At 59.0% G+C, this 57671-nt stretch carries 54 protein-coding genes (2 of these 54 cut by a window edge); 36 read left to right on the forward strand and 18 right to left on the reverse strand.

Annotated features, from left to right (window positions below; genetic code table 11):
* From ASE07_RS02625 to pobA, 3 genes are all read left to right on the forward strand, one after another.
* A protein-coding gene (locus ASE07_RS02625) for an N-acyl homoserine lactonase family protein (protein WP_057289259.1) crosses the window boundary here: on the forward strand, nt 1-194 show its final stretch. The gene continues 589 nt to the left of window position 1, outside the view; the window shows 194 of its 783 coding nt (coding positions 590-783); the start codon falls outside the window, past its left edge; its stop codon occupies nt 192-194.
* A gap of 44 nt (nt 195-238) precedes the next feature.
* A complete protein-coding gene (locus tag ASE07_RS02630; RefSeq protein ID WP_057289260.1) occupies nt 239-478 on the forward strand; it encodes a UTRA domain-containing protein in 240 nt (79 codons plus the stop codon).
* A gap of 304 nt (nt 479-782) precedes the next feature.
* Nucleotides 783-1961: a 4-hydroxybenzoate 3-monooxygenase gene (gene pobA / locus ASE07_RS02635; protein WP_057289261.1), complete on the forward strand. Its 1179-nt coding sequence runs from the start codon at nt 783-785 to the stop codon at nt 1959-1961.
* Nucleotides 1962-1980: 19 nt separating this feature from the next.
* Here pobA and ASE07_RS02640 read toward each other — a convergent pair whose 3' ends face one another.
* A complete protein-coding gene (locus ASE07_RS02640; protein ID WP_057289262.1) occupies nt 1981-2907 on the reverse strand; it encodes a LysR family transcriptional regulator in 927 nt (308 codons plus the stop codon).
* Nucleotides 2908-3034: 127 nt separating this feature from the next.
* Here ASE07_RS02640 and ASE07_RS02645 point away from each other — a divergent pair, with 127 nt between their 5' ends.
* The gene (locus ASE07_RS02645; RefSeq protein ID WP_057289263.1) at nt 3035-4216 is read left to right on the forward strand and encodes an ABC transporter substrate-binding protein; all 1182 of its coding nucleotides are present in this window, start codon (nt 3035-3037) and stop codon (nt 4214-4216) included.
* 76 nt (nt 4217-4292) lie between these two features.
* Nucleotides 4293-5366, forward strand: a complete 1074-nt coding sequence (locus ASE07_RS02650; RefSeq protein WP_057289264.1) for an aromatic ring-hydroxylating dioxygenase subunit alpha — start codon at nt 4293-4295, stop codon at nt 5364-5366.
* A gap of 259 nt (nt 5367-5625) precedes the next feature.
* Here the strand turns inward: ASE07_RS02650 and ASE07_RS02655 are convergent, their stop codons facing one another.
* The 3 genes from ASE07_RS02655 to ASE07_RS02660 all read right to left on the reverse strand — a co-directional run bounded on the left by ASE07_RS02655 (nt 5626) and on the right by ASE07_RS02660 (nt 7244).
* Nucleotides 5626-5838 carry a hypothetical protein gene (locus ASE07_RS02655; protein WP_057289265.1) on the reverse strand — a complete coding sequence of 71 codons (213 nt, stop codon included), beginning with the start codon at nt 5836-5838 and terminating at the stop codon, nt 5626-5628.
* 11 nt (nt 5839-5849) lie between these two features.
* Nucleotides 5850-5987 (reverse strand): hypothetical protein, encoded by a 138-nt coding sequence (locus ASE07_RS28585; protein WP_156396338.1) that lies wholly within the window; start codon nt 5985-5987, stop codon nt 5850-5852.
* A gap of 273 nt (nt 5988-6260) precedes the next feature.
* Complete coding sequence (locus tag ASE07_RS02660) at nt 6261-7244, reverse strand: LysR family transcriptional regulator (RefSeq protein WP_082583910.1); 984 nt, start codon at nt 7242-7244, stop codon at nt 6261-6263.
* Nucleotides 7245-7620: 376 nt separating this feature from the next.
* Between ASE07_RS02660 and ASE07_RS02665 the strand changes: the two genes are divergently transcribed.
* From ASE07_RS02665 to fdhA, 8 genes are all read left to right on the forward strand, one after another.
* Nucleotides 7621-8781, forward strand: a complete 1161-nt coding sequence (locus ASE07_RS02665) for an alpha/beta hydrolase family protein (protein WP_057289266.1) — start codon at nt 7621-7623, stop codon at nt 8779-8781.
* A gap of 39 nt (nt 8782-8820) precedes the next feature.
* The gene (locus ASE07_RS02670) at nt 8821-9780 is read left to right on the forward strand and encodes a VOC family protein (protein ID WP_057289267.1); all 960 of its coding nucleotides are present in this window, start codon (nt 8821-8823) and stop codon (nt 9778-9780) included.
* A 13-nt stretch (nt 9781-9793) separates the two neighbouring features.
* A complete protein-coding gene (locus tag ASE07_RS02675) occupies nt 9794-10159 on the forward strand; it encodes a Rieske (2Fe-2S) protein (protein WP_057289268.1) in 366 nt (121 codons plus the stop codon).
* The gene (locus tag ASE07_RS02680) at nt 10156-11286 is read left to right on the forward strand and encodes an FAD-dependent oxidoreductase (protein ID WP_057289269.1); all 1131 of its coding nucleotides are present in this window, start codon (nt 10156-10158) and stop codon (nt 11284-11286) included. Before ASE07_RS02675 ends, ASE07_RS02680 begins: the two co-directional genes overlap by 4 nt.
* 297 nt (nt 11287-11583) lie before the next feature.
* A complete protein-coding gene (locus ASE07_RS02685) occupies nt 11584-12702 on the forward strand; it encodes a WD40/YVTN/BNR-like repeat-containing protein (protein WP_156396339.1) in 1119 nt (372 codons plus the stop codon).
* Complete coding sequence (locus ASE07_RS02690; RefSeq protein WP_156396340.1) at nt 12699-15155, forward strand: efflux RND transporter permease subunit; 2457 nt, start codon at nt 12699-12701, stop codon at nt 15153-15155. Before ASE07_RS02685 ends, ASE07_RS02690 begins: the two co-directional genes overlap by 4 nt.
* A 234-nt stretch (nt 15156-15389) precedes the next feature.
* Nucleotides 15390-17081: a methyl-accepting chemotaxis protein gene (locus ASE07_RS02695; RefSeq protein ID WP_162256857.1), complete on the forward strand. Its 1692-nt coding sequence runs from the start codon at nt 15390-15392 to the stop codon at nt 17079-17081.
* Between the two features lie 254 nt (nt 17082-17335).
* Nucleotides 17336-18535 (forward strand): formaldehyde dehydrogenase, glutathione-independent, encoded by a 1200-nt coding sequence (gene fdhA / locus ASE07_RS02700; RefSeq protein ID WP_057289271.1) that lies wholly within the window; start codon nt 17336-17338, stop codon nt 18533-18535.
* Between the two features lie 95 nt (nt 18536-18630).
* On the opposite strand, the gene ASE07_RS02705 is transcribed toward fdhA, so the two are convergent.
* Nucleotides 18631-19674: a fumarylacetoacetate hydrolase family protein gene (locus ASE07_RS02705; RefSeq protein ID WP_057289272.1), complete on the reverse strand. Its 1044-nt coding sequence runs from the start codon at nt 19672-19674 to the stop codon at nt 18631-18633.
* Nucleotides 19675-19924: 250 nt separating this feature from the next.
* Here ASE07_RS02705 and ASE07_RS02710 point away from each other — a divergent pair, with 250 nt between their 5' ends.
* The 7 genes from ASE07_RS02710 (at nt 19925) to ASE07_RS02740 (ending at nt 28450) form a co-directional block, all read left to right on the forward strand.
* Nucleotides 19925-21040 (forward strand): amidohydrolase family protein, encoded by a 1116-nt coding sequence (locus ASE07_RS02710; protein ID WP_082583912.1) that lies wholly within the window; start codon nt 19925-19927, stop codon nt 21038-21040.
* A 287-nt stretch (nt 21041-21327) separates the two neighbouring features.
* On the forward strand, nt 21328-23016 hold the full coding sequence (locus tag ASE07_RS02715) for a DUF1302 domain-containing protein (protein ID WP_235548328.1): 1689 nt from the start codon (nt 21328-21330) through the stop codon (nt 23014-23016).
* A 19-nt stretch (nt 23017-23035) separates the two neighbouring features.
* Entirely contained in the window at nt 23036-24394 is a 1359-nt protein-coding gene (locus ASE07_RS02720) for a DUF1329 domain-containing protein (RefSeq protein ID WP_057289275.1), read from the forward strand.
* Between the two features lie 127 nt (nt 24395-24521).
* A complete protein-coding gene (locus ASE07_RS02725; RefSeq protein ID WP_200960868.1) occupies nt 24522-25544 on the forward strand; it encodes a LysR family transcriptional regulator in 1023 nt (340 codons plus the stop codon).
* 251 nt (nt 25545-25795) lie between these two features.
* The gene (locus tag ASE07_RS02730; protein WP_082583913.1) at nt 25796-26866 is read left to right on the forward strand and encodes a VOC family protein; all 1071 of its coding nucleotides are present in this window, start codon (nt 25796-25798) and stop codon (nt 26864-26866) included.
* A 19-nt stretch (nt 26867-26885) separates the two neighbouring features.
* On the forward strand, nt 26886-27302 hold the full coding sequence (locus tag ASE07_RS02735; protein WP_057289276.1) for a nuclear transport factor 2 family protein: 417 nt from the start codon (nt 26886-26888) through the stop codon (nt 27300-27302).
* A gap of 224 nt (nt 27303-27526) precedes the next feature.
* Nucleotides 27527-28450 (forward strand): LysR substrate-binding domain-containing protein, encoded by a 924-nt coding sequence (locus tag ASE07_RS02740; RefSeq protein ID WP_057289277.1) that lies wholly within the window; start codon nt 27527-27529, stop codon nt 28448-28450.
* A 170-nt stretch (nt 28451-28620) separates the two neighbouring features.
* Here the strand turns inward: ASE07_RS02740 and ASE07_RS02745 are convergent, their stop codons facing one another.
* From ASE07_RS02745 to ASE07_RS02775, 7 genes are all read right to left on the reverse strand, one after another.
* Nucleotides 28621-29751, reverse strand: a complete 1131-nt coding sequence (locus ASE07_RS02745; RefSeq protein WP_057289278.1) for an FAD-dependent oxidoreductase — start codon at nt 29749-29751, stop codon at nt 28621-28623.
* A 37-nt stretch (nt 29752-29788) separates the two neighbouring features.
* Nucleotides 29789-30838, reverse strand: a complete 1050-nt coding sequence (locus ASE07_RS02750) for a fumarylacetoacetate hydrolase family protein (RefSeq protein ID WP_057289279.1) — start codon at nt 30836-30838, stop codon at nt 29789-29791.
* 71 nt (nt 30839-30909) lie between these two features.
* Nucleotides 30910-31962 carry a phosphotransferase family protein gene (locus tag ASE07_RS02755; RefSeq protein WP_057289332.1) on the reverse strand — a complete coding sequence of 351 codons (1053 nt, stop codon included), beginning with the start codon at nt 31960-31962 and terminating at the stop codon, nt 30910-30912.
* A gap of 18 nt (nt 31963-31980) precedes the next feature.
* Nucleotides 31981-33276, reverse strand: coding sequence for a phosphopyruvate hydratase (eno, locus tag ASE07_RS02760; RefSeq protein WP_057289280.1), 1296 nt, complete (start codon nt 33274-33276; stop codon nt 31981-31983).
* A 27-nt stretch (nt 33277-33303) separates the two neighbouring features.
* Nucleotides 33304-34281, reverse strand: a complete 978-nt coding sequence (locus ASE07_RS02765; protein WP_057289281.1) for a C-terminal binding protein — start codon at nt 34279-34281, stop codon at nt 33304-33306.
* Nucleotides 34282-34580: 299 nt separating this feature from the next.
* Nucleotides 34581-35564, reverse strand: coding sequence for an AraC family transcriptional regulator (locus tag ASE07_RS02770; RefSeq protein WP_057289282.1), 984 nt, complete (start codon nt 35562-35564; stop codon nt 34581-34583).
* A 51-nt stretch (nt 35565-35615) separates the two neighbouring features.
* Nucleotides 35616-36668, reverse strand: coding sequence for an aromatic ring-hydroxylating dioxygenase subunit alpha (locus tag ASE07_RS02775; protein ID WP_057289283.1), 1053 nt, complete (start codon nt 36666-36668; stop codon nt 35616-35618).
* A 369-nt stretch (nt 36669-37037) separates the two neighbouring features.
* On the opposite strand from ASE07_RS02775, the gene ASE07_RS02780 reads away from it, so the two are divergent.
* The 7 genes from ASE07_RS02780 (at nt 37038) to ASE07_RS02810 (ending at nt 42847) form a co-directional block, all read left to right on the forward strand.
* The gene (locus ASE07_RS02780) at nt 37038-37994 is read left to right on the forward strand and encodes a PDR/VanB family oxidoreductase (protein WP_057289284.1); all 957 of its coding nucleotides are present in this window, start codon (nt 37038-37040) and stop codon (nt 37992-37994) included.
* Nucleotides 37995-38248: 254 nt separating this feature from the next.
* Nucleotides 38249-39169 carry an ABC transporter substrate-binding protein gene (locus tag ASE07_RS02785; RefSeq protein ID WP_057289285.1) on the forward strand — a complete coding sequence of 307 codons (921 nt, stop codon included), beginning with the start codon at nt 38249-38251 and terminating at the stop codon, nt 39167-39169.
* 109 nt (nt 39170-39278) lie between these two features.
* Entirely contained in the window at nt 39279-40055 is a 777-nt protein-coding gene (locus ASE07_RS02790) for an ABC transporter ATP-binding protein (RefSeq protein WP_057289286.1), read from the forward strand.
* Complete coding sequence (locus ASE07_RS02795) at nt 40052-40813, forward strand: ABC transporter permease (protein ID WP_057289287.1); 762 nt, start codon at nt 40052-40054, stop codon at nt 40811-40813. Before ASE07_RS02790 ends, ASE07_RS02795 begins: the two co-directional genes overlap by 4 nt.
* Nucleotides 40810-41577 carry an ABC transporter permease gene (locus ASE07_RS02800; protein ID WP_057289288.1) on the forward strand — a complete coding sequence of 256 codons (768 nt, stop codon included), beginning with the start codon at nt 40810-40812 and terminating at the stop codon, nt 41575-41577. The genes ASE07_RS02795 and ASE07_RS02800 overlap by 4 nt, the downstream gene beginning before the upstream one ends.
* 65 nt (nt 41578-41642) lie before the next feature.
* Nucleotides 41643-41840 (forward strand): hypothetical protein, encoded by a 198-nt coding sequence (locus ASE07_RS02805; RefSeq protein ID WP_057289289.1) that lies wholly within the window; start codon nt 41643-41645, stop codon nt 41838-41840.
* 71 nt (nt 41841-41911) lie between these two features.
* Entirely contained in the window at nt 41912-42847 is a 936-nt protein-coding gene (locus ASE07_RS02810; protein WP_057289290.1) for a 3-keto-5-aminohexanoate cleavage protein, read from the forward strand.
* A gap of 63 nt (nt 42848-42910) precedes the next feature.
* Here ASE07_RS02810 and ASE07_RS02815 read toward each other — a convergent pair whose 3' ends face one another.
* Nucleotides 42911-43897: a fumarylacetoacetate hydrolase family protein gene (locus tag ASE07_RS02815; protein WP_057289291.1), complete on the reverse strand. Its 987-nt coding sequence runs from the start codon at nt 43895-43897 to the stop codon at nt 42911-42913.
* Between the two features lie 334 nt (nt 43898-44231).
* Between ASE07_RS02815 and ASE07_RS02820 the strand changes: the two genes are divergently transcribed.
* Nucleotides 44232-44657: a thioesterase family protein gene (locus ASE07_RS02820; RefSeq protein ID WP_057289292.1), complete on the forward strand. Its 426-nt coding sequence runs from the start codon at nt 44232-44234 to the stop codon at nt 44655-44657.
* Between the two features lie 50 nt (nt 44658-44707).
* Entirely contained in the window at nt 44708-45502 is a 795-nt protein-coding gene (locus tag ASE07_RS02825; RefSeq protein ID WP_057289293.1) for a cyclase family protein, read from the forward strand.
* Nucleotides 45503-45564: 62 nt separating this feature from the next.
* On the opposite strand, the gene ASE07_RS02830 is transcribed toward ASE07_RS02825, so the two are convergent.
* Together ASE07_RS02830 and ASE07_RS02835 are read right to left on the reverse strand one after the other, a co-directional pair.
* A complete protein-coding gene (locus ASE07_RS02830) occupies nt 45565-46284 on the reverse strand; it encodes a GntR family transcriptional regulator (protein WP_057289294.1) in 720 nt (239 codons plus the stop codon).
* Nucleotides 46285-46416: 132 nt separating this feature from the next.
* Nucleotides 46417-47652 (reverse strand): iron-containing alcohol dehydrogenase, encoded by a 1236-nt coding sequence (locus tag ASE07_RS02835; protein WP_057289295.1) that lies wholly within the window; start codon nt 47650-47652, stop codon nt 46417-46419.
* 156 nt (nt 47653-47808) lie between these two features.
* Between ASE07_RS02835 and ASE07_RS02840 the strand changes: the two genes are divergently transcribed.
* The 3 genes from ASE07_RS02840 (at nt 47809) to ASE07_RS02850 (ending at nt 50682) form a co-directional block, all read left to right on the forward strand.
* Nucleotides 47809-48591, forward strand: a complete 783-nt coding sequence (locus ASE07_RS02840) for an alpha/beta fold hydrolase (protein ID WP_057289296.1) — start codon at nt 47809-47811, stop codon at nt 48589-48591.
* Nucleotides 48592-48666: 75 nt separating this feature from the next.
* Nucleotides 48667-49473 (forward strand): sterol desaturase family protein, encoded by an 807-nt coding sequence (locus ASE07_RS02845; protein WP_057289297.1) that lies wholly within the window; start codon nt 48667-48669, stop codon nt 49471-49473.
* Nucleotides 49474-49500: 27 nt separating this feature from the next.
* Nucleotides 49501-50682, forward strand: coding sequence for an acetyl-CoA C-acyltransferase family protein (locus ASE07_RS02850; protein WP_057289298.1), 1182 nt, complete (start codon nt 49501-49503; stop codon nt 50680-50682).
* Between the two features lie 356 nt (nt 50683-51038).
* Here the strand turns inward: ASE07_RS02850 and ASE07_RS02855 are convergent, their stop codons facing one another.
* The 3 genes from ASE07_RS02855 to ASE07_RS29565 form a co-directional block, all read right to left on the reverse strand.
* Nucleotides 51039-51821: a GntR family transcriptional regulator gene (locus ASE07_RS02855; RefSeq protein ID WP_057289299.1), complete on the reverse strand. Its 783-nt coding sequence runs from the start codon at nt 51819-51821 to the stop codon at nt 51039-51041.
* Between the two features lie 45 nt (nt 51822-51866).
* The gene (locus ASE07_RS02860) at nt 51867-52913 is read right to left on the reverse strand and encodes an aromatic ring-hydroxylating oxygenase subunit alpha (RefSeq protein ID WP_057289333.1); all 1047 of its coding nucleotides are present in this window, start codon (nt 52911-52913) and stop codon (nt 51867-51869) included.
* Between the two features lie 168 nt (nt 52914-53081).
* Nucleotides 53082-53414: a hypothetical protein gene (locus ASE07_RS29565; RefSeq protein ID WP_235548329.1), complete on the reverse strand. Its 333-nt coding sequence runs from the start codon at nt 53412-53414 to the stop codon at nt 53082-53084.
* Here ASE07_RS29565 and ASE07_RS02870 point away from each other — a divergent pair.
* The 4 genes from ASE07_RS02870 to ASE07_RS02885 all read left to right on the forward strand — a co-directional run.
* Nucleotides 53409-54305, forward strand: a complete 897-nt coding sequence (locus ASE07_RS02870) for an SMP-30/gluconolactonase/LRE family protein (RefSeq protein WP_235548330.1) — start codon at nt 53409-53411, stop codon at nt 54303-54305. The genes ASE07_RS29565 and ASE07_RS02870 overlap by 6 nt on opposite strands.
* Before the next feature lie 39 nt (nt 54306-54344).
* Entirely contained in the window at nt 54345-55334 is a 990-nt protein-coding gene (locus ASE07_RS02875) for an NAD-dependent epimerase/dehydratase family protein (protein ID WP_057289302.1), read from the forward strand.
* Nucleotides 55335-55517: 183 nt separating this feature from the next.
* Nucleotides 55518-57173 (forward strand): DUF1302 domain-containing protein, encoded by a 1656-nt coding sequence (locus ASE07_RS02880; RefSeq protein WP_057289303.1) that lies wholly within the window; start codon nt 55518-55520, stop codon nt 57171-57173.
* A 17-nt stretch (nt 57174-57190) separates the two neighbouring features.
* Nucleotides 57191-57671 carry the 5' portion of a DUF1329 domain-containing protein gene (locus ASE07_RS02885; RefSeq protein ID WP_082583919.1) on the forward strand. The gene runs 881 nt beyond the window's last position, so only the first 481 of its 1362 coding nucleotides appear in the window; it begins with the start codon at nt 57191-57193; the stop codon falls past the right edge of the window.

Raw genomic sequence — 57671 nt, forward strand, 5'->3', positions numbered from 1 at the left:
ACTACTACGAGAACCTCATCAAGGAAAATCCCTTCCCAGCGATCTACAGTCTTGACGACATGCGTAAGGGCTATGCCCGGATTCGCGAGCTGGCCGATGGCGAAGACAACATCGTGCCTGGCCATGACCCCGAGGTTTGCGCGCGCTATCCCTCGGCCGGGGTGCCCGATATTCATGCGTATCGGATTGCCTGACATCGTCGGCTTAGGATGCCCGTACTGCTATAGCGATAACGCACGTGAGCTCCTTGATTGAGGAGCGCTACGGACGGCGCGTTGTGCAAATCAGCCAGGAAATACGCGCCGTTACCGTCGCGCATGCGGTGGCATCGACACTCCAGGTGGCGCCCGGGTCCGCCGCCCTGAAGATCATCCGCTGGTATCGGGACGCCGCCAATCGGACCTTTGAAGTGTCGGTCAGCGTGCATCCCGCGGATCGCTTTGCGGTTTCAATGCAGCTCCGGTTGACCGACAGGTAGCTGCTGTTCACTTCAAGCTAAGTTCAGCCCGGGGCGAACGTCCAGTTTGAGCGCGCCAATCCAGCGGGCATGGAACAAAACAGATACATGCGCTCCAGTCCAATTATGCGGATTGTGCAAGTTAATACGCTCGTGCTCGCGACACTTTAATGCTCCTTTATAGTGGATTCCTACACCGAGGTGTGATTCCGTTACGGATGGCGAACACGCGAAAAGTCCAATTTATTTCTTTAAAAGTCCATTCTCAATTAAAGCTTCCGGAACGAAACTATGAGCCTTGCTAACGACATTACTGGAAACCGTTATGAAGACTCAAGTTGCCATTATCGGCGCCGGGCCATCGGGCCTACTGCTCGCCCAGCTGCTGCACCGGCAAGGCATCGAAACCGTGATCCTGGAAGCCAAGTCTCCCGAGTATGTGCTCGGCCGCATCCGCGCTGGCGTGTTGGAGCAAGGTACTGTAGAACTGATACGGGAAGCGGGCGCTGGAGCACGCATGGATCGGGAAGGACACGTTCATGAAGGTTTCAGCCTCTCGTTTTCCGGCCGGCGGGAGCGCATCAATCTGAAGGAACTTACTGGCAAGACGGTAACGGTGTACGGCCAGACGGAGGTTACGCGCGATCTGATGGAAGTGAGGAAGGCGACTGGCGGCATCAGCATCTATGAAGTACAGGACGTACAGCTGCATGATTTCGACACTGATAAGCCGCGGGTAACCTACATCAAGGACGGAGAGCAGGCCGAGCTCGAATGCGATTACATAGCCGGCTGCGACGGTTTCCATGGCGTGTCGCGCAAATCCGCACCGAGAGACAAGCTCAAGACCTTCGAGCGCGTCTATCCCTTCGGCTGGCTCGGCATCTTGTCACGCACGCCGCCGGTCTCGCATGAGCTAATCTATGCCAACCACGAGCGCGGCCTAGCGCTGTGCAGCATGCGTTCGGACAATCTTAGCCGTTACTATGTGCAGTGCTCGCTGGATGACAAGGTCGAGGACTGGTCGGACGAGCGCTTTTGGGGCGAGCTCAAAGCACGGCTGCCAGAGGACGTTGCCACGTCGATGGTGACTGGCCCGGCAATCGAGAAAAGCATTGCACCGTTACGTAGTTTCGTCGCGGAGCCGATGAAATTCGGCCGCATGTTCTTAGTCGGCGATGCCGCGCACATTGTCCCCCCGACCGGCGCCAAGGGGCTCAACCTGGCCGCTAGCGACGTCTACACGCTGTACCACGTGCTGCGTAAGGCGTATCGGGAAGGCCGTATCGATCTGCTCGATAAGTACTCGGAACTCTGCTTGCGCCGCATTTGGAAAGCAGAACGCTTCTCCTGGTGGATGACGTCGGTGCTGCATAAACTAGGTGAAGATCCCTTTGGTCAACGCATCCAGCTAGCGGAGTTGGAATACTACACTGGCACACTGGCCGGACGCACGACAATCGCTGAAAATTATGTCGGCCTACCCTATGAGAAAGTAGAGTGAAAGTCGTCATTTCTTAATACTATGAGCCTGACCACCGCTTATCATCTTTGAATAGCTCCGCGACAAGTGACCGCAACCACTGATGTCGTCCATCATCATGGTATTTTCGATGCCAGTGTTGCTTGAGATCGAATCGGGGAATCTGAAGAGGCGGTGCCACCAGCCTGACATCTGAGAACTCCGCGAATGAGGTGCCTACCGCGAGCGGTACAGTTACAACCAGATCGGTCGTAGCGACAATGAACGGGATTGACAGAAAGTGTGGCGTTGACAGCACGACACGCCGGCGGATGTTCTTGCGTTCAAGATATCGCTCAAACACTTCCTGGCTTCGACCTTCCGCCTTTACAACAGCATGTCCGAGAGCGAGAAATTGCGACAGTGTCATTTTCTCCGAACGCACGGGATGGTCCTTGCGCAGCAGCGAAACGAAGCTGTGGGAAAACAGCCGCTGCTGGAAGAAATTATGTCTTTTCAAATCCGGAAAATAACCCATTGCGAGATCAACCGTGCCCGACTCCAGCGCATCGCCTACCTCGCTGGCGGGAAGTGTCACCGAACTCACGGTGGCTAACGGCGCACGTTCACGGATGGCCTGCAGCAGCTTCGGAAGGAATACCATTTCGCCGATGTCCGACAGCGCAACGGTAAAGGTCGTGTTGGTCGTTGACGGATCAAAGGCCGCCTGCTGAAGCACCTCCTTCCCGACACGATCGAGCATCTGCCTCGCTAGTTCTATCACTGGTCTGGCCCGTGGCGTCGCCTCCATGCCGCGAACGGTGCGCACGAACAATTCATCACCAAGCTGTCGCCGCAGCTTGCCTAAGGAGAGACTTACCGCCGGCTGGCTAAGCTCCGGGCGTTCGGCCGCACGGCTCACGCTTTTTTCCTCGGCGATTGCCAGCACGACGGCCAGCAGGTTCAGATCGAATTTATTGTTTCTCATTAGTTTTACAAATACAGGATATAAGTCACATTTGCTGACAATATACACTCCTTTACCTATGATGCCTTCTATGGACAGGTGGGAAGCGACTTCTTCCAACCGTCCAAAAACGATAATGGAGACAATCATGCATAAGATACGCGGAGCCCGTGCGGCACTGTTAGCGGTCGGAATTCTTTTGAGCATCTCCGGCGCCCTTGCCGACAACAAGACCATACGGATCGGTGTCATTACTTCGCTGTCCGGTTCCGCTGCTGAGAGCGGCGCCCAGATGAAGGCCGGCATCGACACATATCTCCGTACCGCAGGGGACACCGTCGCCGGAAAAAAGATCGAGGTCATCTACAAGGACGACACCGGACCAGTGCCCGATGTGGCCAAGCGCCTTGCCACCGAGCTGCTGACCCGCGACAAGGTTGATATTCTTGCCGGCTTCATCTTCACGCCCAATGCCCTCGCTGCGGCAAGCGTGGCGGCGCAGGCGAAAAAGCCGATGGTGATCATGAATGCCGCAGCTTCGGGCATTACCGCCAAGGCGCCCGGCGCGACGCGCGTGTCGTACACCATCGCCCAGTCAGTCACGCCGCTTGCCGAATGGGCCTACAGGACCGGTTCGCGCCGTGTGTTCACGGTAGTGTCCGATTACGCACCCGGCTTGGAAGCCGAGACCTGGTTCAACAAGACCTTTACCACTGCCGGAGGACAAGTGATTGGCTCGGTGAGGATGCCGCTGGCTACGACCGATTACGCTGCCTTTGTGCAGCGTATCAAGGATGAAAAGCCAGATGCGGTTCATGTATTCCTGCCGAATGGTCAACCCATGGTGTCCTTTATCAAAGCGTATCGCGAGAAAGGACTGGACAAGGCGGGTATCCGCTTTCTCGGCGGTGAGGGTTGGGGCGATGAGGACGTGCTCAAGGCAGGTGGCGATACCCTAGTCGGCATTTACTCGGCGGGATTTTATTCCTATACGCGTCCCGGCGCTGAAAACGGCAAGTTCGTCGACGCATTCTCGCAGACGGTCGGCGGAAAATTCAAACCTAGCTTCCTGGCGGCGGCATCGTATGACGGCATGGCGATGATTGTCAAAACGCTGGCCAAGACAAATGGCAATACGGAAATCGGCGCATTCATGGAAGCGCTGAAAACCTATACCTCGAGTAGTCCGCGAGGCACTGTCGCCATCGATCCCGAGACTCGGGACATCGTGCAGACCATCTATATCCGGCGCATCGACAAGACTCCGGCCGGAGCGCTGATCGCCAATGAAATCGAAAAATTCGACGGCGTGAAAGACCCTGCCAAATGAACTTGCCAATAAAACCTTCCAGCTCGTTCCCGACGTTTAGGACGGCGACGCAACCCATTTCTTATAAGGAGCAGCTATGAATTCCCCGATCGCGGCAAAGGAAGTGTCCTTCACCTCTGCGAAAAAATCGTCCTTTCCGCTAGACCAGTGGTATGTCGCAGGTTTGTCAGGCGAACTAGCGGACAAACCGATTGCGCGCACGCTCCTGAACCAGCCGATTGTGCTTTTTCGTAGCGGCAACGGCCAAGCCGCGGCGTTGGAAGACCGTTGCTGCCACCGCTCCCTCCCTTTGTCGTCCGGCATGGTCGAAGAACGCGGCGTACGCTGCGGCTATCACGGCTTGCTTTACGACCCGAACGGCACATGCATCGAAGTTCCAGGACAAGAACGCATTCCTGCCAAGGCCAGGGTCAAGGCCTACACCTTGCGTGAGAAGGACGACATCCTCTGGATATGGATGCCAAAGGAAGACGGCAGCGTGCCTAGCCATGAACCGCCGGATTATCCGCATCATCATGACCCGAAGTACAAATACGGATGGGGCGTCTATCACTATGATGCGCCGTACCAGCTTATCCACGACAACCTGCTGGACTTGAGCCACCTTGGCTATGTGCACCTGAAAACCATCGGAGGCAATGCGCGGCTGCACATGCATGCGAAAACCATGGTGAGCAACGACGACAAGTCGGTGCTCGTGGTGCGCCACATGCCGGGCAGCACACCGCCGCCTACCTATAAGGCCGCTTATCCCTTCGGCGATACCTGCGATCGCTGGCAGGAAATCGCTTTCCATGTCAGCCATCTCGCAATATGGACTGGCGCAGTCGAGCCCGGAACGGATGCAATTGACGATCCGAACCGGGGCGGCTTTCACATGCGCGGCTTTCACGGCATCACGCCTGAGACAGAAACCACGGCGCATTACTTCTGGAGCATGGCCAGCAACAAGCATCCGGACATGCCGGATACCATAGACACTGTGGTGGAACAAACCAAGTTCACGTTCGATGAGGACCGCCTGGTGGTCGAGCAGCAGTACCGTAACATGCAGCGCTTTAACGGACAGTCGGATTGGACCGATATTCATGTTGATGCGGGGCCGAACCGGGCGCGACGGATCATTGCCAAGCTGGTGGAGCAGAACTGAGTTCAGGACTGCGTGCCGTCCTGAGCGGACAGCATTCTATCGGCACATTGCGGATTCGGCCTACGCCGGTAACTTGCGCTTTTTTTCGACTCAGACATGGACGCCAGGATGAACATCGAGGACGTATTGAAGGCCCTGTCCGGCGATACGCATCTCTATGGCACAGTGGTGCAAGTGTGGTTCGACAATCGCTTCGAGGGAAAAGGGGTCTCTGCGGGTACTTGATCTGTAGGTGCCTGGCCCGTTGCAGCGGAAGACCCTAATTGATTTCCTGAACCGGCCTCATTTCCAGATGAATGTGTAGCGACTTCTCATTATCTAAGTGCTTATCGTTTCCAGCGAACAGGACGTTGTAGAAAAGTGTGTCATCAGGCATAAACACGCCGCCGCTCATGGCCAGGGCCGTCAGCACGAAGCTGTCATTGAAGAAGAGCAGGAACTTGTCAATGACCTTTATGAACATCTCGCCCATCTCGCTCTTCCTTAGAACCAGACAAACCTGTCATAAACGCTGTAGATGCAGGCAATGCTGACACCGATGAATACTGCGCAATAGGCAGTATCGGTGAACGAGCGGTACTTATCGCGGTCGGCCGAAGCGCGCGTTGAGAAGCGTTGCATGATGTCTCCTTGTCTTGTTCTGCTTTCAGTATTGTCAAACTGACGACGTTGGAGAAGTCAAAAATCGTGATGGGGCCTATCGATGACATGGATGGTTAAAGTGGACTGATCACTTCATTCGTCTGGCATGCCATTTTTCAATCCAGGGTATCTGCATTCACAGTTTCTCAATGTTAACCATTTGCCTTCGATTCATCAGCGACGCAAAGCCGAAATGGAGACCATTGGGATATGTCGACATGCACTAGTCCGGGATTTTCCGCCACGGCGCGTTCAGGTAACGAGTGTTTCCGGCGCTGATATGCGCGCTTCGCTGTCCGCAGTTGCAATGGCCGTTGCTGACGGCGAATCCTTCTTCGCATCACAAGCCTGCTTGGCAAGATTCCTCAACCACTGATGCGAGGGATCATTGTCAAAGAACCGGTTCCACTGCATCGCAAATTCCATGGCCGGCAAGTCGAAGGGCAGCGGCAGCAGGCGTACCGGGTAATAGCGCGCAAACAGCCGCGCCAGGCGGGAATGCATGGTGGCGATCCGATTGGTGCCGATCACCATGTGGGGCAGGGTAGTGAAATTGTCGGTGGTGACCTCGATGCGACGCTCGTGCCCGGTGGCCTGAAGCACGACCTCTTCAAAGCTCATCTGGCTGAAATGGCCGAACATTGTCGAGACATGTCCGAGCGACATATAGGTCTCCATGTTCAGCGTGTCGCCAATGGCGGTATTGCCGGTCCACACTACGCAACTATAGTCCTCGGTGAAGAGCACTTCCTTCGGATGCACGCCGCGAAGATATTGTTTCGGCATGATGATCAGGTCAATCTCTCCGCGTTCGATCGCTTCATGAAAAATTTCATCCGGCGCGGAGATTTCTATCTTGATGTTGGGAGCGACCATCGGCAACCGGCACGCCATTTCCGACAGCAGCACCGTCGTTACGTAGTCCGACGCGGTAATCTTGAAATTGCGGAAAACAGTTGCGGGATCGAAGGCGGGCTTGATTTCGATGGTTGCCTTGATCTGCAGCAGTACGTTGCGCACCGGGTCGATGAGGCTCAGCGCCAATGGCGTTAGCTCCATCGAGCGGCCGACGGGCACGAGCAATTCGTCGGCGAAGTATTCGCGCAAGCGGGAAAGGACGCCGCTGGTTGCAGACTGGCTGAGGTTAAGCCGGCGGCCTGCACGGGTGATGCTCTTTTCGAGCAGGAGCGCCTCGAGGGCGACCAGCAAGTTCAGGTCAAGCCGGTTAAAGCGCATATTGTCTCCAGGATTTTAGTATTGGTATAACAGCAGCAAGCGCCTGGACATATCGTATTTCGCGATGCCTGACGGCGACAAGCGGTACCGGGATTCATTTTATGGATAGTACGTATCCAGAAATGAAATGCTTTCCCGGAAGTATCCGGGTCAGAGCGCCATGTCCGAAAAATCAGGGTAACTTCGTTTTGGTTCTTCTCGACGCATCGTGCCACCAGCGGCCGACACACAGCCATTGCCTTCCCCGATACCGACCATCCGTCAAAACCATTTTACCGTGGCAGGTACGTTCTCTATAGTCCTCGCAAGAGATGCGCTGCGGACCGCTTGCGGTCAGGCTCGTGTTCATTGATTCACATCGGAACGAGGATAGAAAATGTTCAAGTACTTCCCGACTAACTATGTCTGGAACCTGTCGGTCGATCTTGCTATCGAGATGGGAGCCCGTATCGGCGAAATTGAAGAAATGTGCGCACCGTTGCAGGAGGCATCGAAACAACCCGATGCGACGGGCACACAAGCCTTTCGCGAGACCTGGTCCAGGATGGCTGACAAATTGTGCGAGCTGGCCGGCGAAGATGAAGCGAGAGGCCGCCTGATATCGGCCGGCGACAAGTACGGCCGCGCAGCGGTCTACTACATGACCGCCGAACGACTGCAGGCGCATAACGCACCTGGCCGGCTTGAGCTGTACAAGCGTTTCCTCTCCGTATTCAACAAAGGCACGCAGCTTGCCGGTGAAAATTGCGAGCACGTCGAGATTCCTTATGGTGATTCACACATTGCCGGCCTATTCGTCCGTGCCGAGGGCGTGCAAGGCCCCACACCCATCCTGGTGCAGATCAATGGCCTGGATTCGTTCAAGGAAATGAAGTACCGCGTCGGAGCGCCCGCCTGGCTTGCCAAGCGCGGCATCTCGTCGCTGGTGATCGATCAGCCGGGCACTGGCGAAGCCTTGCGACTGCATGGCATGCATGCGGTGTACAACACTGAAATCTGGGCCAGCAAGATCGTCGACTGGCTCGAAACGCGCAGCGATGTCGATGCGAAGCGCATTGGCCTGGAAGGCGTCTCCTTGGGCGGCTATTACTGTCCGCGCGCGGTGGCATTCGAGCCGCGCTTTGCCTGCGGTGTCGTCTGGGGAGCCAACCATGACTGGCGCGATGTGCAGAAAAAACGCCTTGCACGCGAAGGCAACCTCCCCGTGCCGCATTACTGGGAACACGTGCGCTGGGTGTGGGGTGCGAAGAGCCAGGAAGCATTCATGGAAATCGCGGAAAAGGTTCACCTCGATGGCATCCTCGACCGCATCAAGGTGCCTTTCCTGGTCACCCATGGCGCCAAGGACTCCCAGATTCCGCTGCACTGGGCGCAGCGTACCTATGACCAGCTGGTCAACAGTCCCAAGCGTGAATTGAAAATCTTTACCGACCGCGAAGGCGGTGCCCAACATGCAAGCTTTGATAATTCCGCCAATGCCGGCGCCTATATCGCCGACTGGGTGGCGGAAACGCTCGGCGGGCGGACAACGGTGTAAAGACCGGCGAGAGAAACACATGAACGAGAGGAGAGAACCATGAGAATCATTGGACCTGACGCATTGGTATTCGGCGTCGACGACGTCGCGGCATGCATGCAATTCCTGACGGACTACGGTCTGGAACCCGTTGGCATTACGGAAAAGGGTGGGCGCTTTGAAGCGCTGGACGGAACGTCCGTCGTGATCGCGCACAAGGACGATCCGGCCTTGCCCCCCGGGCTGGGAACCGCCAGCATGCTGCGCAAGACAATCTATGGCGTGGTCGATGCCGCCGCGGTGGAAGCCATTGCGGCCGAACTGGCGAAGGACCGTGAAGTGAGACGCCTGCCTGACGGCAGTATCGAGTCAGTGGACGACATGGGCTTCGTGCTCGGCTTCCAGGTCAGCTGCCGGCGCGCGATTTCACTGCCTGGCGAAATTTCCAACGCGCCCGGTGCGCCGTTCAGCCGCCCGGTGAACCATCTCGGCGTGGACGAGCGCAATGCTGCCCGTCCTCGTTCCCTGTCCCATGTGGTGCTGTTCGTTCCCGATTTCGCGAAGGCGGAAGCTTTCTATACGCAGCGCCTGGGCTTCCATTGCACCGACCGCTTTACGGACGCCGGTCCTTTCCTGCGCCCCGCCGGCACGCTTGACCATCACACCCTGTTTCTGATCCAGACGCCGCCGTTCATGAAGGGCTGCGAGCACTTTACCTTCCACATGGGCGGGCCCACCGAAGTCATGCATGCCGGCACACAACTGGTGAACAAGGGATATCAGTCTTTCTGGGGGCCTGGCCGCCATCACTATGGCTCGAACTGGTTCTGGTATTTCAACAGCCCGCTCGGCTGCCATGTCGAATATGACGCCGACATGGACCTGCACGATGAGTCCTGGTCGCCGCGCGAAGCGCCATCGACCGCGGATATCTCGCAGTTGTTCCTGTTCGAGCGGCGCGAAAAATGGGCACCGGGCGGTCCGCCTCCCGGAGCGGCGGGCGTCGCCGAACGTCATTGAACCGTACGACGTCATGCCGGAACCGATAGTGCTCTGCCGCCTGAACGACATTCCTGACGGCGGCTCGCGCGGCTTCGATCCGTACAGTCAGGGAGGCGATACGCTGTTCGTCGTCCGCCAGGGGAACAAGGTGTATGCGTATCGCGATGCCTGCCCCCACCTTGGCGGCACGCCGATGGCATGGCGCAAGGATGCGTATCTGAACAAGGCGGGCGACCGCATTGTCTGCAGCGCGCACGGCGCGCAGTTTGCGATCGATTCTGGTGTCTGCACCCTCGGGCCATGCCTGGGACAGTCGCTGGAACCGGTCGATGTCGACATCACGCAAGCGGAGGAGACGCTTGTGTTACTCAATTCCCATTCAGGAGAACAACAATGAATTCGTCGGTGCGCCGCGTCCTCATCATTGGCGGTGGTTTTTCCGGCATGTCCGCTGCCATCCAGTTCCGCAAACTCGGCATCGAAGTCGACATGGTGGAAATCGATCCCGGCTGGCGCGCCTACGGGGCCGGTATCAGCCTGGGCGGCGCGACGCTGAGGGCGTTCCGGACGCTCGGCATTCTCGACGAGTTCCTGAAGCGTGGCGCGGCAACGGATGGACTGGATATTCGTCTGGCGACAGGCCAGGTGATCGGTTCGGTGCCGACACCGCGCATTGCCGGACCCGATGTGCCGGGCGGCGGCGGTATCATGCGACCGGAGCTCGCGGCGATCCTGGCGGAAGCCACCCGCGCGGCGGGCGTGTCTGTTCGACTGGGTTGCAGCTTCGCCGCCATCGAACAGGATGAAGAGGGCGTCAATGTGCGCTTTACCGATGGGCGCCGCAAACGATTCGACCTGGTGGTCGGAGCCGATGGCCTGTACTCCAAGGTCAGGACGACGCTGTTTCCGGATGCGCCTCAACCCCGGTATTTCGGTCAGGGCGTCTGGCGCGCAGTGCTGCGGCGGCCTGCCGAAGTCCAGCGGCCGACGATGTGGATAGGGGAGCATATCAAGCCCGGCTTCAATCCGGTCTCGGCCGATGCCATGTATATGTTCATTACCGAAAACCGGCCGCAGAACGCCTATGTCGACCCCGCGGAATTCGTAGGCAAGGTCAAGGATTTGCTCGCGCCGTTCCCGGACCCTCTGCTGCAAAGCCTGCGCGCGCAGCTCAGTGATGACTCGCTCATCAACTACCGGCCGCTCGAAGGACTGCTGATGAAGGGAGCCTGGTATGACGGACGCATCGTGCTGATCGGCGACGCCGTGCATGCGACCACGCCGCACCTTGCATCGGGGGCCTGCATCGGCATCGAGGATGGGATCGTTCTGGCGGAAGAGATCGGTAACGGCGGGACCGCGGCGCAGGCGCTTGCACGCTTCCAGGCGCGCCGGTTCGAGCGCTGCCGAATGGTCGTGGAAAACTCCGCCCGCCTGGGGGAGATAGAAATCCAGCATGGCGACAAGGAAGAGCATGCCAGCATCATGCGACAGTCCATGATGGCACTGGCAACACCGATCTGAGTTTTCCGCAATGCCTGCCGGCGTTCCTTCCGGCAGGCCAATTCCGCATATTCCTGATACCTGTTCCAGACCATCCCGTGGAGCCCGCGATGGTCCGGAACAGGCTTTTTGCACACCCTAAAGCCGATTTTCCCGTGAGATGCATCATGAATATCGATAGCCTTAATCTGCACAATCCATTTTTCAAATGCTGCCGGCGTCGTTATTCTCTTTCCTGCAATACCCGGATGGAGACTCCGGGATGGTGCAGCCTGTGTTCCTGCGCAGTGCCTGCTGACCGTTCACGAACAAAATAGAATGATGAAAACTTGGACGCAACTACGTGCCCGCAACGCGGCCGCGTTGATCACCGGGCTGGGAATATCGTTCCTGCCGGCGGCCATGGCCGCAAATGCTTCGAATTCCACCGGCCCTGCCGCCGGAGCAGTAAGCCTTCCACTGGAGCGTGCCGCGATCAAGACGGCAGCGCCCGAGCGACGCGTGATGCTGGGTCTTGCCCGCGCCGGCAACCGCATCGTCGCGGTGGGTGAGCGTGGCTTGGTCGTGCTCTCAGACGATGATGGCAAATCCTGGCGTCAGGCCAGCGTGCCGGTCAGCCTTACCTTGACCGCAGTAAATTTTGTCAATGAAAAGATGGGCTGGGCGACCGGCCATGCCGGCGTTGTTCTTCACACAAGCGATGGCGGTGAAACCTGGAAGCGTCAGCTTGACGGCGCAAAGGTCATTGCATTGTTGCAAAGCGCCTCCGGCAATGGTGTCGATCCGGCAGTTGTCAACCAATTCGCGGCGGATGGTCCTGACAAGCCTTTCCTTGACCTGATTTTCTTTAACGAGCGCAGAGGCATTGTTGTCGGCGCGTACGGACTGGCGCTGCGCACGGAAGACGGCGGTCAGAGCTGGCAGCCTATCATGGATCGGATTGCCAACCCGAAGGGCTTGCACCTGTATGCGGTCAAGGCCAGCAATGATGCCATCTGGCTGGCTGGAGAGCAGGGCTTGCTGGCACGTTCCAGCGACGGCGGCAAGACCTTTGCTGCAGTCGAGACTCCCTACCGCGGCAGCTTCTTTGCACTCGCACCTCTGGCGGACGGCGGGGTGCTGGCCGGCGGACTGAAGGGCAATGCATTCCGCCTGTCGGTGGGCACGCCGCAGCCCGAGCGCACCGAAGGACTGTTCCCGGTGTCGGTCAGCGCAATGACGCCGTTGCAGAGCGGCGGCATCATGCTGGCCAATCAGGCCGGACAACTGTTCGCCAGCGCCGACAACGGACGCAGCGTACGGCCTTTCGCGCCGCAGGGCGGACCGCCGCTGGCTGCCATCGTGCAGGCGGCCGATGGCAGCATGATCGGCGCCGGCGTACGCGGCCTTGTCAGTTTTCCCATGCAGGCGAAAGGCGCCGCAGGAGCAACCAAATGAGCATGCATACTTCCACCCCGGCCGATCAGCCGATCATTACCGACCTGGCGAAGTTTGATACCCGCTCGGGCAGCCCGCTGGAGCGGGTGCTGTTCAACCACCGCTTTCTGGTAGTGCTGCTGTGCCTGCTGCTGACCGTGGCGCTCGGCTGGCAGGCAACGAAGCTCAAACTCAACGCGAGTTTCGAGGACATGATTCCCGCCAATCATCCTTATATCGCCAACTACCTGCAGAACAAAAAAGAGCTCTCGGGTCTCGGCAACGCGATCCGGATCGGCGTGGAAGCCAAGGGCGGCAACATTTATGACCCGGCCTACCTCGCCACGCTGCAAAAGATCAGCGATGAAGTCTTCCTGATTCCCGGCGTGGACCGTGCCTACATGAAATCCTTGTGGACGCCATCGACCCGCTGGATCGGCGTCACAGAGGACGGCATGGACGGCGGGCCGGTCATCCCCAACGATTACAACGGCTCTGCGCAAAGCGTGATGCAGGTCAAGGTCAATGTGCAGCGCTCCAACGAGATCGGACAGCTGGTAGCGATCGACGGGCGTTCCAGCGTCATTTACGTGCCGCTGCTGGCGCGCACGGCGGATGGTCAGGATCTTAACTATTCGGCGCTCTCCGCGCGGCTGGAAGAGATCCGCGCCAAGTATCAAGGCGAGGGCGTCAATATCTACATCATCGGCTTTGCCAAGGTGGTGGGAGACCTTATCGAGGGTTTGAAGCAGATCCTGTTGTTCTTCGCGCTGGCCATCGCCATTGCCGCCATCACTCTCTACTGGTACACGCGCTGCGTTCGCAGCACCCTGCTGGTGGTGTCCTGTTCCATCGTCGCGGTGATCTGGCAGCTCGGCCTGCTGCCCAGCCTGGGCTACAGCCTCGACCCGTACTCCATTCTGGTGCCCTTCCTGGTATTCGCCATCGGCATGAGCCATGGCGCGCAAAAGATGAACGGCATCATGCAGGATATCGGTCGCGGCGCACACAAGCTTGTCGCCGCGCGCTATACGTTCCGCCGGCTGTTCCTTGCCGGTCTCACGGCCCTGCTGTGCGACGCGGTGGGCTTTGCGGTGCTGATAGTGATCGACATCAAGGTCATCAAGGACCTCGCCATTGTCGCCAGCATTGGCGTGGCGGCGCTGATCTTTACCAACCTGATCCTGCTGCCCATTCTGCTGTCCTATGTAGGCGTCAGTCCGGAGGCGGCCCGCCGCAGCCTGCAGGCTGAAGAAGCCGGCAGGCTGCAGGCGCCGGCGCTGTGGCGCGCGCTGGACCTGTTCACCCGTAAAAGCGCCGCCTGGTCAGCGCTCGTGGTGGCGCTGGTATTGGGCGTCGGCGGCTTCATCATCAGCAAGCAGCTGAAGATCGGCGATCTCGATCCCGGCGCGGCTGAATTACGTGCCGACTCGCGTTATAACCAGGACTATGCGTTCATCGTAAAGAACTATGCCGCCAGTACCGACGTTTTTGCGGTGATGGTCAAGACGCCTGAGGGCGGCTGCGCCAACTATGACACGCTGATGAAAGTCGATGCGCTGGAATGGCAGCTGTCGCAAGTCCCCGGCGTGGAAATGACCAACACGCTGGCGCTGCTGAACCGGCGCGTGACCACTGGCCTGAATGAAGGAAACCTCAAATGGTACGACTTGCTGCAGAACCAGGCCTCGCTCAACATGGTGACGGCGGGAGCGCCGCGCGGTCTGTACAACGACAGCTGCAACCTTCTGACGGTCTATGCTTACCTGACAGACCACAAGACCGACACGCTCACCCGCGTGGTCAATACGGTCGAGACATTTGCCAAGGCTAACAATACCAGGGAGGTGCAATTCCAGCTTGCGGCAGGCAGCGCAGGCATCGAAGCGGCGACCAACATCGTGGTCAAGGCTGCCAGCAACGAGATGCTCTACTGGGTCTATGCCGCGGTGATTCTGCTGTGCCTGGTGACGTTCCGGTCCTGGCGCGCGGTGATATGCGCAGTGGTGCCGCTGGTGCTCACGTCGATCCTGTGTGAAGCCCTGATGGTATGGCTCAACATCGGGGTAAAGGTGGCAACCCTCCCGGTCATCGCGCTGGGCGTTGGCATCGGCATCGACTATGCCCTGTATGTGATGAGCATCATGCTGGCGCGCATGCGTGCCGGAGAAAGTCTCTCGCAGGCGTATTACAGTGCGCTTGTGTTCACCGGCAAGGTGGTGCTGCTGACAGGGATCACGCTGGCTATCGGCGTGGCGACCTGGGCACTGTCGCCGATCAAATTCCAGGCGGACATGGGGATTCTTCTGGCCTTCATGTTCCTGTGGAACATGGTCGGTGCGCTGGTACTGTTGCCCGCTCTCGCTTACTTCCTGTTGCCCGGCGCAAAAGGCGCGGCCGTACAAGAGGATGCGTCTGAGACCACTGGTCGAACAGATTTTCCGACGAACGCCCCGATCGTGCAGACAGCATAGGAAAATGCGTTCAAGGTGCGGGCCGCTTATGCGGCCCGCATGCTTTTCAAACCTTCACGGAACCGTAACGCTGCAAAATTTTCGGTATCCGCGCATGTCGGTGGCGGCAATGCCACGCATCGAAATAATCAATGCCTCGCTGCGGCTCAGGTTCCATATCATTGTCTCAAAGCAAGCGGCATGACATCACTGCCTCTTGATAACAATCCGGTTGCGGGAGTCAAGGAGAGGAAAATGCATATTGAAAAATTCACGATAGGCGCGCGCCTGCGTTTCGGCTTCGCCGTTATTGTTGTGATGCTGGCGATCACGTCCGTGCTGGGGGTCATGCGCATGGCGGAAAACCAGGAGCGCATGGATCAGATCGCGAACGTCAATAGTCTCAAATCCAAGCTGGCCGGCGCGATGCGAGATTCCGTCTATGAGCGCATGATTGCGCTGCGTAACGCCGCTCTGGTTGGCTCCTTGGCCGAAATGCAGCCGGAGGTCGCCAAGCTCAAGCAGCAGCAGACGCTGTATCTCGAGGCGCAGGCGCAGCTTGAGAAGATGCTCGTCAATGCGAGCGCCAAGGAAAAGGATTTGCTCGCGCCTATCATCCAGCTCGGCAAGGCCGCACAGCCGCATATCGACAAATGCGCCGAAATGGCATTGGCGGCCCAGGCGGACCAGGTCTATACCTTGCTCATCAACGATGTGTTGCCGATCCAGGAAAAATGGATGGCGGCGCTGCGCGCATTGATTCAATTCCAAGCCGATGAAAGCGAACGCGCAGCGCAGGAAGCGCGCAAGGCCTATGAGTCGGCGCGACTCATGATGATCGTCAATGGCGTGGCCGCCATCGCCATCGCAATGATCGTATCGTTTGTCCTCTCGCGGAGCATACAGCGGCAGCTTGGCGGCGACATCACTTATGCCATGACCGTCGCCGAGAAAATTTCTTCGGGCGATCTGGAGGCGGAAGTGAGGACACGTCCGGGCGATGAGAACAGCCTGCTCGCCGCCATGAAAAAGATGCGGGACAGGCTGGCCGATATCGTCAGCAATGTGCGCACCAACACGAATGTCATCACGTCGGTGTCGACCGACATTGCAGCCAGCAGCCAGGATCTGGCCGGCCGGACCGAGCAGCAAGCCGCTTCGCTCAGAAAGACGGCAACGCTGATGGAAGAGCTGACCAGCACGGTCGCAACCAATGCGGACCATGCCAAACTTGCCAGCGTCATGGTCGGCAATGCGTCCACGGCAGCCGAAAGCGGTGGCCAGGTGGTGACACGCATGGTGCAGACAATGGGATCGATCAATGCCTCGGCCAATCGCATTGCCGACATTATCAGCGTCATTGACGGCATCGCGTTTCAGACCAACCTGCTGGCGCTCAATGCCGCGGTCGAAGCGGCGCGTGCCGGCGAGCAGGGGCGGGGATTTGCCGTCGTGGCATCCGAAGTGCGCGGATTGGCGCATCGGTCCGCATCAGCGGCGAAGGAGATCAAGCAGCTCATCAGTGCCTCGCTGGACGAGGTCACCGACGGACGAACGCTGGCCAATGAAGCAGGCGCGAGCATGGATGCCATCGTCAAGGGAGTCAGGCAGGTTGCCGAGCTGATGCGGGATATTGCGGACGCCAGTGAACAGCAACGATCGGATATCGCCTTTGCGGGCAGGGCGGTGGCGGAAATGGATTCCGTTACGCAGCAAAATGCCGTGATGGTGGAGCAGGCCGCATCGTCCGTGGAAAATCTGAAGGCTTATGCAAGCGACCTTGCGCAGGCCGTCAGTCTGTTCAAGCTTGATTCGGCTGTTGCAACTCCTGAGCTTGTTCCCATCGCAGTCCCGCAACCGCTGCCGACCGTACAAATCGCCGGTCCGGCACCTTCCCACTCCAAGCGGCATGCAATGATCGGAGATGCGGGAGCGATGCGCGGTTAATACCAGTCTCTGACCATGGTATTGCATGGCATGGCATAAGGCTGGTTGTGGAACCATTGCAGTGAAAGCAGGGAGCCTCAGTCGCATTTAGTCCAGGCATGTGTATCGACTGACACGATACGACCCATCGAACGAATCGGTTTTGTTTGGTCGCCAGCCGCCTCTATAGTCTCCAAAGGCTGGTAAGCCTCTTCACCCCGTCATGCACATGAAGCAGACGGACCCTGAAAACTAAAAGGCATTAGGAGATCTAGATGGCAGAGAACCGTGGCGTTGTGTACATGGGAGCAGGCAAGGTCCAAGTACAGGACATTCCCTTTCCCAAAATGGAAGACCCTAGCGGTCGGAAGATCGAGCATGGCGTGATCCTGCGCGTGGTATCGACCAATATCTGCGGCTCAGACCAGCACATGGTGCGCGGACGCACTACCGCACAGGTAGGCCTGGTTCTCGGACATGAAATCACCGGCGAAGTCCTTGAAGTCGGTCGCGACGTTGAAACCCTTAAGAAGGGCGACCTGGTATCAGTGCCTTTCAACGTCGCCTGCGGCCGCTGCCGCACCTGCAAGGAACAGCACACCGGTGTCTGCCTGAACGTCAACGAGTCGCGCGCCGGCGGCGCCTATGGCTACGTCGACATGGGCGGCTGGATCGGCGGGCAGGCGGAGTATGTGATGGTGCCGTATGCGGACTTCAACCTGCTGAAATTTCCGGACCGCGACAAGGCGCTGGCAAAGATCCGCGACCTGACCTGCCTGTCCGACATCCTGCCGACCGGCTATCACGGTGCGGTGACCGCAGGCGTGGGACCGGGCAGCACCGTCTACATCGCGGGCGCAGGGCCGGTGGGCATGGCCGCGGCGGCATCGGCGCGACTGCTGGGCGCAGCAGTGACGATCGTGGGGGACGTCAATCCGGTGCGTCTGGCGCATGCGAAGGCGGTGGGCTTCGAGACGGTGGATCTATCGCAGGATGCGACGCTGAGTGAACAGATTGCTCAAATTCTCGGAACGCCTGAAGTGGATTGCGCGGTGGATTGCGTGGGATTCGAAGCACGAGGTCACGGCCATGCCGGCGCACAGCATGAGGCGCCGGCGACCGTGCTCAATTCGCTGATGGAAATCACGCGCGCGGCCGGCAAGATCGGCATTCCCGGTCTGTACGTGACCGATGATCCCGGTGCGGCGGATGCGGCGGCCAAGCACGGCAGCCTGTCGATCCGCCTCGGTCTGGGCTGGGCGAAGTCGCACAGTTTCCATACAGGTCAGACGCCGGTGATGAAGTACAACCGCGCGCTGATGCAGGCCATCCTGTGGGACCGCATCAATGTGGCCGAGATCGTCAATGTGCAGGTGATCAGCCTGGATGATGCGCCCACGGGCTACGGAGAGTTCGATGCTGGCGTGCCGAAGAAATTCGTGATCGATCCTCATCAAATGCTCAAGGCCGCCTGAGCCTGGGAAGGCGCGGGGCACGCCGGGACGGCTTGGCAGCCCCAAGCCATCCGGCTGTTGCCCTGCATCCGCTGCGATAGCGGCAAATACGGTCGTTATGTGATATCGGTATCGATGCAGGCATTGCGCTGCGCGCCAATGCCTGCAACCGTAGCCTCGACCACGTCGCCGACGCGCAGGAATCGGCCGAAGTGCGATCCGAATCCCGCTGGCGAGCCTGTGCAGATCAAGTCGCCGGGGAAAAGGCGGGCATGCCGGGAAACATGAGCGATCTGGGCGGCGATGTCGAACATCATGTCGCGGCAACATTCCTGCTGCATCGTTGTTCCGTTGAGCCTCAACGACATGTGCAGCGTATACGGATCATTGATTTCACAAGCCGGCACCAGGAACGGCCCGACGGGAAGAAAGCCAGGACCGGATTTCGCCTTGAGCCAGTCCGTGCCCATGGCGGGCACGTCGGAACGCGCAATGAGATCGCGCGCAGTAATGTCATTGACGACGGTGTAAGCGGCCACATGCCGCATGGCGTCTTCGCGTCGTATCGCGTAACCGCCGGTTCCGATGACGACACCGAGTTCAACCTCCCAGTCCACCTGCAGCGCAGATGCCGGAATGGGAATCGGATCGTAGGGACCAATGACGGCCGAGGACAATTTTGAGGCAACGTACGGTTCGCCATGGCGGACCCGGTGTTGGCAGGCGTCCAGCACGGCGGAGGCAACGGACTTTGCCGACGCGGGATCGTTCGTCTTCGCGGCCTTGTCCAGTACCGCCTCAATGGCCCCGGAATGGTAATTCGCAATCGTGCAGAATATCTGCCGCGGCATGACCGGTGCATGTATCTGCAGTGCCGACAAGGGCACTGCAGATCGCTTGATTGCCTCGGCCGCGCCTTCACCGGCGATGGCCTTGCGAAGCGCATCAAGGTAATGCGGCCACGATTCCAGCAAGTCCCTCATTGATTCGTCACCGCGAAAGGCAGCCCGGGCTTCAGCGGATACAGCCGCGATCGAGGTCAATGCGCGCAGCGCAACGACGCTCTCGTCATTGAATACCAGTCCGGTGAACGGCGTGCATCCGGCGATGGAAAAACGGCCCAGTTTGAAAATGGATTGATTGCGCGGCGGATTACTCATGGTCTCTTGGTTGAATGTCAGGTCCGCAGGAGTATAAAAGTGGACCGCTCGTGCAAGGTGTCACTTTTTTAGGTAGCGGCCAGCAGAAAAATTGATGGCAGAGCATTCCGGTCGACCATCCGATTTTCGCAAGCATGCCAATCGGAATAATCCATGGATCGGAGCCGCCTGTTCACGCATGTCGTCATTACAATCGAACTGCCGTGCCGCCATGCGTGCACGCCGATTCATTCAGTCCTGGAGAGACTTCATGCTATTTCATAAATGCACCTCCGCTTGTCCCGTTCAATGTCCGGCGGACGAACGGGGACAGGCCGGTGGCGCCATGCACGGCAAGCGCAAGACGCTGACCGTCGATCTGCACTGCCATGCCATGTTCCCCGAAGTGGAAAAGCTGGTGGCGGGCCTGCCGCAAAAAGCGGCGGAACCTGAAATGATGCTGCGCGCGATGGGTAGCGAGTCAGTGCAGTACAACAATACGCACATGCTGCCGCAGGTCGGCCCCAAGCTGGTCAACCTGGAACTGCGCCTGCGCGACATGGATGCGATGGGCGTCGACGTGCAACTCGTCAGCCCGACATCCACACAGCATTACTATTGGGCCGAACCGGACCTGTCCGAGGAAGTCGTGCGTATTCAGAACGAAGGCATCGCGCAGTTGTGCGCGACGCATCCAGACCGGTTTGTCGGATTGGGAACCCTCGCGCTCCAGCATCCCGATCTCGCCATCGCTCAGCTTGAGCACGCGGTGCGCAAACTGGGCCTGCGCGGGGTGGAAATCTCCACGATGATTGGTGGCAAGGAACTGGCTGATCCGTCGCTCGAACGTTTCTGGGCCAAGGTCGAAGAGCTGGGGTGCATCGTCTTCATCCATCCCTTCGGCACCACGCTCGGGTCCCGTCTTGACCGCTTTTACCTGCAAAACGTGATCGGCCAGCCGATCGAGACGACGATTGCGCTCTCTCACCTGATTTTCGGCGGCGTGCTTGATCGCTATCCCGGGGTGAAGATTCTTGCGGCGCACGGCGGCGGTTACCTGCCGTCTTATATCGGCCGTTCCAACCATGCATGGCAGGCGCGCGACGATGCGCACAAGAGCAAGAAGGCTCCAGGCGAGTATCTCAAGCAGATCTGGTTCGATCATCTCGTGTACGAACCGGAGGCGATGCGCCATCTGGTTGCCGAGGCCGGCGCAAGCCAGGTGGTGATCGGGACAGATTATCCGTTTGACATGGGCCATTACGCGATTCACGACCTGCTGGACGCGGTGCCTGGCTTATCCGAGTCGGACAAGGAATTGATTCTTCACAAGAACGCGGAGCGCCTGCTGGGCGTCGCGTTCAGCGACATGCGGACCAAGCGTTGAACACGATCTCGTGCAGAGCGTGCAGAGCATGACGAAGCGCATGCAAGAGACGGATTGAACCGCCAGCTATCTGAAATATGGAGGCCTCGGATTGAAAGATTCGATTTTTCAGATCAGAGGCCTTTCTCTATGCTTGTCATGCAGTCATAAAGCAGCCGAGCCACTACCGGCCATGCGCAACAGATGCACACCAGATGCACGCTGAAGACAGCGAGATGCCGATGACAGGCAGACGACTCGTCTGGGTCCGACGGTCGCATCCAAGAAACTCAACAAGAGGAGACGAAATGGCTTCAAAGGGAAAGACATCACATCGGCATTACCCGCAAAGGCAGTTTGTGCGGATGAAGCCGCGCGCCATCGCCATGGCAGTCGCGGCAATGCTGGCGGTGCCTGCGGCGTCCGCAATGGAAATCGACACCGGCAGTCCGGATCTCAAGCTCCGTTGGGACAACTCCTTCAAATACAGCGCCGGGGTACGTGTCAAGGATCGCAATCCCGTTCTGATCGACGCCCCCAACGGCGCGAATGTTGACGACGGTGACCGCAATTTCGGCAAGGGTCTCATTTCCAATCGATTGGACTGGTTGACCGAAGCCGATCTCACCTACCGGAACTTCGGCGCGCGCGTCAGTGGCGCGGCCTGGTACGACTCCGTCTATAACCGGTCTACCGACAACAATTCCCCCTTTACCTACAACGCCATTTCCGTGCCTAACACGGAGTTTCCCGGCCCGACCCGCGATCTCCACGGGCGCAGGGGGGAACTGCTGGACGCTTTTGTGTTCGCCAAGGGGGAAATCGGCGACATGTCAGGCGTGGTCCGTCTCGGACGCCATGCGCTTGTGTACGGCGAAACGCTGTTCTTCGGCGCCAACGGCATCGCAGCCGCGCAGCAGCCGATTGATATCGTCAAGGCGCAATCGGTGCCGGGTACGCAATTCAAGGAACTGATTCGCCCGGTAGGACAGTTGTCCGGCCAACTGCAGGTTAATTCCAATGTTTCGGTGGGCGGCTATTACCAGTATCGATGGGAAGAATCGCTGCTGCCCGGCGTCGGCAGTTATTTCTCATCGGTCGACTTCCTGGGCACGGGGGCGGAACGCCTGTTGCTCGGTCCTGGCGCGGCCGATGTGCGTACCGCCGACCTCAAGGCACGCAATTCCGGCCAGGGCGGCCTGCAGCTGAAATGGACACCGGAGGGCTCCGGTTTCGACTTTGGCTTCTATGCTGCGCAGTACCATGACAAGACGCCGCAGGTGATATTGCGCCCGGCCACATCGACCTATGCACTGGCCTATCACGAGAATATTCGCACCTATGGCGTCAGCGCCACCACGACGGTGGGACCCGTGAACTTCTCCGCCGAAGCGTCGGTGCGTCGCAATGTGGCGTTGAGCAATACCGCAACCGCCGATCTGTTCCGCGTGGTGCCCGCTGCGTTCGGCGGCCCGGCCGCCGCAGCCGACAATCGCGACAATCCGACCTATCCGGTAGGCCGCACGGCCCACCTGAATCTGTCTGCACTGGCGACGCTCAATCCGAATTTCATTGCGCAGGAATCGAGCCTTCTTGCGGAAGTTGCATGGAACCGGGTCACCAGCGTGACGCGCAATGCCGCCTTTCTGGACAGGAATGCAGAGCGCGACTCCTGGGGTTTCCGCGCACTGTACACACCGACCTACCGACAGGCTATGCCCGGTCTGGACATCGATGTGCCGGTCAGCCTGAGCTATTTCCCGAAAGGGCGCTCCGGTGCCCTTGGTGTCGGTTTCGGACCTGACGGCGGTGGCGACATCAGTATCGGCATCAACGGCAATTATCAAAGCACCTGGAATTTCGGCATCAACTACACCCATTACTACGGTCCGGCGGCACCGGGCGCCGTACTGGCCGGATTGGGTACCGTGTACACATATCAGCAGACTCTGAAGGACCGCGATTTCATATCGCTGACCGTGCGCCGCACGTTCTGATACAACAGGAGACAGAAACATGAAATTCAAGACTAGCCTGATCGCTGCGCTTATCGGTAGCGCCATGGGAATGTCCGGCATGTCCTTGGCGGGGGTGTCGGCCGACGAAGCCGCGCAGCTGGGCAAGACGCTCACGCCGCTGGGCGGCGAAAAAGCCGGCAACAAGGACGGTTCGATTCCGGCCTGGGATGGCGGCTATACGAAGCCGCTGCCCGGTTTCAAGAACGGCGAGCGCCGCGACCACGATCCGTTCGCCAGTGAAAAGCCGCTGTACACGGTCACCGCGAAGAACATGGACCAGTATGCCGACAAGCTGACCGACGGCACCAAGGCCATGCTGAAGAAGTATCCAAGCTATCGGCTGGACGTCTATCCCACCCATCGTACTGCGGCGGCTCCGCAATGGGTATATGAAAACACGCTGAAGAATGCTTCCCGTGCCAAGCTGGACGAAAAGGGGGTACCTGCCGGAGCGTTCGGCGGCATTCCGTTTCCCATCCCGAAGAACGGCCAGGAAGTGATGTGGAATTATCTGCTCCACTGGCGCGGAGCGGATTTCCATATCGATTTCCGTCACTATCTCATCACTTCCGATGGCAAGCCCGTGATGACGGTGGATGCGCAAGGCGAATTCAGCATGCCGTACTACTACCAGGAAACATCGCCTGACAAATGGAATGGCAATTATTGGAATATCCGCCTGATCAATGCCGGTCCGCCGGTGCGCGCCGGCGAGGCCATCAACGGCCGCCTGAATGTGGATTCGGATAAGGATCAGAGCTATGTCTATCTGGCCGGTCAGCGCCGTACACGAAAGCTGCCCAATGCCTGCTGCGACACGCCTACTCCCGCTACTGCAGGCGTCATGACGTTCGACGAACTGGAAGTGTGGTCCGGCCGACTGGATCGCTTCGACTGGAAACTGGTCGGCAAGAAGGAAGTGCTCATTCCCTACAATACCAACAAGTTGAACAAGCCGACGAACTCTGCGGATGTACTCGGCGCAAATCATCTTAATCCCGACCATGTGCGCTGGGAGCTCCATCGCGTGTGGGTGGTGGAGGCGAATCTGAAAGCGGGCCAGCGACATGTTGCGCCGAAGGGGGTGTACTACGTTGACGAAGACAGCTGGCTTGCCGTGCTCGGCGATCGCTGGGACGCGAAGGGTCAGCTCTGGAAGAGCACCTGGCTGATGCCGATACTGATGCCCGACCTGCCCGCCGTGACGCAGATTTCCTTCGGCTTCAATGATCTGCTTTCGAACACATGGTTTGCCGGCAACCTGATGAATGACAAGCAGTCGCAATACAAAATCGTCACGCCGCATTTTCCGGACTCGCTCTTTTCACCGGACGCACTGTCCAGCAATGCACGCTGACCAACATTGCGTCTTTACTGGTTAGGGTAGGAAACGTTCTCCGATAACCGGATGTCTGGAAAGGCATCCGGTTTTTTGTATTGCCGTTTTCGATAGCTCGAATCAAATTAAATCGTTTTAAGAATACATGGGCGTCGATTATCTTTCTCCTGAAGAAAACAGGCTGGTCGGATCACGGCGATCCAATGGCATGACCAGACCGGAAAATCATGGAGACAAGGCAATGCGATTCCAAAAACTGGACTTGAACCTGTTGGTGGCACTCGATCTGCTTCTTGATGAAAAGAGCATCACCAGAACAGCAAAGAGATTGCATCTGAGTCAATCGGCGACGAGCAGCATTCTCGGACGCCTGCGTGAGTATTTCAATGACGAATTGCTGGTCAATGTCGGGCGCAACATGGTACCCACGGCGTTGGCGATCAGCCTGCAAAAACCGGTTCGCCAGCTTGTGCTGCAAATTCAGGCGACGCTGGAGATCCGGCCCCATTTCATTGCAGCGGAATGCGAGCGGCATTTCCGCCTGATTGCTTCCGATTACACCACCAGTATTCTTCTGACGCGCGTGGCGCAACGCCTTCGAACGGAGGCGCCCAAGGTCACGATAGAAGTATCTCCGCCCTCACTTGATGCGGCCGAATACATCGGTCGTGGGGAAGCAGATTTCATGTTCGTACCGGAAGAGTTCATCTTGGAAGATTTCTCCGGCGAGGTCCTGCTGGAAGACACCTACAGCTGCGTGACTTGGGCAGGCAATGACTTGGTGGGAGAGTCGATCACCAGAGAGCAATACCTCGAAATGGGGCACGTCAGCGTGGAGTTCACCGGCCGTACGAAGTCTTTCGAACACTGGGTATTTGATAACGCACAGATCAAGAGACGAGTGGAGATCACCGCCACATCGTATAGTGCACTGCCGCAGCTATTGCTTGGGACGGACCGGGTTGCCACCATGCACACCCGCTTGGCCAGATATCTTGCGGATTACTTTCCCATCCGCTGCCTGCCGTTGCCGATCGACGTACCCAAGATGAAAATGGTAATGCAGTGGAATGTGTATCAGGAGAAAGACCCCGCGCATCAATGGCTGCGCGCGGTGATGAAAGAGGTGGCGATGGAGCGCTGCCCCTTGGTGACGGCATTCCCTTGATCTACCGGGGAGACCGGCCCCTGCGCATGGCCGCCGTACCAGGGAAGACGGCGTCTGGTATCCATGGCGGTGATAACGGTGTTCAATTTATTCGGCTTATCGCAAGACACCGATTCGCCTAATATCCTTTCATGCATTCAGCACTCGTTCGGCAGTCCGTACAAGCCCGACGGTATGACAGTCATGGCTCGGATCGAGAGCCATCCTGCACTGCATCCTGAACAATCCAACACTCGCGAGGAAAGGCACTCATGGCAATTTATGGAATCAACGGCATCCACACCGTTCTGTACGGCGTTGACGACGTTGCGCTCTGCACCCGCTTTTTTGACGACTTCGGCTTGCCGCTGCTCGAAAAAAGCGACCAGCATGCACACTTTCTTCTGGACGAAGGCTCGAATGTCATCATCCGGCATATTTCCGATCCAGCCATCCCGAAATCAAAGCTTGTCGGCACCGGCGTTCAGGAAGTCATCTGGGGCGTGAATACCGAAGAAGGTCTGGCAAGGCTGCTGAAAGATCTTGGCCGCGACCGTGAAATCCGGATTGATGAAGAGGGCACCGCACATTGTTTCACCGATGACGGAATGGCGATCGGCTTCCGCATATTCCGGAAGAATCCGGTCGTGTCCAGTGTCGATCCGGCCAACTCGCCGGGCAATATCAACCGCGTCAACAAGCACCGCCGCTGGATTGCGCGCGCCCGGCCAAAAACTATTCAGCACGTCGTGTTCCAGGTGCCTGATACCGAAGCCTCCTGGACTTTCTACCGTGACCGCCTGGGATTCAGGCTGTCGGATGTTCAGCGGACCTTCGGCATCTTTGGCCGCGCCGATGGCGCGCACGACCATCACAACATCTATTTTCTGAACGCCCACCTGCCGTTCCCCGGCCTGGACGGCAAGCCGCGTTTCGACCATGTTAATTACGGCGTGGACGACGTTGACGAAATCATGATCGGCGCGAATTACATGGAACGCAAGGGCTGGCCCAAGTCGGCCTGGGGTCTGGGCCGGCATCGCATTGCGTCCTCGCTCTTCATGTATTTGCCATGCCCGACGGGCGGTCAGGCGGAGTATGGAGCGGATTCCGATCATATCGATGACAACTGGGTCCCGCGTACCTGGAATCCGATGTTCGGCGCCTGGAGCTTCGTCACGAACATTCAGCCCTTCATGGTGGATGCGGCTTGGGATTTCGAAGTGGTCGATGGTTATACACCGTCCAGGCAAGCGCCTGCTCTCGTGCCGCCCACGGCTGATGCAGCGGCGCCCGAGCCCTCCAACGATGCCATAGTTCCGGTGCCGGTCAGGCAGGCCTAACATTTGAACAGGAGCTTATGTGCAAACCAATGACCATGAACCGACGAACATAGCAAACCATCTTCTCGAACTGGAGGCGTTGCGCCGCAAGTGCCTGGTGGAGCGGAATTTCGACAAACTGGAAACGCTGTTTGCGGACGATCTGAGTTATACCCATTCGATTGGCAATGTGCAGGACAAGCCAACATATCTGGCCTACGTGCAGGGTCCGGCGCGCTTCCTATCGATCGAGCGCGACAAGCTGGCGGTCAAGGCATATGGCGATGTCGCGGTGATGACCGGATACATGACAAACACCATTACGGCTCCCAACCTGGAAGCGCCAGTCGTGGTTCAGGCCTTCGTGACACAGGTATGGAAGAATGACCCTCAAGCAGGATGGCAAATCGTCAATTTCCAGGCAACGCGGCTGCCGGTAATGGAGTCCGGCAAGTAAACGGCCAGGTTGAAGCGGTTACCATTCTTTGAGTTCCCGAAACGGGCCGCGATGCGGCCCGTTTTACTTGTCTGGCGAAGCCAATGAATATTATTGAAAGATAATTGCATTCTTGGAACTGAAGTTGTCTCGCCTTCGAATGACGGTGTCTTGCAATAACGATTTGCAGGGAAGCTTCCATGATTAATTTCGTATAATGAGAAAAACTTGAAAATGGAGACAGCATGCGCTTCCAGAAGCTGGATTTAAATCTTCTACACGCGCTCGATATTCTTCTCGATGAGAAAAACATAACCAAGGCCGCGAAGCGGCTCCATTTGAGTCAATCGGCCACCAGCAGCATACTCGGCCGGTTGCGTGAATACTTCGAGGATGAAGTGCTGGTCAATGTCGGACGCAACATGGTGCCGACGGCCCTTGCACTCAGCTTGCAAGACCCGGTTCACCAACTGTTGCTCCAAATTCAATCAACGCTGGAAATCAGGCCCACATTCACGCCTGAACAATGCGATCGGCATTTCCGCATCGTGGCTTCCGATTACACGACCAGCATCTTGCTCGCCCAGGTCGCGCAGCGACTGCGCAGCGAAGCACCGAAGGTTACATTTGAAATTATCCAGCCGTCGCAGGCAAGTGCGGATTACGTTATCCGTGGCGAAGCGGACATGCTATTCATACCGAGGGGTTATGCGCCGGAGGAATTGCAAGGAGAATTGCTGCTGGAAGATTCATTTTGCTGTGTCGTCTGCGCGCGCAACGACCTTGTGGGCAACACCTTGACGATCGAACACTATCTGGCAATGGGACATGTCGTTACCCATTTCCCGGGCGCCCTGAGAACGTTCGAAGAACTGCATTTCAGCACGACAGGGTACAAGCGGCGCGTTGAAATCACAGTACCCAACTTTAACGCGGTGCCCCAGATGGTCATCGGAACCGACCGCATCGGCACCATGCATACCCGGCTTGCGCGAAAACTGGCTAACTATTTTCCAATTCGCCTGATGCCTGTACCGATCTCGTACCCTAAAACCCAGCAGATGATGCTGTGGCATCCTTACCTGGAAAAAGATCCGGTACATCAGTGGCTGCGTGGATTGATGCATGACGCAGCAAGGAATGAGCCGATATTGCTGGAAATTAGTTAATCATTTGGTTCCAACAGACAGACTGCATAATTCTGAAAGCTCGAAAGACTCGCGACCTTTGCAGATTGCCATCGAAGAGCCGGAAGCGAGCTGCAAGCTTGGTTAGATTGTGCCCTGCACCGGATTCAGGCAGGGCACAGACATGGCTCGGTCCTGATTGAACCAAGTCTTCAGATCGGGGCAGCCAGGGCCTGCACAGCTTTCATCATGAGCTGGGTATGTTCCTGCTTGGCGTCTTCCGTACCGAGGTTTTCCAGCACGCCGAGCTTGACGGAGCTGTCGACCACGAGCTTGCATCGTTCATAGCGGCGTGAGGCGAAGGCTGTGAACGCATCGACAATGTTCTCATGGCGATCCAGTTCCTGCGCCAATACAATCGCGTCCTCCACGCCGATGCCGGCGCCTGACGCCAGATGCGGGGTTGTCGCATGCATGGTGTCGCCAACGAACACGATATTGCCCACATGCCAGGGCGCCGCCACCATCAACTTGTGCAGCGGCCGATAAAGTATGTGAGAGTGTTCATTGAGACCATCGCGGATTTGGCCAACGACGCCGCTGAAATCGCTCAGCAGCGCGGCCAGGCGCGCCGGCCAGGTTTCCTTTGGAATGAACTCATCGGTCTCCATCCGCTGCAGGCAGAACAGGTACATCTCGGTCTTCGAGACCGGATTGATGCCGGCCTTGGTGGTTTTGCTGATGTAGAAGGATGCATTCTGGATTTCTGCCGGACGCGGTACGACGGCACGCCACGATCCCTGCCCAGTAAACTCCGGTTTCGGCAGATGCGGCAAGAGCAGGCTGCGGGTTTTGGACGTCACGCCATCGGCTGCGACGACCAGATCGTAGGTAGACGATGTGCCGTCGGTAAAGGTCACATGTACCTTGCCATTGCTCTGTTCGATGGCAGTGTAGGTGAGGCCGAGCCGTACCGTAGCGCCGGAAGCCCGCGTTGCCTTGGCCAGAATTTGTGCCAGGACGGGGCGTAGAATTCCGCCGGTTCCGGGGATGTCCGGGCCGGCGACGCGCTGGGTTGGGATCTGTGCCACCACCTGGCCGTTCGCCAGGCCGATAGTGAGGTTATCGGTACAGGCTCCCTGCTCCATGATGTCAGCGATCACGCCCACTTCCTTGAACGCGCGCAGCGTTGGTCCGCTGATCGTGATGCCTGCGCCGTCAATGCGCCAGTTGGGATCGATCTCCACAAGCTCGACGTCGTACTGCAGTTTGCGCAGCTGGATGGCCGTGCACATGCCGGTAATTCCGCCACCGATAATCAAAACCTTGCGATGCGTTGCCATGTCTTCTCCAATGATGTGTTTGATGTCTGTGTGCTGCTCAGGCGGTGTTCACGCCGGGGGTTGGTTCCTTGACGCAAGGATTGCGCTGCATGCCGAGACCGGTGATGGAACCTTCCATCACATCGCCCTCCTGTAGGAAGCGTTTGTAGTGGGTGCCGTTGCCGGCGGGAGACCCGGTACAGATGACGTCACCCGGCCACAGTTGTACCCGACTGGAGATGTATTCGATCTGGCGTGCGATATCGAAGATCATGTCCGAGGTGCTCTCGTCCTGCATGGTTTTGCCGTTGAGCTTGAGCGTTATGCGCAAATCCTGCGGTTTCGGTACGAAGGCTGCCGGTACGAGATACGGACCGAATGGAAGAAAGGTCGGCGAGTTTTTGGAAGATATCCAGTCGGTCCCCATCGCCTTGTTGTCCTTGGTGCACCAGATCAGATCACGGCTCGTAATGTCGTTGGCGATCGAGTAGCCTGCAATGTAGCTCAGCGCATCCTCGCGCCGAACATGGCGAGCCGGTTTGCCGATGATGACAGCAAGTTCGAGTTCCCAGTCCGGCTTGTGTGAAATTGCGGGCAGGATCACCGGGTCGAACGGGCCGGTCACTGCTGACGGCACTTTGCTGAAGACATAGGGGAAGCCTGTTCTGGAACGCTCGGTCATGAGGTTTTCCGCAAAGGTCCGCAACTCCTCGGGTGTCATTTTTTCGGTGCCCGGCGTGGCTCCCGCACCCAGGTCAACAATGAGATCGACCACGTGCTTGAAGTAGTTCGCCCCGGTGCAGAAAATCTGGCGCGGCAAATCCACGGGAGCGTGCACGTGCAATGCATCGACAGGCGCCCAGGCCGGATCATTCGCATCCACTAACGTAACGGCTTTGGCGAGGGAACTGAAATTGCTCTCCCAATTTTGCAGCAGCGCCAGTACTGAGCCAGTCCCGGTCACCGGTAATCCCTGCGCATCTGCGACTTTCTTGACGGCGTCGAGCGCAATGACTCGATTGCCCGCAACGAGGCCCGCGAAGGGCGGACAGCCGGCGATCGAGAAGGTCCCGAGATTAAAAGCCGGTGTAGATAATGGAACAGACATGTGGTCTCCACTTCAAGGTATGGGAAAGTCAGTTGGACGTCAGTTGGACGTCGGTTAGCGGGGTAGCGCCGTCACCGGCCATGGAATTGCCGGTCCAGGGCAAGCTGCAGCTGCCTGCCGATCTCGTGCAGGTGAGTGACCGGCCTTTCGATCAGAGGTATGGCGACCCGCCGGACCAGATCCTTCTGCGCGGCCCCGGTCAGGTATTCCACCGGGGATTTGCCGTCGACCCGTGCAAGGAACAACATGGGCAGCAAGCGCGCACTGCGTCCTTCCAATCCATTTTCACCGCTGCGCGGCTCCCACCGCGCAAGGTCAAAATAGGCCTCGCTCAGTCGCGCAAAGCTGGCAAGCAGACTGAAACGCTGATCCGGCCTGGCAATGCATTTGAGCATCAGGTGGTTGAGGCAAAACGCAAGGTCGAATGCCGGGTCGCCAAACCAGGCGCACTCGGCGTCCAGGAACACCGGTCCGCGCGGGCCGACCAGAATGTTTTTAGGGCTGACGTCGCCATGTACCAGAGCGATGCGCGCAGCGGTAAGCGAGTGGACCATCTCCCGGATAGGTTGCGCGAGCGCAGGATGACGCTCGGCGGTGGCGAGCAGGTAGGGATCGAGGCGCAACGCGTGAAAATTGCTGGTGGTGGCAAACTCGCTTTCCAGCTGCTGATCGTAGGCGCTGGCGTTATGAAGACGGCCGAGCAGGGCGCCGACCGCAGCGGCCGTGTCAATATCGACATGGCCATCGAGCAGTTGCGCCTTCCAGACCGGATGCGCCGCCGGATCGAGGAATTCCATCGCAAACAGTCCAGCCGCCGGATCGTGCGCGAGCGGTCGCGGGACGGCGTGAGGCTCTTGTTGCGACGCAAACTCGATCCAGGCCCATTCATAAGCATTGCGCGACGTCGGCGCCTTCCACTCCGCGGCAACCTTCAATTGCGCCAGGGCGCGTTTGACGCACAGCGTGCGTCCGGGCAGGTCGACGCGCCAGATGTCGGAGGAGACGCCGCCGGTCAACGGATGCCAGCTTGCCGCTTCACCGTCGGTCGCCAGGCCGGCACGGACCAGAAATTGCGTCAGCGCCGGATCCGCGGTGTCGGTTTTCAGCGTGGGTTGTTGTTGCATGGAGCCCATGGACCGTCCTCAGTTCTTCAGTGTAATGGCCGACATGCCGGCGAATTCGGCGCGGCTTTGCTCTTCGATGCGCAGCAACTGGTTGTATTTCGAAAGGCGGTCCGAGCAGCGCACGGAACCGATCTTGATCTGCCCGGCCGCGGAGCCGACGGCAAGGTCGGCGATAAAGCTGTCTTCTGTTTCGCCGGAGCGCGCCGATACCACAGGCGCATAGGCTGCCGCGCGCGATGCCGCGATGACGGCAAGAGTGCCTGACAGGCTGCCGTTCTGGTTAACCTTCACCAGCACGCCATTGGCGATGCCGGCTTCAATGCCGCGGCGTACGCGCCCCAGGTTGGTGGTGAACAGATCATCGCCGATGAGCCTGACCTTGCCGCCGAGTCGGGCGCTAAGCTTTTCCCAGCCGGCCCAGTCTTCCTCATCGAGACCATCCTCGATCGATATGATCGGGAATTCGCTTACCCAGGCTTCCAGCATGGCGATCATGTCCTCGCTGGTGACGTTGCGTCCTTCGCGTGCGAGCCGGTAAGTGCCGTTGGGTCCCTTGAGCGAGCTTGCGGCCACGTCAATCGCGATAACGATGTCCTTGCCCGGTTGCAGACCCGCATGTTCGGTGGCTTCCACCATCAGCTGCAGTGCTTCACGGCCGGTCTCGAAGCCCGGGCTCAGTCCGCCTTCGTCGGCCAGCAGGGTGGAGAGGCCGCGGCGCTGCATGACTTCGGTGGCGGCGGAACGCACGCGGGAAATGAGATGGATCGCTTCATTGATGGATTGCGCGCTGGCGGGGATCGCAAGAAAATCTTGCACATCCATGCCGCGTCCGGCATGCAGGCCACCGCTGAGAATGTTCACCATCGGCATGGGCATGGTCAGGCGCGCGGTATCTGAAAGTTCGGCGATGCGCTGGTAGAGCGGCTGGCGCGCGCTGGCGGCGGCGGCGCGGCAGATCGCAAGCGAGGAACCAAGGATCGCATTGGCGCCCAGCCGCTTGAGCTGAGGCGTTCCGTCCAGCTCCAGCAACGTGGCGTCGATCGCATTCTGCTGCATGGCGTCGCTGCCGCGCAGCCGTGCGGCGATCTCATCATTGACATGGGCAACCGCCTGCAGCACGCCGCGCCCTTCGTAACGCGACTTGTCGCCGTCACGCAGTTCATGCGCCTCGGCGGCGCCGGTGGAAGCGCCGGAAGGAACGGAGGCACGTCCTTCCGTGCCGTCCTCCAGTTCCACATCGACTTCTACGGTCGGTCGGCCCCGCGAGTCGAGAATCTGGCGCGCGCGGAGTGTACGGATGCTGGTCTTGCTCATGAAATTCCTTATCAAGGTTGTAGCGTTTTAGGCCGGTACCGTCGGCTTGTTGCACGGAAAATGCGCGTTTTCGCCGCGTAGCACACGCACGACTTCTTCGCAGGCGCGGCGCCGCAGTTCGATGAGGGAAACATCGGATGAAAACGCGACATGGGGAGTAATGATGGCGCCGGGCTGGTCAGCCAGCGCCGCCGGGACATCGGGTTCGCTCTCCAGTACATCCAGGCCTGCACCGCTCAGCTGGCCCGATTGAAGAGCGGCGATCACCGCGTCGGTGTCGACGATGCCGCCCCGGCTGACATTGACGAGCATGGCGCCCTGTTTCATGCGCGCGATGCGTTCGCGATTGATCAGGTGCCTGGTCGAAGGCACGAGTGGTGCGTGCACGATGACCGCATCGCTTTGCGCCAGCAAGGTATCGAGGTCGGTGAAGGTAATGCCGTCTTCTGCCTGTGGATGAGGATCGCTGACGAGCAGGCGCACGCCGAAGGCCTTCAGCTTTGCGGCGGTACGGCGGCCGATGCGGCCATAGCCGATAATGCCGCAGGTCAGGGCGGACAGCCTGCGCAGTTGTGCGCTGGCCGGGTTCCAGTTGCCGGACCGCACGTCGCGGTCAAAGGAAACGATGCCGCGTGTCCAGGCCAGCAGCATCCCCATGACATGGTCGGAAACCTCTTCCACGCAATAATCCGGAACGTTCGTTACCAGCACGCCCCGTTCAGTGGCGCTGGCGACGGCGATGTTGTCGAGGCCGACGCCCATTCGCGCAACAATCTTCAATCCGGGGCTGGAAGCAATTGCCGCCGATGACACTTGCGCCCAGCAAGTCATGATTGCGGCCGGCTGATGTTCCCGGGCGAGGGCTTCAATGGTTTCCGCAGAGGCGGGACTTGACGGGCCGGCCACCAGTCTGAAGCCGGCGGCGGCAATAATGCCGCGTTCCAGTTCGATGTCGGGCCAGGCGAAGTCGGTGAGCAGTACGGTGTCCTGCCGGAATTGGGTCATGAGGGTCTCCATATTGTTCGATCAACGTCCGACACCCCGGGCGCCGGTCATTGCTTGAGCATGGAGCGAGTATATTTTTCTGCCGTGCGATTGAAGAGTGAATTTTTCAGAAAGGGCCAAGTGCAAAAATTGATAGCAGGCCACCTGCCGGCATCAATCATCCGTATCAACCCCCGTATCCATCGCTTGTGCAAGCCCGGATCATCGGCTGGCGGCCCGCTTCCTTCTACCTGATCGCGCAAGGCGGGGAGGAATGAATAATTCCGATAGCCGGTATCGGCGGCGCCGAATGGTCGGATTCAGCGGCGCTGCGTACGGCCGCGCTTGCGGAATTCGCTCGGGGTTGTCCCGGTTTTCTTCAGAAATGCCTTCCTGAAAGCGCTTTCCGATTGATACCCGACGCTGGCCAGGATTTCACCGATTGACCGGTCGCTGTTTGCCAGTGCGTCCCGCGCCATTGTTACCCGCCATTCAGTGAGATAGTCGATGGGAGACTGTCCGGCACATTCATTGAATCGCTGAGCGAAGGCGGAACGCGACATGCCTGACTGCTCAGCCAGTCCCTCGACCGTCCAGGCATGCTGGGGGCGCTGATGAATCGCCTGCAAGGCTTTGCGGATCTGCGGGTCGAACAGTGCGCGCAGCCAGCCTGGGGCATGCTGGCGTTCCTGAATGATGTATTCGCGCAGAAAGGAGATGAACAGGAGTTCGGCGAGTTCGTTGGCCAACGCCATGTAGCCCGGAGTGCTGCTCGCTTCTTCCACGGTAAGGAAGTCCAGCGCGGTGCGGATGAAGGGAGTCGCGCCATGCTGGCCGCCGCGCAGCACCAGGGTTTGCGGCAGCGCGGCCATGAGCCCGAGATGGCGTTGTCCGCGGAAGCGGTAGGCCAGGGCGAGCGCACGAGTGGTATCGCCGCCGGCGCCCAGGTGAACGTGAATGGGTTTGGAGGTTTTCGCCGAGGCGTCGAAGTTGGGTAACTGCTGCTGTTGCCAGATATCGCCGACCAAGGTGAGCTTCGCATCCGGCGACGATGCGATGGTGCTCGCACCGCCGTGCGGCAGCAGCAGGGTATCTCCAGGCAGAAGCGTGACCGGGTCCTTGCCATTCTGCAAAGCGATCGCCCGGCCTTCAATAATGCAGTAGCAGTACGCCGGTTCGAAGCGGTCGGCGTCCTTGATCTCCAGCCCCCAGGGCGCCCGCAGGTGAAAATTGACGAAAGCGGTCGCCTCCACCCTGATGGACAGCAGGACATCACTGAGCAGATCCACGTCTTCGTTTTCCATGAGATGGCAGTCTGACCGTTTCCTTTGAAGGCGGAAACGGTCAGCTTACCATCATGCAGCGACGGACCCCGCGGCCTGTTCCTTATCGATCATTGCGGACAGCACGCGGCGTGTGCGGATGGCCGGGCCGTCTCCGGGCAGGAGTACCGGCTTGAGCGAAAACAGGTCGTTGGTGCCCATCAGCTCGGCGCAAGCGACAATCATCTTTTCGTCTTCGTTCTGGAAAACATCACTGATGCCGGCCTTGAGAATAGCATCGAGCTCCGCACTGTCACGCTTGGTGTCGCGCGCTTGCGCCCAGAAATAGTGGGTGCTGTTTTCCGTCTCCGGCGTCAACAGGTGAGCGGTCGGGATGGACGGCCCTGCACTGACGGGTCCGTTAGACGGGTACATGCCGACATCCAGCATCAGGTTCGACGGCGCATCCCAGCGCATGTGGGCGCGCATGTCGGCCACGGAAGGCGCCTCGCCATTCCAGAGCATCTGAAACAGCGGTGACATCGGCATGTTCTTGTTGGTATGCATGGAATACACGGTGTTGCCATCCTGTTTCAGCTCGCGGATTTCCTGGAAATCCGGCGGCAGCGGCCCGCTCCCCGTCAGGAAGGGATGAAGATAAGGCACATGGCTCAGGTCCATCAGGTTATCGGTTATCAATTCATAATGGGCGCGGACCGGCAGATGACCGCGGATGACACGCCAGCCATCCTGACTGGCGATTTCATGCACGTCGGGAATGGCGTCCGGGTTGGCCAGGCTGCTCTCACCCATCCAGATCCAGAGCACGTCGTAGCGCTCTACCATCGGGTACGCAGGCACGCGGGCGGCCTTGGGGATGGCGCCGTCGCCATGCGGATTATGGCTGCACGCACCGGTCTGATCGAAGCGGAGCCCATGATAGGGACATTCGATACAGCCATCCTTGACCTTGCCCATCGCCAGCGGCGCGAAGCGGTGCGGGCAGCGGCCGCCGATCGCCACCGCCGCGCCGTCTTCCTTGCGGTACATGACCACGGGTTCGCCGAGGAAAGTGCGGCCGATCGGCTTGTCGGAAAGTTCGTCGGTCCAGCCGGCGCAATACCATGCGTTTCTCAGAAATGCCATGTCGTCTCCTTGAGTTGAATTTGATCTGCAGGGACCGAGCGGCAGGCCGTCCCGGTATTTCTTGGTTCTTGTCGACCTTATAGCTTTAGTCATAGCTTTAGTTTTAAAGCGGTCGGAAATGCAGAAGACTATATAGGCGAGATTCTGGATAAACAAGTCGTTATGGTCCAATAAACCGATGCAATCGTCCAGGAATGTTGCGCGAGCAGTCGCTGCATTCTCACCACGCCCGACGTTTATCCATTGGCCTCGCAAATAGATGGCATTGCGAAAATCGGCTTTACGGCATTGCCCGTTTTTCTCTATTCTGCGATTGCCTGGTGCAATAAGCCACGTGGAATGCAATAAAAAAGGAAAGAAGGAGGCCTGATGAGTACTATGGAAGTGCGAGTGATTCGCAAGCGCGTCGAAGCTGAAGACATCGCCAGTTTTGAACTGTCCAGCCTGGACGGCTCGCCGCTGCCGGCGTTCAGCGCGGGCTCGCATATCGATGTCCATGCGCCAGGCGGCGTGATTCGGCAATACTCGTTGTGCAACGATCCCGGCGAGACCCATCGCTACCTGATCGCGGTGCTGCGTGATCCGGCGTCGCGCGGCGGATCGGTGGCCATGCACGACAGCGTACAGGAGGGCGACGTCATCCAGATCAGCGCTCCAAGAAATCATTTTTCCCTGGTGCCGGCGCAACGCAGCCTGCTGCTGGCCGGCGGCATTGGCGTCACGCCCATTCTGTGCATGGCCGAACGCCTGGCAAAGACCGGGGCTGATTTCGAGATGCATTACTGTACGCGTTCGCCGGAGCGTACCGCGTTCATCGACCGCATCCGCAAATGCGGCTTCGCCGGCGCGGTGCAGTTCCACCATGACAGCGGTCCGGCCGAGCAGAAGCTGGACATGGCGCAATTGCTCCGTCAATGCGGTCCCGAAACGCATTTGTACGTCTGCGGACCCGGAGGATTCATCGAGCATGTGACCAAGACCGCTGAAGCACAAGGCTGGGGAAAGGACCGCATCCACTTCGAATATTTCGCCGCCGCGCCGGTGGACACCAGCGGCGATCAGGCGTTTGAAGTCACGATCGCCAGCACCGGCAGGACCATCCTCATTCCGTCTGACAAGAGCGTGGCGCAGGTTCTGGAAGACGAAGGGATGAGCATTCCCGTGTCCTGTGAGCAGGGCGTTTGCGGCACCTGCATTACCCGCGTGCTCGGCGGCGTGCCCGATCACCGCGACATGTACTTTACCGATGATGAGAAGGCGAAGAACGACCAGTTCACGCCATGCTGTTCGCGAGCCAGAAGCGGGCCGTTGGTTCTTGACCTTTAAGCACGGCAAGCAGAGTGCAGCGCGCGATACCCGGCAGCGGGTTCGCGCTTAATGGCGATGTATCGGGCCGAACGATGCCGGGTATCCATAAAAACATTGGCTTTCGAGTGACGCTAGTACAGCCGGTCAACCTGATATATCAGTAACATGGCCATGCTTTGAATTGGTTCGTCGATTGCGCTCCATCGCTACGTACCGACACTTCCCGCGATGAAAAGGCGGCTTATCTTTCCCATCCATGAACCTCATCCGATATGAAAATCATCAAGGCCCTGTGTCTCGTTGCGGCGCTGATATCGCCAACGGTGTTTGCCCAGACCAAAATGGTCGTCGGTTATACGGCAGTCACCGCTTTCGCCGCGCTCTATGTCGCAAAGGAACAGAAGATCTTTGACAAGCACGGGCTGGACGTCACGCCGCAGCTGGTGGCGTTAAGCGGCGTTCTGCCCGCGGCCCTGCAGTCCGACTCGATCCAGGTCGGCGCCAGTGCCACGCCGGTGCTGATCCAGGCGGCGGACAGCGGCATGGACCTCGTTGCCTTCGCCAATGCGAGCGTCAATGCCAGACCCGCCACCGAAGTCGGATTGATCGTTCGCACCGGCGCCAATATCCGCTCGGCGCAAGATCTGGCCGGCAAGAAGATCGGGGTACCCGGCCTGAACGCCGCACTGCATATCATGGCCAGGCAATGGCTTGCCGGCAAGGGCGTGGATCCGAAAAAGGTAAGTTTCACCGAGATTGCATTCCCGCAAATGAACGATGTGCTCAAGGCGGGCACTGTTGACGCCGTGATGACCGCCGATCCTTTCCTGCTTCGCATCCTGCAGGCAGGTACCGGTAGCCTGCTTGCCTACGTGATGCAGGAACTGCCGGAAGGATTTTCCCAGGTGTTGTACATGACCACGCGGGAATGGGCCGGCAGGAATCCGGTAGCGTTGCGCGCTTTCCGCGACGCGCTGAAGGAAGCCGAACGGCACGCGCTGGCACATCCGGAACAGGCTCGCCAGGCGATCGGTAAATATGTGCGGGTACCGCCGGAGGTACTGGCCTCGCTGCAGATTCCCAAGCTGAAGACGGAGATCGAGCCGAATGAGCTTGCCTTCTTCGACAAGGCGATGCGCGAGCAGAACATGCTCAGGAACCCGCCCAAGCTGAACACCTTGATCGTTAAATGAAGAGAGCCGCCCGGATGCGGAGTGGCGCAAGGCAGGACCGCTCATGCGGTTCAGCGCGGGCAATTCCCTTCGCTTTACGAGCCGTTCCAGTTACGCCAGGCATTCACCAATGACATCATCCAGCGCAGATATCGTCGTTTCCTTCCACCAGGTACAGCTCTCGCTCGGCGGCAGGCTCATTCTGCAGGACTTTTCGCTGGATATCCGGCGCAGGGAATTTGTTTGCGTGATCGGCCCCTCGGGATGCGGCAAGACGACGCTGCTGCGCCTGCTGGCCGGATTGCTGAAGCCGACTTCAGGGCAGGTGGTGCATGAAGGGCGGCCTGTGACCGGGCCGTCGCCGGATGTGGCGATCGTTTTTCAGGATTATGCCAAGGCGCTGCTGCCATGGCGCACTGCGGCAGGCAACATCAGCCTTGCGCTGGAATCTGCCGGCATGCCGAAGGGCGAACGGTCCGACCGCATTGCGGCTCTGCTGCAGAAGGTCGGCCTCTCGCAGCATGGGAACAGGTATCCGGCCCAGCTTTCCGGTGGCATGCAGCAGCGATTGCAGATTGCGCGCTGCCTGGCGCAGGAGCCGGCCGTGCTGCTGATGGACGAACCTTTTGGCGCGCTGGACGCGATGACCCGCCAGAGCCTGCAGGATGAAGTTGCGCGCATCGCCGCCGACAGCGGAACGACGGTGCTGTTCATTACGCATGATCTGGATGAGGCACTTTACCTGGGCGACCGTGTCGTGGCGCTGAAGGCGGATCCGGGGCGGCTGGCCAGGCTCGTTGACGTGCCGCTAGCGCGTCCGCGCGACCAGCTGGCAACGTATGAAGAACCCGGATTTCACGGTTTGCGCCGTTCCCTCTTCGGTCTGGTTCAGGGGAATCATTCATGACGCATGGCACCTGGCACGGAGCGGTACTGCCGCTTGGCGCTCTGGCGGCGGCTGAAGCCGCAATGCGGATGGGCGGCACGCAAAGCGATGCGCTCGCCGCGCCCTCGGCGGTGCTGGCCGCCGGCTGGCAAGCGCTCGCGGACGGCAGCCTGCTCGAAGCCACGCTGCAGACCCTGGAGACCGTGGCCGGCGGCATTGTCATCGGCGGCGGCCTCGGCCTGCTGCTAGGCATCTGGCTAGGGTTGACGCCGGCGGCGGCGCGCTTGTCGCGCGCAACCGTCGAGATGCTGCGACCCGTTCCATCGGTGGCGCTCATTCCGCTGGCCATGCTGCTGTTCGGCTTCGGGTTTCGCATGCAGGCAGCCGTGATTTCCTTCGCGTGCTTCTGGCCGATGCTGCTGCTATCCGAAGCGGCCGTGCGCGAGATCGAACCATGTCTGCTGGAAGTCTCCCGGATGCTGGGCCTGGGACCGCTGAAGCGCGTATTGAACATCGTACTGCCGGCGGCCCTGCCGCGTTTATTCGTGGCGCTGCGCCTGGTTACCGGCGTGGCTCTCGTGCTTGCCATCACGACGGAAATCACGGCCAATCCACGCGGCCTCGGCTACGCGATGATGAGCGCGCAACAGACTCTGCAGCCTGCCCTGATGCTGGCATTCCTGCTATGGGTGGCTGTACTTGGTTGGGGTATCAATGCCTTGATGCTGGCCGTGCAGAACCGGCTATTGTTTCGCCTTGGGCCGGGGAGGCCGGCATGAATCGGGAGCGGCTGGGTTGGATGACAGGAAGTCTGCTGGTGGCCGCGGGATTTGCCGTGCTATGGCATGCGGTATGCGCAATGCAATGGGTGTCTCCGGTGTACCTGCCGTCGCCCGGCGCCGTCGCCGCCGCGCTTGCTGACGGTTTCCGACAGGGGAACCTGGCCGAACTCGCGCTTGGCACCATTGCGCACATGGTCTATGGATGGTTGCTCGCAACATTGCTGGGCATCGTGCTGGGCACGCTGATCGGCGTTTCGCCGTCCGCACGCGCCTGGCTCCAGCCCACTCTGGAATACATTCGGCCACTGCCGGCCTCCGCCGTGGTTCCCGTTGCAATTGCCCTGTTCGGTCTGTCTCCGGCCATGGTGCTGGGCGTGATTGCCTTTGGCGCGGTATGGCCGGTCCTGCTGGCATCGATTCACGGCTTTGCGGTCATCGAGCCGCGCCTGATTGAAACCGCCCGCATGCTGCGAATGTCGCGTTTGGCATTTATCTGGAAGATCGGCTTGCCGAACGCCTTGCCGGATATTTTGTCTGGCGCAAGGCTGTCGCTGACCGTTGCGCTGGTGTTGTCGGTTGTGGGAGAAATGCTGGCGTCGCAGGAAGGGCTCGGCATGGCCATCCTGGTCGCTTCGCGCGGATATCAGTCTGCCGACTTGTTCGCCGGCGTCGTCCTGTTGAGCCTGATCGGTTACGTGAGCGATACGGCATTGAAGAATGCGGAGCGGCGCTTCTTGCGCTGGCGATTGCGACAGGACTGAACCCGGTCTGGCGCGGACGGCATCCTGCAGCCGCGCGAACAGATTGTATCGAGGAGAAAAGCGCCATGTGGGAAAAGATCATACCCGTCGCTCTCAACCTGCTGGAACCTTGTGCGGCTGCGCACGACGGACTGCTGTTTATGCATGCCCGGTCCAGCCAAAAGGAATGCCAGGCCGAACAGCAGGACGGCATACCGATCCAGAGCGGCGCTGCTGCCATACCCGTGACGGCGGGCCTGCCCGTTTTCATGCTGATGGTATGAGAGTCGAGGTATGAGCGCGGACATGTGCGCCGGAACCTTTGTTCATTGAGTCAACCACCAAGAGGAAGAACATGTCCAAGAAACAGTCGAAAGTGATTATTACCTGCGCGATTACCGGCTCGATCCATACGCCGACCATGTCGCCTTATCTGCCGGTCACTCCCGAGCAGATCGCCCAGTCCGCGATAGGCGCTGCAGAAGCGGGCGCGGCAATCGTGCACCTTCATGCACGCAATCCACAGACAGGCGAACCGTCTCAGGATCCGAGGCTGTTTGCCGAATTCCTGCCTGTCATCAAATCGGCTTCCGACGTCGTGGTCAATATCACGACCGGTGGATCGCCGGCGATGTCGGTCGAGGACAGGTTGCGCCCGGCTCACCAGTTCAGCCCCGAGGTGGCATCGCTGAACATGGGCTCCATGAATTTCGGCCTGTACGAAATGGTTCCGCGCTACAAGGAGTTCAAGCATGACTGGGAGTTGCCCTATCTGGCCGGCAGCGATGAGCGCATCTTCAAGAATAGCTTCCGCGACATCGCCTATATTCTTGAATCCTGCAGCAATAACGGCACGCGCTTCGAGATCGAGTGCTACGACATCGGACATCTCTACACGGCGGCGCACTTCCTCGATCGCGGCCTGATCAAGCCGCCATTCTTTATTCAGTCCGTGTTCGGCCTGCGAGGCGGCATCGGCCCGCATCCGGAAGATGTGCTGCATATGAAGCGCACGGCCGACAGGCTTTTCGGCGATGACTACCTGTGGTCGGTGCTGGGTGCCGGCCGCAATCAGATGTTCGTCGCGGCGCAGTCCGCGGTCATGGGCGGCAACGTCCGTGTCGGCCTGGAAGATAGCCTGTGGCTGAAGAAGGGAGAACTGGCGGAATCCAACGCATCGCAGGTGGCCAAGGTCCGCCGCATCCTGGAGGAGCTGGGGCTTGAAGTGGCTAGTCCCGCGGATGCACGGGAACTGCTCGCGCTGAAGGGGCCGAACAACGTCGGCTTCTAGACAGAAATGCCGCATGGCGCGGCATCGACAATGTTTTCCCCACTTTCGTGGGGAAAGAAAGGATTAGCGCGTTGCAGGCGGCACGAAACGCTGGTCGATCGCGCCGAAAATCGAGTGTCCATCCGCGCCGAACATTTCAAAACGCAGCCTGTCGCCGTACTGCAGGAAAGGAGTCTTGGCCTCGCCATGGGCGATGGTTTCCAGTGCCCGCCGTTCAGCCAGGCATGCCGAGCCCACTGTCTCATGGTCGACGTTCGAGAACGTGCCGGTGCCCAGCACCGTGCCGGCGCGCAGATTGCGGTTGTGGCAGAGGTGCTGAAGCAGCTGGCCGAAACTGTAATCCATTTCTCTTCCGTTCGGATGGCCGAACAGCTCTCCGTTGCGATGAACGTGCAGGTCCAGGCAGACACGCCCGTTTGACCATCCCACGCCCAGTTCGTCCGGAGTAACGGCCACCGGTCCGAACGTCGTTGCCGGCTTGGCCTGGATGAAGCCGAATCCCATTCCCATTTCGCGTCCCACATGGGCGCGCATGCTGACGTCGTTGAGAATCATCAGCAGACGGATATGTTTCATGGTTTGATCGGCCTTCGTGCCAAAGGGGATGTCATCCACAATGACCGCGATTTCTCCCTCGAAGTCGCCGAGTTCAGCCTCATCCACCAGGACATAGTCATCATTGGGGCCGCAGAAGTCGTCTCCCTGGCGCTGCACCAGGATGGGAGTTCCCGGCGGAACCTGGGGCGCTACCTTGAACGCCTTTTCCATGATGCTTCCATGATTGAGAAACGAAGAGGCATCGACAAACTGGTAGGCGCGGGGCAGCGGGGCAGCGGCGTCACTGGAATGGAATGGAATCGCGCCCGATATGTCATTGCTGTTGAGCCGATCGGACAAGTCCTGAAGGTAGGGCAAGACCTGTTCCCAATGTTCAATCGCGGCCTGCATGGTCGGCACCTTTGCGCCCGCTTCGACAGCACGGGTGAGGTCCCGCGATACCACGACAAGCTTGCCGTCCCTGGTGCCATTCTTGAGTGTTGCGAGTTTCATCTGTTGCCATCCTGTAGAGTAATTGACGAGCACGATCCAACTGCGGCTTCTGCTGCTGCCTAACGGATCTTACTAGCGGGGCAATGCATGGAAAAGTCGCATGTTGTGATGCACGCTATCGATACCATCAATACGACGGATTGCGTTGGCGCTGCGAAGCTTGCCTCGAACTATCCATTTTCTGGATGGCGCCGATCACCGAATTCCATGCAGGACGCACCGGCAAGACACAGTAAGATCAGCATTGCCCGGGTGCTGCAGGGATTGCATCCATTGCATCCATTGCAGCTATTGCCCTTGAGGCCTCTTCCAGAAACCTACGAAAGAATGACGCGTGTTGGCCCCAGGGATCTCCTTTACCTTTACTTATGCGGTTCCGCCCAGCAAGACGGTGCCTTGCCTCTATCCCGAATCGGATATGTTCCAGCAAATGCCCAAAGTGCTTGCCACGGGGTTCATGGTGGGATTGCTGGAGTGGGCTTGCATCGAGTCCATCAAGGATCACATGGACTGGCCCAAGGTGCAGTCCGTCGGCACCGGCGTGTACTTCACCCACCAGGCTGCGACGCCGCCCGGACTGACGGTTACGGTATCGACCGAACTCGTCGAAGTCGTGGGTAGGAGGCTGTTATTCAAGGTTTCCGCGCATGATGGCGTCGATGTCATATCGCAGGGTACGCATGAGCGTTACCTGATTGACCCGGTGCGTTTCAACGAGAAGCTCAAACAAAAGCAGGAAAGGGCTGCGGACGCCGACTGAGGCGCGGTGCAGATCCCTTTCGTCTTAACCTGTCAACTAAGGAGACCGCTATGGCAAGGCAGCTGATCGATCTGTCGATCTATCTGGAAAACGATGTTCCCTCCGATCCGCCGGGACTGGGACCGAAAATCAATTACAGCACGCACAAGGACGAGCATTCCGAAAAGGCGATGGATATCCTGATGCCCGGCTTCGAACTCGAAGACATGCCTGAAGGCGAATTCGCGGCGGTGGAAAACATTTCCCTGAGCACCCATAACGGCACTCACCTCGATGCGCCGTATCACTTCCACTCGACCATGAACCACGGCGAGAAGTCGACCACCATCGACGAAGTGGACTTGAACTGGTGCTTCCAGCCTGGCGTCAAGCTCGACTTCCGCCATTTCCCGGATGGCTACCTGGTGACGGCGAAGGATGTGGAAGCGGAACTGAAACGCATCGACCATGAACTCAAGCCGCTCGAAATCGTCGTGGTCAACACCTCCGCGGGCAAGAAGTATGGCGACCCGAACTACTGGCGCTCCGGTTGCGGCATGGGTTATGAAGCAACGATGTACTTGCTGGAACGCGGCGTGCGGCTGACCGGTACCGATGCCTGGAGTTGGGACCCGCCGCTGTCGTACCAGGTCGAACGCGCGAAAGCGACAGGCGATGCTTCCCTGCTGTGGGAAGGGCATAAGGCTGGCCGTCATATCGGTTACTGCCACCTGGAGAAGCTTCATAATCTCGAAGCCCTGCCGTCCGATGGCTTTTTTATCTCCTGCTTCCCGCACAAGATCCGCGGCGCTTCCGCCGGCTGGACGCGCGCGGTTGCCATCATCGACGATAAGCTCAAGCCCTGATTGATCATGCCGGCCGGCCTTTGCACCGGCCGGCAACATGCGTTGGGCACGACACAAGCGCTCTACATGCCGGCGTCCAGCGTGGCGCGGGTAAATTCCTCGATATAGTTGATCAGTGCGTCCGAGGCCTTTGCCGCCGCGACATCATCACGGTTGGCGATGGCGCGCGCGACTTCGGCGTGGAGCCGGGCCGCCAACGGCATGTCGGCCACCTGCTTGTAATGGATATACCAGAAGCGGCGGGACAGGGACTGGGTCAGGCTCATCGACGTGGTCAGAAATTCATTGCGTGCCGCCTTGGCCACCAGCAGATTGAATTCCCTGTCAAGGCGCATGAACGTTGTTTCGTCATTGGTGCGGGACGCCTTCTCCAGTCCGCTGGCGATGCGCTTGAACTGAGCGATCTCGTCGGTGGTCACCCGTCTGGCCGCCAGGCGCGCCAGCAGGCGCTCGAGCTCACGGCGCAGCTCCAGCAGCTTGAGCTGGCTGCCGACGTTGATCTCGGAAACAAAGATGCCGCGCTGCGGCAGAATGACCAGCAATTTTTCCCGTGCAAGCCGTTGCACCGCTTCGCGAATCGGCGTCCGGCCGATGCCCAGCTTTGCGCTGAGACTGGCTTCGGACACCGCTTCTCCAGGCGCCAGCTGCAGGGTAACGATCATTTCCTCCAGGTCCGCATAGGCCTTGTCCGTCAGGGTCATGTGGTGTTCTTCAGCCATTTTCGGCTCCGCGGCCTTCTTTGGGCTGCCCGGTTTGGATGCGCTGCTTGCGGCTCGTGACATTGAGTGAATCCTGGAAAGAATTGGAAACGACAGCGCAGTTTACCTAAAAGGCGCCGTTCGCAACAGGATACTCCCATGCGGACATCGGATTGCCCGGAAGCGGCCGGTCGCCGAGCCCCGGCCGCTCGCGGTTCAGTCGGTCAGGATCTTGCCGGCATAGGCATTCGCGACGATCGCTTCGAACGCCTGCCGCGGCGGCTGGATAGGAAAGGCCTTGACCAGGCGCGTGACCGCCAAGCCATTGCTTGCGAGGCCGGCAAGGTCGCCCTTGGTAACACCGAAGTCCTTGAGCGTGACGGGAATGCCGACTTGTGCAACGAGGTCGCGCGTGGCAATGACTGCCTTTCTGGCCAGCTCGGACTGCGATGCGGCGGTGAGCCCGGCCAAGCTGCCAATGTGCGCCAGTTCCCGCTCGCGGACCGGCAGCAGGCTTTGCATGACATAGGGCAGGAACACCGCGTTCGTGCTGCCGTGCGATGCATGCGTCAGGCCGGCCAAGGCATAGGCCAACGCATGCACCGCGTTCAGTCCGGCATTGGCATAGGAAAACGCCGCCAGCAGACTGCCGTAAGCCATTCCGATGCGCGCATCGACGTCCGCGCCTTGCCTGTAAGCCGTCGGCAGATGCGCGAAGCAAAGACGGATCGATTCCGCCGCCATCAACTGCGTGATGTGATTGCGTCCGCTATAGCCCGGATCGGCCAGGCCCTGGCGGTCGAAGTGCATGGAGTCGCAGGTCAGATAGGATTCGATGGCGTGCGTGAGCGCGTCGATGCCGGCGTCGGCCGTCACCTTCGGCGGGCACGAGACGGTAAGCAGGGGATCGACAACCACGGTAACCGGACGCAAGTCGTTATCCATGAGCGCAACTTTGGTGGACGAGTTCTCCTGCACCAGGATGGCGCCCGGCGTGATTTCAGAACCAGCGCCCGATGTTGTTGGAACGGCAACGAGGGCCAGCGGCTTTCCCGGGATCTTGCCTTCCCCCACATAGTCCGCGGGATGCCCGCCATACTTCAATGTCACTGAAAGCACCTTTGCCAGGTCGATGTTGCTGCCGCCGCCCACCGCGATCACATGATCGATATCCGCCAGCGCCGATACTCGGGATAAACGCTCCGCAGCCCGCTGGCACAGCGCGACGCTGGGATCCGGCTCGCCTTCGTCGAATATGACGGACCCGATGCCATGGCTGGCCAAGCTCTCCATCAGTCGGACCACGATGTCCGATTGGTCAGTAAAGAACTTGTCGGTGACAATCAGCGCCTGGCGAAAGCGCTGCTTCTGCAAAAGCGGTGCCAGAGATAAAAGTTCGCCGCAGCCGAACAAGATACGCGAGGGCCACGCCATGAAGGTTTTGTCATTCATCAATTCTCGACTCCAAATTACAATACAACTAATATATTAGTTGTATTGTATTTATTCAGCACTCTTACGTCAATTCATCTTGCGTCCTACAGGCAGCGGCATACCTGCGCGAACCAACCCAACCCTGGAATGTCCAGGCAATCAAAAGCATCGACCATGAAAACATTCAACAGTCCGCAAGGCCCCATCACCTATACCGAACAAGGCAGCGGAACGCCGGTGATTCTCGTGCATGGCATACAGGGAACGGCGAGAACCTGGGATACCATCGTGCCGGCGCTGGCCCGGCATTACCGGGTAATCGCCCCCAACCTGCGTGGCCGCGGCGGTTCGCATGCGCCCGGCGACCTTGATGGCTACCGTCTGGAATGCTTTGCGGACGATCTGCGATCCGTGCTTGATGTAGTGGCCGAGCCTGCGGCAGTCGTCGCCTGGAGCATGGGTGTTTCGGTTGTCCTGGAAATGATCCGCAAATGGCCCGCCGCGATGCTGAATGCCCTGATACTCGTTTCCGGTACCGCGCATGCCGGCGTACAGGCAAGATGGTTTCACGGAGGAAGTCCGGAGGAGGTCGAACAGGAGGCAAGCGAGCGCGCGGCGCGCCTCAATCTCGTTGAAACGGCAACCCCTCTCGCTGTGGCTGGCGCCTGGCGCTCGGTCCAGCAAGCGGATTATCGCAACCTGCTGTGTGCTGTCACCACGCCGACCATGGTTCTCCATGGCGCTCTGGACGATCAATGCCCGATCTCGCATGGCCGCCTCATAGCCGCCGAACTGCCGCGTTGCGTGCTCCATGAATGGAGCCATGTCGGTCACAATCCGATGACGGCCGATCCCGGAAGATTCGTCGCCGAAGTGCATGAGTTCATCGGCAGGCAGTCACAGTCACAGACACAGCCGGAGTTGATCGGCCGTTCGGCAGCGCAAGCAACAGAATGAAAAAGAATGGCATTGACCGGTTTGGTGTATCCAACTAACATATCAGTTGTGTATTTATAAGGAGGAGATTGCACCATGATGTCTGAACGCCAGCGCAAGTTTCGTGAAAACTACAAGTCAAGGATTAGCCCGTTTTACAACGGACTGCTGCATATCGCAGTGATGTACGGAGCCGGCATAAGCGCAATCTACTACTGCGCCGGCAAGCTGCAGAATCCTGGCTGGGAATGGCTGATTGCGATACCTGTTTTCATTGCCGGAAACTTCATCGAATGGGCAATGCACATGTACGTGATGCATCGCCGCATCGATGTGTTCGCGCTGCGTGCCATCTATGAGCGGCATACCCGCGAACACCACCAGTACTTTACCGACAATGAACCCACCATCGACGCCGTCCGTGAATTCCGGATTGTTTTTTTCCCATGGCGGGTCCTGATTACGCTCGGCGTGTTCGGTACTGTTCTCGGTTATACCGCCAGCCAGATCTTCAATGCCAATGCCGGGTATATCGTGTTCATGTCCATGGCGGCCCAATACCTGGTTTATGAAACCTTCCACTATTGCTGCCACGTCCGCGACAACTGGTTCGTCCGCAACATGCCTTTCATCAATACGATCCGCCGCCACCACACCGCGCACCACAATCAAGGCATCATGATGAAGTACAACATGAACCTGACCTTTCCACTCGCCGACTGGTTCATGGGCACGTCGGACCTGCGCCGCGGACTGTTCGGACACCTCTTCAACGGTTACAGCGAAACGCATGTGAAGGAAGAGCTCAAGCCGGTCATCAATCGTTTCCGGATCGATGATTCACGTGTCACTCTGGACGGTCCCGCATTGACCGATGATGAGAAACGCGCGATGGCGCAATAGCACCACAACGCGATGAGGAGCGAATCAATGATGGATGTAGTGATTGTAGGCGCCGCCCGCACGGCAATCGGCGGCTTCGGCGGAGCGCTAAAGGAGTTTTCCGCAAGCGAGCTGGGAACGATTGCGGTGAAGGAGGCGGTTTCACGCGCCGGCATCGACCCGGTGCAGGTGCAGCAGATCACTGTGGGAAATGTGATCCATTGCGAACCGCGTGACATGTATCTCTCCCGGGTCATAGGAATCAATGCCGGGATGCCGCCCGAATCCACGGCGCTGACGGTCAACCGGCTGTGCGGCTCGGGCCTGCAGGCGATCATCACCACCGCACAAGCAATCCAGTTGGGGGAAGCGGAAATCTGCGTCGGCGCCGGCAGTGAAACCATGAGCCGCGCACCGTATTCCATACCCTCCATGCGATGGGGTGCGCGGATGGGCGACGCAAGGACGGTCGACATGCTCGTGGGAGCCTTGTCGGACCCGTTCGGTGCCGGCCACATGGGGGTGACTGCCGAAAATGTCGCCGCCAAGTTCGGCGTGTCGCGCGAGGAGCAGGATCGCTTTGCCGTTGAGAGCCACCGCCGAGCCATCCATGCGATCAACGAGGGTTATTTCCGCGATCAGATCGTCCCGGTCGAAATCAGGGGCCGCAAGGGCGTTACATTGTTCGACACTGACGAACATCCCAAGGCGGACACCACGCTGGAGTCTCTCTCCCGTCTCAAGCCTGTGTTCAAGCGCGAGGATGGTTCGGTCACTGCAGGCAATGCATCCGGAATCAATGACGGGGCCGCCGCATGCGTGCTGATGGCTGCATCGGCGGCGCAGCGATCCGGAGCGATTCCTCTGGCTCGCATCGTGTCGACCGCTGTGGCAGGCGTGGAGCCCGGCCTGATGGGCACCGGACCGATCCCCGCAGTCCGCATCGCGCTTGAGCGCGCGGGCCTGCGCCTGCACGAGATGGACCTGGTCGAATCCAACGAGGCATTCGCGGCGCAAGCGATCGCCGTCGGTAAAGGACTCGATCTCGATCCGGCACGCACCAATCCCAACGGCGGCGCCATTGCGCTCGGTCATCCGGTTGGCGCGAGCGGCGCGGTCATTACCGTGAAATGCTTGTATGAACTGATCCGAACCGGCAAGCGTTACGGCTTGATCACGATGTGTATTGGCGGCGGCCAAGGGATCGCGATGATTATCGAGCGGGTGTAGACGCCGCAGGCATGACCGGCAGGATTTAAAGCTGATTGTTGATTGAATACGACGTATCGCAAGATGAAAAAAGCCCGCTTCCATGGAAGCGGGCCGAAGCCATTCTGGAGACAACCAGACAATGGGAGAGACAAGCTGCCAAGTCGTCGCCTGAACGCCCCCCGAAAATCCCATCTGAGGAAGCGCGCGACACCTGATGCATCTTAGGGAATGCCGCTGCTGCGGACAAGTCGATAAGCTGGATAGCTGCTATCACTGCAGGCAATTCCCGGTGTCCCTATGAAGCGTTGAACTTTTCGCCGCCGTCATGTTGCTCAAGTGTCTTGGCCCGCACGATATCGCCTTGGTCTCGGACTTCAGGCGCGTCGGACCAGGGACGCTCCCGGAATGTGATCCAGTGCTTCGGGCTGGCGCAGTGCCAGTTGCAGATTTTTGTGCGCGACGTGCGCGTGTTCCTTCATCAATGCCTCGATCCTCGCGCCGGAACGAGCCTCGAGCGCATCAACGATATCGTGATGCTGCATCTGTGCGAGTCGCAGGATGTCGAGCGAGCCTGGCAGGCTGGCCTGCGCCGTGACGAACGCGTTGGGCGAAGCGAAGGGCAGGGACGTCACGCGCATCAGTGCGCGTTGCACCATGCCGCTGCCCGACGCGTTCAGGATAAGCGCGTGAAAGCGCTCGTTGGCTTCCGCATACCGCGCAAGTCTTTCAAGCTGCAGACAATGTGAAATCGGACTGGCAAGGGCAGCATCCATCCTGGCGACGCATTCGCGCAGTTCCTGCAGCCGAGACCGCTGTATGCCGCGTTCGGCTGCCATGCGCGCCGCCAAGGCTTCAAGGGTGCCGCGAATTTCGATAGCGTCGGCAATGTCCTCTTCGGAAAATTCCCGCACCGCAAAGCCGGCCGGTTGCAGCATTTCCAGCAACCCTTCTTCCGTCAGGCGCTGCATTGCCGCACGTACCGGCGTGCGGGACACGCCCAGATGTTCCGCCACATCGGTTTCGGCAAGGCGCTCGCCGGCATGGTACTGGCCGCGCAGCACGGCATCGCGTAGGCCCAAGATGGCATGCTCGGTCTGCGATAGTGCGCGTCCGCCGATGCTTTTTTGCAGCGACTTTACTTGGTTCAGATCAGGCATGGTCAGCAACGGATCGGGTCGGCGGCAAATGAACAAGCAAGGAAGTCAGCGAGCCATACCGCCGACGTCGCGCTCCCCGGCCAGCATCCGCTCGATGATGCGGCGCGACTGTACGCCGCCGGCATCGATATTGAGCATCAGCAGCTTGCGGTCCGGGTACTTCAGCAGGTTTGCCTGCTGCTGCTCCAGCATCTCGCGATCTTCGGCAAACACGTTGCCCTGGCCATGGCGTATGGAGGTGGTCAGTTCTTCGTCGTGCGGCTTGAAATTGCGTGCCATGCCCCAGAAATACCAGTGCGTGGTTTCCGTTTCGGGAGTGATGAAGTCCACCACGATGGCGCTTGCCTTGTATTCGGGATCGGCATGGTAACCGCCCTTGCCGGCAAGGGCTACGCCGACTTCGATCAGCACATGGCTGGGCGGCGTGAAATGACAGATCTGCCAGCGGTCCACCGGTTGATCGTCCGGCAAGTCGTTGCCGCGCAGGGCCATTTTCCAGAACGGCGGCGCCATGATGTTTTCCATGAATCGGCTGGTAATCACTTCCTCGGCTTCAAACCTGGTATTCACCGGCGCTTCGTCGATTTCCTTCTGGCCGATGCTGGTCGAATGCACATAGGTTTCATGGGTCAAATCCATCAGGTTGTCGATCATCAGGCGATAGTCGCATTTGATGTGATACAGGCCACCTCCATAGGCCCAGTCGGAACTCTCTGCCCATGCCAGATGATGCAGCTTTGCCGGGTCGGCCTCCCCGGAGTCCCCAGGCCATACCCAGATGAAACCATACCGTTCGATCACCGGGAAGCTCTTGATGGCAGGGAAGCCGCGTACGCGCTGGCAAGGCATCGAGATGGTCTTGCCGTCGCATCCCATTTCCAGGCCGTGATAGCCGCACACCAGCTGTTCATCACGGATGAAGCCGAGCGAAAGCGGTGCGCCGCGGTGCGGGCAGAAATCTTCAAGTGCCGCCACCTTGCCACCGGGACCGCGATAGAACACCATTCTCTCGCCGCAAATCTGGCGGCCCAGCGGTTTGGTCTCGATTTCGTCAGGCGTGCAGGCGACATACCAGGTGTTTTTCGGAAACATGGCGATATTTTCTCCAGGATCAACAGGGGCACGACGGCGAAGCGCGATTGTCATCGTTCTTCTCCGTACGGAATGCATTGCGTCGAAGTGTATACAGCCCGATGTGCCGGCACTATTTGAATATATCGATGCCTGGTATCTGGCACTCGGATCAACGGGAATTGCTCATTAAGGAAGGGCTTCTGTATACAGTCGGCATACGGTCGGCAGGAACTTCCAGGCACCGTCATCGCAAGTCCCGCTGAAAATCGGGCTTACGGTTTTCCGGATGGCTGGCATCTTGAAAATCGCGTTCTCACGGCGCAGGGCAGTCTTTATCATCCGCTCAGAATCAATCAATTTGAAAAACCCATGTCCGATCACCAGAATCCGCTCCTTGACTGGGAGCTCGACCGAAGCACAATCGGCAAGACAGGCGAGGGTCTGCAGCGGCCCGAATGCATACTTGCTCAGGCGGACGGATCGCTGCTGGTCGCGGATGCGCGCGGCGGCATCATGCATATTGCCGCCAATGGCGAGCAAACCTTGAAGCTTCCGGCGTCGCAGACCGGAGCCGAGCAGCGGGCGGGTTTCAAAGACCGCTATGTGATGGCAGTGGGATCGCTGCCGAACGGTCTCGCGTTGCTGGACAATGGCGACATCCTGATCGCCAACTGGGGAACCGACTCGGTCGACCGTTTCTCCCGCGACGGTTCGTACAAGGTCCTGCACACCGAGATCGACGGCCGGCCGATCGGCAAGGCGAACTTTGTCATGCGCGATTCGAAGGGACGCATCTGGCTGACCGTCACCACGCGCATGTCGCCGTGGACGGAATCAATCAATTCCGGCGTGCTCGATGGTTATCTGGCGCTGATGGATGACAAGGGCATGCGCATCGTCGCAGAAGGTTTCGGCGGCACCAATGAAGTGAAGTTCGATGCCAATGAGGAATGGCTTTATGTGGTGGAAAGCAATGCGCGCCGCATATCGCGCCTGCGCGTGCAGCCCGACGGGTCCCTGACCGACCGCGAATTCTTCGGTCCGAGCCGGCTCGAAGGCTTCCCCGACGGATTCGCCTTCGACGCATTCGGCAACCTGTGGGTCACGCTCATCATGAGCGACAAGCTGATCGCCCTCACGCCGCAGGGCGATGTGCTCACGATTCTCGACGACGGAAATCCCGAGGCGACCGCGAGGCTGAACAGGCACTGGCATGAGAAGTCCGTCACGCCCGACATCATGGCGCAGGCGAAAGGCACGCTGGCGCCATGGATGGCGAGCATCACCTTCGGCGGCTCTGACTTGCGCACCGTCTATCTTGGCAGCCTTCTGGGCACAACCATTCCCTGCTTCCGCTCGCCGGTGCCGGGGCTGCCTCTGGCGCACTGGGGTGGACAACGCTTTGCTTGATGACCGCGAGGCATCCGGATTCGCATGGAAAGGCAAGACATGAACATCATCATTACGGGTGCCAGCGGCTTTATCGGCAGGAGGCTGGTCGATTGTCTGCTCGGCCAGGGCACAATGGACACAATGGACACATCAGGATCCGCCAATGAGCCATTCCGGTCGCTGGTGCTGGTGGACATGGCATTCGATCAGGAGTTTCATGATGAGCGCGTGAGACTGGTACGCGGCAGCATTGCGGACCCGCTAGTCCTGCGGGATGCATTCCGGTCTCCCGCAGACTGCGTCATTCATCTTGCCAGCGTGCCGGGCGGCGCGGCGGAAAAGGATTTTGAGCTCGGCCTCGATGTGAACCTCGGAGCAACCATGCAGATGCTGGAACTGCTTCGACGTCAAACCATCCCGGCCCGCTTTGTGTTCGCGAGCACGATTGCGGTATATGGCGCAAGCTTGCCGCCTCTCGTGACGGATGCAACACCCATGCGACCGGTGCTGAGCTATGGCGCCCACAAGCTTGCCAGCGAGATTCTGCTGCAGGATTACAGCCGGCGTGGCTGGGTCGACGGACGCATCATCCGGCTGCCGGGTATCGTTGCACGTCCGCCGGCGCCATCCGGTCTGCTGTCGGCCTTCATGAGCGACCTCTTCTGGAAACTGGCCGATGGCGAAGCTTTCACCGTTCCTGTCGCGCCCGAAGCGAAGACATGGCTGATGTCGGTCGGCTGCTGCGTCCGGAATCTGATGCATGCCGCCAACCTGCTGTCCGAGGCCGTTGCCGCAAGGCGGGATTTCACTTTGCCTGTATTGCGGATTTCCATGTCGGAAATCGTCGATGCAATGGCAAGCATGTTCGGCAGCGACCGGCGCAGGCTGGTGACCTATGCGCCTGACGAGCAGCTGGAAGCGGTCTTCGCACGCTTTCCGGAAATGGACATGGCGGCTGCATTGAAGGCCGGCTACACCCATGACGGCACGGTCGAGAACCTGGTGCGCAATGCGCTTGCCGGGCGCGATCCTTCGATTGCCTTGTGATGCTATTGGCCTTTCCGATACGTGGCTTCCAATCTATCAATTTTACGTAGGGACGCCAGCTGTTTATTCTGTGCCGGCAGGTCATGGCATACAAAACGATATGCCCTACAAAAAATATCTGTCGGAAGTATCGAAGAGGTACGACAGCAATTCAATGAGGAGATAGGAATGAAGGGGAGAGGCATGCGGTCACGCCTTGCGTTCAAGCGCATCTTAATTGCCGAACTGATCGGCGTTTCGGCAATCGGCATGATAGCGCCGGCACACGGTTTCGAAATTGATTCGGGCAATGAAGACGTCAAGATCCGTTGGGACACGACGGTCAAGTACAGCACGGCATATCGCGTGAAGGATCGCTCGCCGGGGTTGTCCACTTGCGCCATCTGCACCAATCAGAATGACGGCAACCTGAATTTCGACAAGGGCTTCGTCTCCAACCGCCTCGATCTGTTCAGCGAGTTCGATGTCGTGACGCGGCACTTTGGCGCGCGCGTCAGCGGTGCCGGATGGTACGACAGCGTTTATAACACGAGCAACGATAATACCTCGCCGACGTCGAACAGCATTCCTTTCAATACCTTTCCGCGCGGCACACGCTCCCTGATGGGACGAAAGGCGGAAATTCTGGATGCCTTCGTCTTTGGCAAGGGTGAAATCGAAGACATGCCGGTATCGGGCCGGCTGGGGCGTCATGCGCTTGTCTGGGGTGAAAGCCTGTTCTACGGCAGCAACGGCATTGCAGGAACGATGGCGCCGACGGACCTGATCAAGCTGACCAGCGTGCCGAACGCCCAGTTCAAGGAGACCGTGCTGCCGACAGGCAAGCTGTCGGGACAGATACAGGTATCGCCAACGGCGTCGTTGGGCGCTTACTACCAGTATGAATACCGCAAGACGCGTTTTGTCCCTGTAGGCGCCTATCTTTCGAGTTCCGATACGCTCGGCGAAGGCGCCCAGCGTATCATCGCCGGCAATCCGTTTGCGCCTGTGGTGCCCCAATTCTCCTATCGCGGCGATATCGAGCCGCGCGACTCTGGCCAGTACGGCACTCAGTTGCGTTTGCGCTCAGAAGATCTGGATACGGACTTCGGTCTCTACGCGATTCGCTATCATGCCACCGGTCCGAGCAATAACCTCACGACGCTGACCGGATTCCCGCCCGCGCTCACGCCGAGCAGCTATCAGTGGGTGTATGCGGAGGGAATCAAGGCGTTCGGCGCCAGCTTCGCCAAGACCGTCGGCGAAGTGGCCCTTGCCGGCGAAGTTTCAGTTCGTCGCGACACGCCACTGGCCAGCTCGGGACAAGCGATCTTGCGCAGCATCGGTGTCAATACAACGCTTAACAACAATTCCAATCCGGGATATGCGGTCGGCAATACCGCGCACGCCCAGCTGTCATGGATCGCATCCTTGCAACCATCGTTCATCGCGGCCGAGTCTTCGCTCGTGGGGGAAGTCGCCTGGAATACGCGGACCAGCGTCACGCGTAACGCCAGCATGCTCAATCCCAATGCGGACAAATCGGCGTGGGCATTCCGCATGGTGTACACCCCGACTTATCGTCAGGCGTATCCGGGCCTCGATCTTTCCGTACCCATCGGGCTCAGCTACACACATGGACGCTCGTCGGCAGTGGGGTCGGGTTTTGGCGTCAATCGGGGCGGCGACATGAATATCGGATTGACGGGCACTTATCTGAATGACTGGACCTTTACGTTGAACTACATTCATTTCTATGGCAAAGAAGCGCCGAGCACCGATGCGGCCAACAATATCCAGTTCCTTCAGGCCTTGAAGGATCGCGACTATCTCACATTTTCCGTTCGCACTTCCTTCTAATGAGTTGGAGACAAATCATGTTGATGAAACGACTTGCATCGCATAGCCTGACCTTTGCCATTGCCTCGGCTGCGTTCGGCCTGCATGGCGCGCATGCAGCGGTCGGCGCCGATGAAGCGGCACAGTTGAAATCCACGCTGACCCCCTTCGGCGCCGAAAAAGCGGGCAACAAGGAGGGAACGATTCCCGCATGGACCGGCGGCCATACTACGCCGGTTCCCGGCTTCAAGAACGGCGGCCGCCGCGGCGATCCGTTTGCGGATGAAAAGCCGCTATTCACGATTTCGGCCAAGAACGTCGACCAGTATACGGACAAACTGTCCGATGGCACCAAGGCGATGTTCAAGCGCTACCCGGACACCTATCGCGTCGACATCTATAAGACGCACCGCACCGCGGCAGCGCCGCAATGGGTGTACGACAACACGTTCAAGAATGCGACCACAGCGAAAATAAATGGCACAGTAATCACCGGCGCCTACGGCGGGATTCCTTTTC

Origin of the sequence: Noviherbaspirillum sp. Root189, from assembly GCF_001428545.1 — a bacterium.
In the GTDB taxonomy this organism is placed as follows: domain Bacteria; phylum Pseudomonadota; class Gammaproteobacteria; order Burkholderiales; family Burkholderiaceae_D; genus Noviherbaspirillum.

Coding starts and splice junctions, on each gene's coding strand:
- ASE07_RS02720 (WP_057289275.1), top strand. CDS start 23,036: ATGAAATTCAAGACTAGCCTGATCGCTGCGCTTATCGGTAGCGCCATG.
- eno (WP_057289280.1), bottom strand. CDS start 33,276: ATGAGCAAGACCAGCATCCGTACACTCCGCGCGCGCCAGATTCTCGAC.
- ASE07_RS02815 (WP_057289291.1), bottom strand. CDS start 43,897: ATGAAACTCGCAACACTCAAGAATGGCACCAGGGACGGCAAGCTTGTC.
- ASE07_RS02790 (WP_057289286.1), top strand. CDS start 39,279: ATGACATCATCCAGCGCAGATATCGTCGTTTCCTTCCACCAGGTACAG.
- ASE07_RS02840 (WP_057289296.1), top strand. CDS start 47,809: ATGAAAACATTCAACAGTCCGCAAGGCCCCATCACCTATACCGAACAA.
- ASE07_RS02855 (WP_057289299.1), bottom strand. CDS start 51,821: ATGCCTGATCTGAACCAAGTAAAGTCGCTGCAAAAAAGCATCGGCGGA.
- ASE07_RS02765 (WP_057289281.1), bottom strand. CDS start 34,281: ATGACCCAATTCCGGCAGGACACCGTACTGCTCACCGACTTCGCCTGG.
- ASE07_RS02740 (WP_057289277.1), top strand. CDS start 27,527: ATGCGCTTCCAGAAGCTGGATTTAAATCTTCTACACGCGCTCGATATT.
- fdhA (WP_057289271.1), top strand. CDS start 17,336: ATGGCAGAGAACCGTGGCGTTGTGTACATGGGAGCAGGCAAGGTCCAA.
- ASE07_RS02750 (WP_057289279.1), bottom strand. CDS start 30,838: ATGTCTGTTCCATTATCTACACCGGCTTTTAATCTCGGGACCTTCTCG.
- ASE07_RS02690 (WP_156396340.1), top strand. CDS start 12,699: ATGAGCATGCATACTTCCACCCCGGCCGATCAGCCGATCATTACCGAC.
- ASE07_RS02665 (WP_057289266.1), top strand. CDS start 7,621: ATGTTCAAGTACTTCCCGACTAACTATGTCTGGAACCTGTCGGTCGAT.
- ASE07_RS02880 (WP_057289303.1), top strand. CDS start 55,518: ATGCGGTCACGCCTTGCGTTCAAGCGCATCTTAATTGCCGAACTGATC.
- ASE07_RS02755 (WP_057289332.1), bottom strand. CDS start 31,962: ATGCAACAACAACCCACGCTGAAAACCGACACCGCGGATCCGGCGCTG.
- ASE07_RS02835 (WP_057289295.1), bottom strand. CDS start 47,652: ATGAATGACAAAACCTTCATGGCGTGGCCCTCGCGTATCTTGTTCGGC.
- ASE07_RS02680 (WP_057289269.1), top strand. CDS start 10,156: ATGAATTCGTCGGTGCGCCGCGTCCTCATCATTGGCGGTGGTTTTTCC.
- ASE07_RS02640 (WP_057289262.1), bottom strand. CDS start 2,907: ATGAGAAACAATAAATTCGATCTGAACCTGCTGGCCGTCGTGCTGGCA.
- ASE07_RS02870 (WP_235548330.1), top strand. CDS start 53,409: ATGCATATTGCCGCCAATGGCGAGCAAACCTTGAAGCTTCCGGCGTCG.
- ASE07_RS02775 (WP_057289283.1), bottom strand. CDS start 36,668: ATGGCATTTCTGAGAAACGCATGGTATTGCGCCGGCTGGACCGACGAA.
- ASE07_RS02715 (WP_235548328.1), top strand. CDS start 21,328: ATGGCTTCAAAGGGAAAGACATCACATCGGCATTACCCGCAAAGGCAG.
- ASE07_RS02805 (WP_057289289.1), top strand. CDS start 41,643: ATGTGGGAAAAGATCATACCCGTCGCTCTCAACCTGCTGGAACCTTGT.
- ASE07_RS02695 (WP_162256857.1), top strand. CDS start 15,390: ATGCATATTGAAAAATTCACGATAGGCGCGCGCCTGCGTTTCGGCTTC.
- ASE07_RS02705 (WP_057289272.1), bottom strand. CDS start 19,674: ATGAGTAATCCGCCGCGCAATCAATCCATTTTCAAACTGGGCCGTTTT.
- ASE07_RS02675 (WP_057289268.1), top strand. CDS start 9,794: ATGCCGGAACCGATAGTGCTCTGCCGCCTGAACGACATTCCTGACGGC.
- ASE07_RS02875 (WP_057289302.1), top strand. CDS start 54,345: ATGAACATCATCATTACGGGTGCCAGCGGCTTTATCGGCAGGAGGCTG.
- ASE07_RS02725 (WP_200960868.1), top strand. CDS start 24,522: ATGGGCGTCGATTATCTTTCTCCTGAAGAAAACAGGCTGGTCGGATCA.
- ASE07_RS02795 (WP_057289287.1), top strand. CDS start 40,052: ATGACGCATGGCACCTGGCACGGAGCGGTACTGCCGCTTGGCGCTCTG.
- ASE07_RS02780 (WP_057289284.1), top strand. CDS start 37,038: ATGAGTACTATGGAAGTGCGAGTGATTCGCAAGCGCGTCGAAGCTGAA.
- ASE07_RS02670 (WP_057289267.1), top strand. CDS start 8,821: ATGAGAATCATTGGACCTGACGCATTGGTATTCGGCGTCGACGACGTC.
- ASE07_RS28585 (WP_156396338.1), bottom strand. CDS start 5,987: ATGCAACGCTTCTCAACGCGCGCTTCGGCCGACCGCGATAAGTACCGC.
- ASE07_RS02845 (WP_057289297.1), top strand. CDS start 48,667: ATGATGTCTGAACGCCAGCGCAAGTTTCGTGAAAACTACAAGTCAAGG.
- ASE07_RS02745 (WP_057289278.1), bottom strand. CDS start 29,751: ATGGCAACGCATCGCAAGGTTTTGATTATCGGTGGCGGAATTACCGGC.
- ASE07_RS29565 (WP_235548329.1), bottom strand. CDS start 53,414: ATGCATGATGCCGCCGCGCGCATCCGCGACCAGCAGCGATCCGTCCGC.
- ASE07_RS02800 (WP_057289288.1), top strand. CDS start 40,810: ATGAATCGGGAGCGGCTGGGTTGGATGACAGGAAGTCTGCTGGTGGCC.
- ASE07_RS02785 (WP_057289285.1), top strand. CDS start 38,249: ATGAAAATCATCAAGGCCCTGTGTCTCGTTGCGGCGCTGATATCGCCA.
- ASE07_RS02860 (WP_057289333.1), bottom strand. CDS start 52,913: ATGTTTCCGAAAAACACCTGGTATGTCGCCTGCACGCCTGACGAAATC.
- pobA (WP_057289261.1), top strand. CDS start 783: ATGAAGACTCAAGTTGCCATTATCGGCGCCGGGCCATCGGGCCTACTG.
- ASE07_RS02685 (WP_156396339.1), top strand. CDS start 11,584: ATGATGAAAACTTGGACGCAACTACGTGCCCGCAACGCGGCCGCGTTG.
- ASE07_RS02710 (WP_082583912.1), top strand. CDS start 19,925: ATGCTATTTCATAAATGCACCTCCGCTTGTCCCGTTCAATGTCCGGCG.
- ASE07_RS02650 (WP_057289264.1), top strand. CDS start 4,293: ATGAATTCCCCGATCGCGGCAAAGGAAGTGTCCTTCACCTCTGCGAAA.
- ASE07_RS02660 (WP_082583910.1), bottom strand. CDS start 7,244: ATGCGCTTTAACCGGCTTGACCTGAACTTGCTGGTCGCCCTCGAGGCG.
- ASE07_RS02830 (WP_057289294.1), bottom strand. CDS start 46,284: ATGTCACGAGCCGCAAGCAGCGCATCCAAACCGGGCAGCCCAAAGAAG.
- ASE07_RS02730 (WP_082583913.1), top strand. CDS start 25,796: ATGGCAATTTATGGAATCAACGGCATCCACACCGTTCTGTACGGCGTT.
- ASE07_RS02645 (WP_057289263.1), top strand. CDS start 3,035: ATGCATAAGATACGCGGAGCCCGTGCGGCACTGTTAGCGGTCGGAATT.
- ASE07_RS02655 (WP_057289265.1), bottom strand. CDS start 5,838: ATGGGCGAGATGTTCATAAAGGTCATTGACAAGTTCCTGCTCTTCTTC.
- ASE07_RS02850 (WP_057289298.1), top strand. CDS start 49,501: ATGATGGATGTAGTGATTGTAGGCGCCGCCCGCACGGCAATCGGCGGC.
- ASE07_RS02770 (WP_057289282.1), bottom strand. CDS start 35,564: ATGGAAAACGAAGACGTGGATCTGCTCAGTGATGTCCTGCTGTCCATC.
- ASE07_RS02810 (WP_057289290.1), top strand. CDS start 41,912: ATGTCCAAGAAACAGTCGAAAGTGATTATTACCTGCGCGATTACCGGC.
- ASE07_RS02825 (WP_057289293.1), top strand. CDS start 44,708: ATGGCAAGGCAGCTGATCGATCTGTCGATCTATCTGGAAAACGATGTT.